The organism is Roseibium sp. ROS1 (assembly GCF_054658215.1).
Genome location: NZ_BAAGIG010000002.1, coordinates 1737622 through 1781916, shown reverse-complemented (window position 1 = coordinate 1781916; position 44295 = coordinate 1737622). Strand labels below are relative to the sequence as shown.

At 58.1% G+C, this 44295-nt stretch carries 53 protein-coding genes and 1 pseudogene (1 of these 54 only partly in view); 41 read left to right on the top strand and 13 right to left on the bottom strand.

Annotated elements, in window-relative coordinates; translation table 11 throughout:
* The 31 genes from ACYQ6M_RS16210 to ACYQ6M_RS16060 form a co-directional block, all read left to right on the top strand.
* The coding region (locus ACYQ6M_RS16210; RefSeq protein WP_460074615.1) for an EF-Tu C-terminal domain-related protein at nucleotides 1–714 on the top strand (714 nt) is incomplete at its 5' end.
* A 73-nt stretch (nucleotides 715–787) separates the two neighbouring features.
* Nucleotides 788–1096, top strand: coding sequence for a 30S ribosomal protein S10 (gene rpsJ, locus ACYQ6M_RS16205; protein WP_006936455.1), 309 nt, complete (start codon nucleotides 788–790; stop codon nucleotides 1094–1096).
* Between the two features lie 23 nt (nucleotides 1097–1119).
* Nucleotides 1120–1830 carry a 50S ribosomal protein L3 gene (gene rplC, locus ACYQ6M_RS16200; RefSeq protein ID WP_031268311.1) on the top strand — a complete coding sequence of 237 codons (711 nt, stop codon included), beginning with the start codon at nucleotides 1120–1122 and terminating at the stop codon, nucleotides 1828–1830.
* A complete protein-coding gene (gene rplD, locus ACYQ6M_RS16195; protein WP_055654717.1) occupies nucleotides 1830–2450 on the top strand; it encodes a 50S ribosomal protein L4 in 621 nt (206 codons plus the stop codon). Before rplC ends, rplD begins: the two co-directional genes overlap by 1 nt.
* Nucleotides 2447–2740 (top strand): 50S ribosomal protein L23, encoded by a 294-nt coding sequence (locus ACYQ6M_RS16190; RefSeq protein WP_006936452.1) that lies wholly within the window; start codon nucleotides 2447–2449, stop codon nucleotides 2738–2740. Before rplD ends, ACYQ6M_RS16190 begins: the two co-directional genes overlap by 4 nt.
* 18 nt (nucleotides 2741–2758) lie before the next feature.
* Entirely contained in the window at nucleotides 2759–3589 is an 831-nt protein-coding gene (rplB, locus tag ACYQ6M_RS16185) for a 50S ribosomal protein L2 (RefSeq protein WP_055654715.1), read from the top strand.
* 12 nt (nucleotides 3590–3601) lie between these two features.
* Nucleotides 3602–3880 (top strand): 30S ribosomal protein S19, encoded by a 279-nt coding sequence (rpsS, locus tag ACYQ6M_RS16180; protein WP_022998243.1) that lies wholly within the window; start codon nucleotides 3602–3604, stop codon nucleotides 3878–3880.
* Between the two features lie 2 nt (nucleotides 3881–3882).
* Complete coding sequence (gene rplV / locus ACYQ6M_RS16175) at nucleotides 3883–4263, top strand: 50S ribosomal protein L22 (protein ID WP_006936449.1); 381 nt, start codon at nucleotides 3883–3885, stop codon at nucleotides 4261–4263.
* Complete coding sequence (gene rpsC / locus ACYQ6M_RS16170) at nucleotides 4263–4991, top strand: 30S ribosomal protein S3 (RefSeq protein ID WP_006936448.1); 729 nt, start codon at nucleotides 4263–4265, stop codon at nucleotides 4989–4991. Before rplV ends, rpsC begins: the two co-directional genes overlap by 1 nt.
* Nucleotides 4992–5038: 47 nt before the next feature.
* On the top strand, nucleotides 5039–5452 hold the full coding sequence (gene rplP, locus ACYQ6M_RS16165) for a 50S ribosomal protein L16 (RefSeq protein ID WP_022998244.1): 414 nt from the start codon (nucleotides 5039–5041) through the stop codon (nucleotides 5450–5452).
* Nucleotides 5453–5473: 21 nt separating this feature from the next.
* Entirely contained in the window at nucleotides 5474–5674 is a 201-nt protein-coding gene (gene rpmC, locus ACYQ6M_RS16160) for a 50S ribosomal protein L29 (RefSeq protein ID WP_006936445.1), read from the top strand.
* Nucleotides 5675–5684: 10 nt separating this feature from the next.
* Nucleotides 5685–5915 (top strand): 30S ribosomal protein S17, encoded by a 231-nt coding sequence (gene rpsQ, locus ACYQ6M_RS16155; protein ID WP_022998245.1) that lies wholly within the window; start codon nucleotides 5685–5687, stop codon nucleotides 5913–5915.
* 69 nt (nucleotides 5916–5984) lie between these two features.
* On the top strand, nucleotides 5985–6353 hold the full coding sequence (gene rplN / locus ACYQ6M_RS16150; protein WP_006936443.1) for a 50S ribosomal protein L14: 369 nt from the start codon (nucleotides 5985–5987) through the stop codon (nucleotides 6351–6353).
* Nucleotides 6353–6670, top strand: a complete 318-nt coding sequence (gene rplX / locus ACYQ6M_RS16145) for a 50S ribosomal protein L24 (protein WP_006936441.1) — start codon at nucleotides 6353–6355, stop codon at nucleotides 6668–6670. Before rplN ends, rplX begins: the two co-directional genes overlap by 1 nt.
* Complete coding sequence (gene rplE / locus ACYQ6M_RS16140; RefSeq protein ID WP_022998246.1) at nucleotides 6663–7220, top strand: 50S ribosomal protein L5; 558 nt, start codon at nucleotides 6663–6665, stop codon at nucleotides 7218–7220. Before rplX ends, rplE begins: the two co-directional genes overlap by 8 nt.
* 21 nt (nucleotides 7221–7241) lie before the next feature.
* Nucleotides 7242–7547 carry a 30S ribosomal protein S14 gene (rpsN, locus tag ACYQ6M_RS16135; protein WP_006936439.1) on the top strand — a complete coding sequence of 102 codons (306 nt, stop codon included), beginning with the start codon at nucleotides 7242–7244 and terminating at the stop codon, nucleotides 7545–7547.
* A 12-nt stretch (nucleotides 7548–7559) separates the two neighbouring features.
* Nucleotides 7560–7958 carry a 30S ribosomal protein S8 gene (rpsH, locus tag ACYQ6M_RS16130; RefSeq protein WP_006936438.1) on the top strand — a complete coding sequence of 133 codons (399 nt, stop codon included), beginning with the start codon at nucleotides 7560–7562 and terminating at the stop codon, nucleotides 7956–7958.
* A gap of 41 nt (nucleotides 7959–7999) precedes the next feature.
* Nucleotides 8000–8533, top strand: a complete 534-nt coding sequence (rplF, locus tag ACYQ6M_RS16125) for a 50S ribosomal protein L6 (RefSeq protein WP_022998247.1) — start codon at nucleotides 8000–8002, stop codon at nucleotides 8531–8533.
* Between the two features lie 12 nt (nucleotides 8534–8545).
* Nucleotides 8546–8908 carry a 50S ribosomal protein L18 gene (gene rplR, locus ACYQ6M_RS16120; protein ID WP_022998248.1) on the top strand — a complete coding sequence of 121 codons (363 nt, stop codon included), beginning with the start codon at nucleotides 8546–8548 and terminating at the stop codon, nucleotides 8906–8908.
* A 41-nt stretch (nucleotides 8909–8949) separates the two neighbouring features.
* The gene (rpsE, locus tag ACYQ6M_RS16115) at nucleotides 8950–9516 is read left to right on the top strand and encodes a 30S ribosomal protein S5 (protein WP_006936434.1); all 567 of its coding nucleotides are present in this window, start codon (nucleotides 8950–8952) and stop codon (nucleotides 9514–9516) included.
* A gap of 41 nt (nucleotides 9517–9557) precedes the next feature.
* On the top strand, nucleotides 9558–9755 hold the full coding sequence (gene rpmD / locus ACYQ6M_RS16110; RefSeq protein WP_006936433.1) for a 50S ribosomal protein L30: 198 nt from the start codon (nucleotides 9558–9560) through the stop codon (nucleotides 9753–9755).
* Between the two features lie 23 nt (nucleotides 9756–9778).
* Complete coding sequence (gene rplO / locus ACYQ6M_RS16105) at nucleotides 9779–10246, top strand: 50S ribosomal protein L15 (protein WP_229004084.1); 468 nt, start codon at nucleotides 9779–9781, stop codon at nucleotides 10244–10246.
* A 47-nt stretch (nucleotides 10247–10293) separates the two neighbouring features.
* The gene (gene secY, locus ACYQ6M_RS16100; protein ID WP_022998250.1) at nucleotides 10294–11625 is read left to right on the top strand and encodes a preprotein translocase subunit SecY; all 1332 of its coding nucleotides are present in this window, start codon (nucleotides 10294–10296) and stop codon (nucleotides 11623–11625) included.
* Nucleotides 11622–12218 carry an adenylate kinase gene (locus ACYQ6M_RS16095; RefSeq protein ID WP_075284704.1) on the top strand — a complete coding sequence of 199 codons (597 nt, stop codon included), beginning with the start codon at nucleotides 11622–11624 and terminating at the stop codon, nucleotides 12216–12218. The genes secY and ACYQ6M_RS16095 overlap by 4 nt, the downstream gene beginning before the upstream one ends.
* A gap of 179 nt (nucleotides 12219–12397) precedes the next feature.
* Nucleotides 12398–12766 (top strand): 30S ribosomal protein S13, encoded by a 369-nt coding sequence (rpsM, locus tag ACYQ6M_RS16090; RefSeq protein ID WP_031268319.1) that lies wholly within the window; start codon nucleotides 12398–12400, stop codon nucleotides 12764–12766.
* Between the two features lie 71 nt (nucleotides 12767–12837).
* Nucleotides 12838–13227 carry a 30S ribosomal protein S11 gene (rpsK, locus tag ACYQ6M_RS16085; RefSeq protein ID WP_006936427.1) on the top strand — a complete coding sequence of 130 codons (390 nt, stop codon included), beginning with the start codon at nucleotides 12838–12840 and terminating at the stop codon, nucleotides 13225–13227.
* A gap of 90 nt (nucleotides 13228–13317) precedes the next feature.
* Nucleotides 13318–14340, top strand: a complete 1023-nt coding sequence (locus tag ACYQ6M_RS16080; protein ID WP_006936426.1) for a DNA-directed RNA polymerase subunit alpha — start codon at nucleotides 13318–13320, stop codon at nucleotides 14338–14340.
* An 81-nt stretch (nucleotides 14341–14421) separates the two neighbouring features.
* Nucleotides 14422–14847 carry a 50S ribosomal protein L17 gene (gene rplQ / locus ACYQ6M_RS16075; RefSeq protein WP_055654713.1) on the top strand — a complete coding sequence of 142 codons (426 nt, stop codon included), beginning with the start codon at nucleotides 14422–14424 and terminating at the stop codon, nucleotides 14845–14847.
* A gap of 261 nt (nucleotides 14848–15108) precedes the next feature.
* The gene (locus tag ACYQ6M_RS16070; protein WP_022998252.1) at nucleotides 15109–17211 is read left to right on the top strand and encodes a methyl-accepting chemotaxis protein; all 2103 of its coding nucleotides are present in this window, start codon (nucleotides 15109–15111) and stop codon (nucleotides 17209–17211) included.
* Between the two features lie 127 nt (nucleotides 17212–17338).
* Nucleotides 17339–18790: a DegQ family serine endoprotease gene (locus tag ACYQ6M_RS16065; protein ID WP_152506390.1), complete on the top strand. Its 1452-nt coding sequence runs from the start codon at nucleotides 17339–17341 to the stop codon at nucleotides 18788–18790.
* An 8-nt stretch (nucleotides 18791–18798) separates the two neighbouring features.
* Complete coding sequence (locus ACYQ6M_RS16060) at nucleotides 18799–20103, top strand: replication-associated recombination protein A (protein WP_077292685.1); 1305 nt, start codon at nucleotides 18799–18801, stop codon at nucleotides 20101–20103.
* Between the two features lie 18 nt (nucleotides 20104–20121).
* Here ACYQ6M_RS16060 and ACYQ6M_RS16055 read toward each other — a convergent pair.
* Nucleotides 20122–20943, bottom strand: a pseudogene (locus tag ACYQ6M_RS16055) (adenylate/guanylate cyclase domain-containing protein); the annotation flags it as partial.
* 488 nt (nucleotides 20944–21431) lie between these two features.
* Between ACYQ6M_RS16055 and ACYQ6M_RS16050 the strand changes: the two are divergent.
* The 6 genes from ACYQ6M_RS16050 (at nucleotide 21432) to ACYQ6M_RS16025 (ending at nucleotide 27966) form a co-directional block, all read left to right on the top strand.
* On the top strand, nucleotides 21432–23825 hold the full coding sequence (locus ACYQ6M_RS16050) for a patatin-like protein (protein ID WP_460074614.1): 2394 nt from the start codon (nucleotides 21432–21434) through the stop codon (nucleotides 23823–23825).
* A 102-nt stretch (nucleotides 23826–23927) separates the two neighbouring features.
* On the top strand, nucleotides 23928–24713 hold the full coding sequence (locus tag ACYQ6M_RS16045; protein WP_055654709.1) for a sterol desaturase family protein: 786 nt from the start codon (nucleotides 23928–23930) through the stop codon (nucleotides 24711–24713).
* Complete coding sequence (locus tag ACYQ6M_RS16040) at nucleotides 24710–25492, top strand: sterol desaturase family protein (protein ID WP_460074613.1); 783 nt, start codon at nucleotides 24710–24712, stop codon at nucleotides 25490–25492. The genes ACYQ6M_RS16045 and ACYQ6M_RS16040 overlap by 4 nt, the downstream gene beginning before the upstream one ends.
* Before the next feature lie 56 nt (nucleotides 25493–25548).
* The gene (locus ACYQ6M_RS16035) at nucleotides 25549–26337 is read left to right on the top strand and encodes a sterol desaturase family protein (RefSeq protein ID WP_022998259.1); all 789 of its coding nucleotides are present in this window, start codon (nucleotides 25549–25551) and stop codon (nucleotides 26335–26337) included.
* 102 nt (nucleotides 26338–26439) lie between these two features.
* A complete protein-coding gene (gene crcB, locus ACYQ6M_RS16030; RefSeq protein WP_460074612.1) occupies nucleotides 26440–26823 on the top strand; it encodes a fluoride efflux transporter CrcB in 384 nt (127 codons plus the stop codon).
* Nucleotides 26824–26946: 123 nt separating this feature from the next.
* Nucleotides 26947–27966: an RluA family pseudouridine synthase gene (locus ACYQ6M_RS16025; protein WP_035909367.1), complete on the top strand. Its 1020-nt coding sequence runs from the start codon at nucleotides 26947–26949 to the stop codon at nucleotides 27964–27966.
* A 26-nt stretch (nucleotides 27967–27992) separates the two neighbouring features.
* Here the strand turns inward: ACYQ6M_RS16025 and ACYQ6M_RS16020 are convergent, their stop codons facing one another.
* The 3 genes from ACYQ6M_RS16020 to ACYQ6M_RS16010 form a co-directional block, all read right to left on the bottom strand.
* Entirely contained in the window at nucleotides 27993–28499 is a 507-nt protein-coding gene (locus tag ACYQ6M_RS16020; protein ID WP_209171583.1) for a P-loop nucleotide/nucleoside kinase family protein, read from the bottom strand.
* Between the two features lie 46 nt (nucleotides 28500–28545).
* Nucleotides 28546–28716 (bottom strand): hypothetical protein, encoded by a 171-nt coding sequence (locus ACYQ6M_RS16015; RefSeq protein WP_022998263.1) that lies wholly within the window; start codon nucleotides 28714–28716, stop codon nucleotides 28546–28548.
* 162 nt (nucleotides 28717–28878) lie between these two features.
* The gene (locus tag ACYQ6M_RS16010) at nucleotides 28879–30168 is read right to left on the bottom strand and encodes a DUF2778 domain-containing protein (protein ID WP_460074611.1); all 1290 of its coding nucleotides are present in this window, start codon (nucleotides 30166–30168) and stop codon (nucleotides 28879–28881) included.
* Nucleotides 30169–30569: 401 nt separating this feature from the next.
* On the opposite strand from ACYQ6M_RS16010, the gene ACYQ6M_RS16005 reads away from it, so the two are divergent.
* Both ACYQ6M_RS16005 and ACYQ6M_RS16000 read left to right on the top strand, forming a co-directional pair.
* Nucleotides 30570–31250, top strand: a complete 681-nt coding sequence (locus ACYQ6M_RS16005) for an HAD-IA family hydrolase (protein WP_460074610.1) — start codon at nucleotides 30570–30572, stop codon at nucleotides 31248–31250.
* Nucleotides 31250–32023, top strand: coding sequence for an ATP12 family chaperone protein (locus ACYQ6M_RS16000; RefSeq protein ID WP_460074609.1), 774 nt, complete (start codon nucleotides 31250–31252; stop codon nucleotides 32021–32023). The genes ACYQ6M_RS16005 and ACYQ6M_RS16000 overlap by 1 nt, the downstream gene beginning before the upstream one ends.
* 36 nt (nucleotides 32024–32059) lie before the next feature.
* On the opposite strand, the gene mgtE is transcribed toward ACYQ6M_RS16000, so the two are convergent.
* From mgtE to ACYQ6M_RS15970, 6 genes are all read right to left on the bottom strand, one after another.
* Nucleotides 32060–33484, bottom strand: a complete 1425-nt coding sequence (mgtE, locus tag ACYQ6M_RS15995; protein WP_055654698.1) for a magnesium transporter — start codon at nucleotides 33482–33484, stop codon at nucleotides 32060–32062.
* A 77-nt stretch (nucleotides 33485–33561) separates the two neighbouring features.
* On the bottom strand, nucleotides 33562–34293 hold the full coding sequence (locus ACYQ6M_RS15990; protein ID WP_022998268.1) for a proteasome-type protease: 732 nt from the start codon (nucleotides 34291–34293) through the stop codon (nucleotides 33562–33564).
* 132 nt (nucleotides 34294–34425) lie between these two features.
* Nucleotides 34426–35244 (bottom strand): transglutaminase family protein, encoded by an 819-nt coding sequence (locus ACYQ6M_RS15985; protein WP_022998269.1) that lies wholly within the window; start codon nucleotides 35242–35244, stop codon nucleotides 34426–34428.
* 28 nt (nucleotides 35245–35272) lie between these two features.
* Entirely contained in the window at nucleotides 35273–36223 is a 951-nt protein-coding gene (locus ACYQ6M_RS15980; protein ID WP_022998270.1) for an alpha-E domain-containing protein, read from the bottom strand.
* Nucleotides 36224–36232: 9 nt separating this feature from the next.
* Entirely contained in the window at nucleotides 36233–37657 is a 1425-nt protein-coding gene (locus ACYQ6M_RS15975) for a circularly permuted type 2 ATP-grasp protein (RefSeq protein ID WP_031268326.1), read from the bottom strand.
* 468 nt (nucleotides 37658–38125) lie between these two features.
* On the bottom strand, nucleotides 38126–39076 hold the full coding sequence (locus tag ACYQ6M_RS15970; protein WP_062488563.1) for an OmpA family protein: 951 nt from the start codon (nucleotides 39074–39076) through the stop codon (nucleotides 38126–38128).
* A gap of 320 nt (nucleotides 39077–39396) precedes the next feature.
* Here ACYQ6M_RS15970 and ACYQ6M_RS15965 point away from each other — a divergent pair, with 320 nt between their 5' ends.
* Complete coding sequence (locus ACYQ6M_RS15965; protein WP_055654686.1) at nucleotides 39397–40929, top strand: acyl-CoA carboxylase subunit beta; 1533 nt, start codon at nucleotides 39397–39399, stop codon at nucleotides 40927–40929.
* A 117-nt stretch (nucleotides 40930–41046) separates the two neighbouring features.
* On the opposite strand, the gene ACYQ6M_RS15960 is transcribed toward ACYQ6M_RS15965, so the two are convergent.
* The 3 genes from ACYQ6M_RS15960 to ACYQ6M_RS15950 all read right to left on the bottom strand — a co-directional run bounded on the left by ACYQ6M_RS15960 (nucleotide 41047) and on the right by ACYQ6M_RS15950 (nucleotide 42587).
* Complete coding sequence (locus ACYQ6M_RS15960) at nucleotides 41047–41358, bottom strand: hypothetical protein (protein WP_022998274.1); 312 nt, start codon at nucleotides 41356–41358, stop codon at nucleotides 41047–41049.
* A gap of 163 nt (nucleotides 41359–41521) precedes the next feature.
* Nucleotides 41522–41800, bottom strand: a complete 279-nt coding sequence (locus tag ACYQ6M_RS15955) for a hypothetical protein (RefSeq protein ID WP_460074608.1) — start codon at nucleotides 41798–41800, stop codon at nucleotides 41522–41524.
* A 310-nt stretch (nucleotides 41801–42110) separates the two neighbouring features.
* Nucleotides 42111–42587: a hypothetical protein gene (locus tag ACYQ6M_RS15950; RefSeq protein WP_022998276.1), complete on the bottom strand. Its 477-nt coding sequence runs from the start codon at nucleotides 42585–42587 to the stop codon at nucleotides 42111–42113.
* Nucleotides 42588–42811: 224 nt separating this feature from the next.
* Between ACYQ6M_RS15950 and ACYQ6M_RS15945 the strand changes: the two genes are divergently transcribed.
* Nucleotides 42812–44295 carry the 5' portion of an acetyl-CoA carboxylase biotin carboxylase subunit gene (locus ACYQ6M_RS15945; protein ID WP_460074607.1) on the top strand. 529 nt of this gene lie beyond the right edge of the window, so only the first 1484 of its 2013 coding nucleotides appear in the window; it begins with the start codon at nucleotides 42812–42814; its stop codon lies off the right edge, out of view.

The following is a 44295-nucleotide window of genomic DNA, read 5'->3' as shown; positions in this document are numbered from 1 at the left end:
TCCTACGAATTCCCGGGCGACGACATTCCGATCGTCAAGGGTTCTGCACTGGCAGCCGTTGAAAACCGCGATCCGGCCATCGGCCGCGATGCGATCCGTGAGCTGATGGCTCAGGTCGACGCGTACATCCCGACCCCGGAGCGTCCGAAGGACCTTCCGTTCCTGATGCCGATCGAAGACGTCTTCTCGATCTCCGGCCGTGGTACGGTTGTGACCGGTCGTGTTGAGCGCGGCATCGTGAAGGTTGGCGAAGAAGTCGAAATCGTCGGCATCAAGGACACGCAGAAGACCACGGTCACCGGCGTTGAAATGTTCCGCAAGCTGCTGGACAGCGGCGAAGCAGGCGACAACATCGGCGCGCTGATCCGCGGTATCGCACGTGAAGACGTTGAGCGTGGCCAGGTTCTTTGCAAGCCGGGTACTGTTACCCCGCACACGAAGTTCAAGGCCGAGGCTTACATCCTCACCAAGGAAGAAGGTGGTCGTCACACCCCGTTCTTCACCAACTACCGCCCGCAGTTCTACTTCCGTACGACGGACGTGACCGGTGTGGTGTCCCTGCCGGAAGGCACGGAAATGGTGATGCCGGGCGACAACGTCTCCGTCGAGGTTGAGCTGATCGTGCCGATCGCCATGGAAGAAGGCCTGCGCTTCGCTATCCGCGAAGGTGGCCGTACCGTCGGCGCTGGCGTCGTCGCATCCATCATCGAATAATCGACAGCCGGGCCTGCCGGTGACTTTCAAGTGAAACGCGGGCAGGCCCGCAGTCTTATTGGGAACAACAACAATGAACGGTCAGAATATCCGGATCCGCCTGAAGGCGTTTGACCACCGTATTCTCGACGCCTCCACCAAGGAGATCGTCAATACGGCCAAGCGGACCGGTGCTCAGGTACGGGGTCCCGTGCCGCTGCCGACGCGGATCGAGAAGTACACGGTGCTTCGCGGGCCGCATATCGATAAGAAAAGCCGCGATCAGTTCGAGATGCGTACGCATAAGCGCCTTCTCGATATCGTTGATCCGACGCCCCAGACGGTGGACGCGCTCATGAAGCTCGACCTCGCCGCTGGTGTCGACGTCGAGATCAAGCTCTAAGCCGGGTCGAAGGGGACACATCCATGCGTTCTGGAGTGATCGCTCAGAAAGTGGGCATGACCCGCATCTATAACGATGCAGGCGAGCATGTTCCGGTCACCGTTCTGCGGCTGGAAAATTGCCAGGTGGTTGCCCACCGCACTGACGAAAAAAATGGTTACACTGCGCTGCAGCTCGGTGCAGGTACCCGTAAAGTAAAGAATACGCCGAAGGCACTGCGTGGCCACTTTGCTGTTGCAAAGGTTGAGCCGAAGCGGACCGTGGCCGAATTCCGCGTTTCCGCGGAAAACCTGATCGACGTTGGCGCGGAACTGACCGCTGACCACTACGTCGAAGGCCAGTTTGTCGACGTGACCGGCACTTCTATCGGTAAGGGTTTTGCCGGTGCCATGAAGCGTCACAACTTCGGTGGTGGCCGTGCATCGCACGGTAACTCGATCTCGCACCGTTCGCACGGTTCTACCGGTCAGTGTCAGGACCCGGGCCGCGTGTTCAAGGGCAAGAAAATGGCCGGTCACATGGGTGATGCCCGCGTGACCACGCAGAACCTGAAGGTTGTGCGCACTGATGTTGAGCGTGGCCTGATCATGGTCGAGGGCTCTGTTCCGGGCGCCAAGGGCGGCTGGATCCTGGTCCGCGACGCGATCAAAAAGGCGCTGCCGGAAAACGTTCCGGTTCCGGGTGCTTTCAAAGCAACCGAAGCGACTGCGGCCGCCGGGAAGGAGAGTGAGTGATGGAACTCCAGGTCAAGACCCTCGAAGGTGGGGCGGCCGGTTCGATCACGGTGTCTGACGAGATCTTCGGTCTCGAGCCGCGCACCGATTTGATCCACCGTGTGGTGCGTTGGCAGTTGGCCAAGCGCCAGGCAGGTACCCACAAGGCACTGGGCCGTTCGGAAGTTTCCGGCACGACGAAGAAATTCGTCCGTCAGAAAGGTTCCGGCGGTGCACGTCACGGCAACAAGAAGGCCCCGCAGTTCCGCGGTGGTGGTAAGGCATTCGGCCCGATCGTTCGCGATCACAGCCATGACCTGCCGAAGAAGGTTCGCGCCCTCGGCCTGAAGCATGCCCTGTCGGCGAAAGCCAAGACAGACAGCATCGTTATTGTCGAAGACGCAAAGGCAGCCGAAGCAAAGACCAAGGCGCTCAAGGCACAGCTGACCAAGCTCGGCCTGACCAGCGCTCTGATCATTGACGGCGCCGAGGTCGATGCAAACTTCGCTCTGGCATCCCGCAACATTCCGCATCTGGATGTGCTGCCGGTACAGGGCATCAACGTTTACGACATCCTGCGTGCCAACACCCTGGTGTTGACGAAGGCTGCGGTGTCCGCACTTGAGGAGCGCTTTAAATGAGCAAACTTCCTCACTACGACAAAATCGTCGGCCCGGTAATCACCGAAAAGTCGACGATGGCTTCCGAAGAGAACAAGGTTGTCTTCAAAGTTGCTAACGATGCAACGAAGCCGGAAATCAAGGCCGCAGTCGAAGCGCTGTTCGGTGTAAAGGTCACGGCAGTGAACACCCTGGTCCGCAAGGGCAAGGTCAAGCGCTTCCGCGGTCGCATCGGCCGTCAGTCCGACTACAAGAAGGCCGTCGTTACGCTGCAGGAAGGTCACGCAATCGACGTGACCACCGGGCTCTAAGACGGGGACTTAAGAAAAATGGCACTTAAGACATTCAACCCGACGTCCCCAGGCCGCCGTCAGCTGGTTCAAGTTGATCGCTCTGGTCTGTGGAAAGGCAAGCCGGTCAAGACCCTGACCGAAGGCCTGTCCAAGTCCGGTGGCCGCAACAACGCCGGCCGCCTGACGTCTCCGAACCGCGGTGGCGGTCACAAGCGGTCTTACCGTCTTGTCGACTTCAAGCGCCGTAAATGGGACGTTCCGGCAACGGTCGAGCGCCTTGAATACGATCCGAACCGGACCGCATTCATTGCACTCATCCGTTACGAAGACGGTGAACTGAGCTACATCCTGGCGCCGCAGCGCCTGGCTGCTGGTGATACCGTCATCGCCGGTGAATCCGTCGACGTGAAACCGGGCAATGCCGCGCCGCTGGCTCGCATTCCGGTTGGTACGATCGTGCACAATGTCGAGCTGAAGCCGGGCAAAGGCGCCCAGATCGCTCGTTCGGCAGGTGCGTTCGTTCAGATCGTCGGCCGCGACCAGGGCTACACCACGCTGCGCCTGATGTCTGGCGAGCAGCGCCGTGTGCTCGGAACCTGCATGGCTTCCATTGGCGCCGTGTCCAACCCGGACCACGCCAACGTTAACCTGGGTAAAGCAGGCCGTTCCCGCTGGCTTGGCATTCGTCCGCATACTCGCGGTGTTGCCATGAACCCGATCGACCACCCGCACGGTGGTGGTGAAGGCAGGACCTCCGGCGGTCGTCATCCGGTTACTCCTTGGGGTAAACCGACCAAAGGTAAGCGTACGCGGCGCAATAAGCAGACTGATAAGTTTATCGTCCGCAGCCGTCACGCGAAGAAGTAAAGGGCAAGGATCGTGGCACGTTCGATCTGGAAAGGTCCGTTTGTCGACGGGTATCTGCTGAAGAAAGCGGACAAGGTCCGTGAGTCCGGCCGGAACGAGGTCATCAAGACCTGGAGCCGCCGCTCTACCATCCTGCCGCAGTTCGTCGGTTTGACCTTCGGCGTCTACAACGGTCAAAAGCACGTTCCGGTGCTGGTGTCTGAGGAAATGATCGGTCACAAGTTCGGTGAGTTCTCGCCGAGCCGGACCTATTATGGACACGGCGCCGACAAGAAGGCGAAGAGGAAGTAACGATGGGCAAGCCGAAGCGTGAGCGGACGCTCGCTGACAATGAGGCCCGGGCAATGACCCGCATGCTGCGCGTTTCCCCGCGCAAGCTGAACCTCGTTGCGGCTTCGATCCGTGGCAAAAAAGTCGGTTCCGCGATCGCGGACCTGACATTCTCCCGCAAGCGCATTGCGCAGGACGTCAAGAAAACCTTGATGTCGGCCATTGCCAACGCGGAAAACAACCATGACCTGGACATCGACAACCTGGTGGTTGCTGAAGCACATGTCGGCAAGGCATTTGTGATCAAGCGGTTCCAGGCCCGTGCACGCGGTCGTGTTGGCCGGATCGAGAAGCCGTTCTCGAACCTGACCATCGTCGTGCGCGAAGTTGAGGAGACTGCCTGATGGGACATAAGACAAACCCGATCGGCATGCGCCTCGGGATCAACCGCACCTGGGACAGCCGCTGGTACGCGAACAAGAACGAATACGGCGATCTTCTGCACGAAGATTTCCGCATCCGTGAGCTCCTGCTGAAGGAACTGAAGCAGGCTGCCGTGTCCAAGGTTGTTATCGAACGCCCGCACAAAAAGTGCCGTGTGTCCATTCACTCCGGTCGTCCGGGTGTGGTCATCGGTAAAAAGGGTGCCGATATCGAGCGTCTTCGCAAGAAGATCGCCGACATTACCAATTCCGAAGTGCATCTCAACATCGTTGAAGTGCGCAAGCCGGAAATCGACGCGACCCTGGTCGCCCAGTCGATTGCCCAGCAGCTGGAACGCCGCGTTGCTTTCCGTCGCGCCATGAAGCGGGCCGTTCAGTCCGCCATGCGTCTCGGTGCACAGGGCATCCGTATCAACTGCGGTGGCCGTCTCGGCGGTGCGGAAATTGCGCGTATCGAATGGTACCGCGAAGGCCGCGTCCCGCTTCACACGCTGCGTGCAGACATCGACTACGGTGTTGCAAGCGCTCACACGGCTTACGGCGTGTGCGGTGTGAAGGTCTGGATCTTCAAGGGTGAAATTCTGGAACACGATCCGATGGCGTCTGAGCGCCGTGCGACCGCTGCTTCCGAAGGCAACCAGGGTGATCGCGGCGGACGCCGGGATCGGGGCCGCGAGCGCGCAGCTTAATTCAAGCTGCCTGCCGCTCGTAACTTAAGAAAGACGAGAGAAGAACGATGCTGCAACCGAAGCGCACAAAGTTCCGCAAGCAGCACAAGGGCCGCATCCACGGCTTGTCGAAGGGAGGCACTGACCTCAACTTCGGCGCATTCGGTCTGAAGGCGATTGAGCCGGAGCGTGTTACGGCACGTCAGATCGAAGCGGCCCGCCGTGCTATGACCCGCCACATGAAGCGTGCGGGTCGTGTTTGGATCCGCATCTTCCCGGACGTCCCGGTTTCCTCGAAACCTGCTGAAGTCCGCATGGGTAAAGGTAAGGGTTCTCCGGATTACTGGGCTTGCCGTGTCAAGCCAGGCCGGATCATGTTCGAAATCGACGGTGTGCCGGAAGACATTGCGCGTGAAGCCATGCGTCTTGCTGCAGCCAAACTGCCGATCAAGTGCCGCTTCGTTCAGCGTATCGGCGAGTAGGGCAGGCGAGGAGTTAGAGCCATGAAGGCTACCGATGTACGGGCTAAGACCCTCGACGAGCTCCGCAGTGAGCTTGAAGGCCTGAAGAAAGAGCAGTTCAACCTGCGCTTCCAGCGGGCTACGGGTCAGCTTGAAAACACTGCGCGTGTCCGGCAGATCCGCCGTGATATCGCGCGTATCCAGACGATCATGCGCGAAAAGCGCGTGTCGGCGAACGCGTAAGGAGACGGCCATGCCGAAGCGTATCCTGCAGGGCACCGTTGTCAGCGACGCCAATGACAAGACGGTGACGGTGAATGTGGAGCGTCGCTTCACGCACCCGCTGCTGAAGAAGACTGTGCGCCGGACCAAGAAGTACCGCGCACACGACGAAACCAACCAGTACAAGGTTGGCGACATTGTTCAGATCGAAGAATGCGCGCCGATCTCTAAAAACAAACGTTGGACCGTGGTCGCTCAGTGACCGCGCTCCATTCAGTGAGCATCAGGCGCCCGTGACCCGAGCGCCATCAGAAGAACAAGGCAGCCAGTCATGATTCAGATGCAAACAAACCTCGACGTCGCGGATAATTCCGGCGCTCGTCGTGTCATGTGCATCAAAGTGCTCGGCGGCTCCAAGCGTAAATATGCCCAGGTAGGCGACATCATCGTCGTCTCCGTGAAAGAGGCAATTCCGCGGGGCCGCGTTAAGAAGGGCGACGTGATGAAGGCTGTCGTCGTGCGCACGGCAAAGGATATCCGCCGTCCCGATGGCAGCGTGATCCGGTTCGACCGCAATGCGGCCGTGCTGGTCAACAACAACAAGGAGCCGATCGGCACCCGTATCTTCGGACCGGTACCGCGTGAACTCCGTGCAAAGAACCATATGAAAATCATTTCGCTCGCGCCGGAGGTGCTCTGATGGCTGCGAAAATTAAAAAAGGCGACACGGTGGTTGTGCTGACCGGCCGTGACAAGGGTAAGTCCGGCGAAGTCATCCAGATGCTGCCGGCTGACAACAAGGCCCTGGTCCGCGGCATCAACATGGTTCGCCGCCACCAGAAGCAGACCCAGACGCAGGAAGCAGGCATCGTGGCCAAGGAAGCCCCGATTCACCTTTCCAACGTTGCACTGGCCGATCCGAAGGACGGCAAGGCGACCCGCGTCGGCTTCAAAGTGCAGGACGATGGCACCAAGGTCCGTGTGGCCAAGCGTTCGGGAGACCTGATCGATGGCTGAGACCACTAACGTGCCGCGTCTCAAGACGCATTATGACGAAGTTGTGCGCAAACAGCTTCTGGAGAAGTTCCAGTACAAGAACGTCATGCAGGTTCCGCAGCTGGAAAAGATTGTCCTCAACGTCGGTGTCGGCGAAGCGGTCAGCGATTCCAAGAAGGCGCGTATCGCAGCTGACGACCTGGCACTGATTGCCGGTCAGAAGCCGGTGATCACCAAAGCGAAAAAGTCGATCGCAACCTTCAAGGTTCGCGAAGGCATGCCGCTTGGTGCAAAGGTTACCCTGCGCCGCCAGCAGATGTTCGAATTTCTGGACCGTCTGATCACCATCGCGCTTCCGCGTGTACGTGACTTCCGTGGTCTGAACCCGAAGAGCTTCGACGGTCGCGGCAACTACGCCATGGGCATCAAAGAACACATCGTGTTCCCGGAAATCGAGTACGACAAGGTCGACCAGATCTGGGGCATGGACGTGATCATCTGCACCACGGCGCCGAATGACGATGAAGCACGCGAGCTTCTGCGCGCGTTCAACTTCCCGTTCACGAAGTAACGGGCAAGGAAGGGATCGACGATGGCGAAGAAAAGCGCAATCGAGAAGAACAAGCGCCGCGAGAAGCTTGTAAAGAAATACGCTGAGAAGCGCGCTGCCCTGAAGGCACTGGCTAAAGATGAAAGCCTGTCCCTGGAAGAGCGGTACAACGCACGCCTGAAGCTGGCAAAATTGCCGCGGAATTCCGCGCCGAACCGTGTTCGCAACCGTTGCGAAGTGTCCGGCCGTCCGCGCGGTTTTTACCGCAAGCTGAAGATGTCGCGTATTGCGCTTCGTGAACTGGGCTCCCTGGGTAAGATCCCGGGCCTGGTCAAGTCGAGCTGGTAAGGAGAAACTCCGATGGCAATTTCTGATCCGTTGGGGGATATGCTGACCCGCATTCGCAACGCGCAGATGCGTCGCAAGAACAAGGTCAGTTCACCAAATTCCAAATTGCGCGCACATGTACTTGATGTGCTCGCAAAAGAGGGGTACATCCGTGGCTACACCACGGTTGAATACGAGGGCGGTAAGTCCGAGTTGGAAATCGAACTGAAGTATTTCGACGGTGAACCGGTTATCCGCACGATTGAACGTGTGTCCAAGCCGGGCCGCCGCGTGTACTCGTCGGTGAAAAACATCCCGCATGTCTCTAATGGCCTGGGCGTGTCGATCATTTCGACTCCGCGTGGTGTCATGAGCGACCATCAGGCGCGGGACGAAAACGTAGGTGGTGAGGTTCTTTGCCGCGTCTTCTGATGCGGCATCCTCACTTTTAAAACAACGACAAGGTTGGTCATATGTCTCGTATTGGCAAAAAGCCAGTCCCCGTGCCAAGCGGGGTAACGGCATCGATCGACGGTCAGACTGTTACGATCAAGGGCCCGAAAGGCGAAAAGTCTTTCGTGCTCAATGATCTTGTTCTGGCCGAAATGACGGATGATGGGATCAAAATCGATCCGTGCAACAGCTCCAAGCCGGCTCGCTCCATGTGGGGCATGAGCCGCACCATGGTCGCGAACCTGATCACTGGCGTAACCGAGGGCTTCAAGAAAGACCTCGCCATCACCGGTGTCGGTTATCGCGCTCAGGTCCAGGGCAAGAACCTTCAGCTGGCGCTCGGTTTCTCTCATGACGTTGTCTATCCGATCCCGGATGGTATCGATATCGTGTGCCCGAAACCCACGGAAATCAACATCACCGGTACCGACAAACAGCGCGTCGGTCAGGTTGCTGCTGAAATTCGTGAATTCCGCCCGCCGGAGCCCTACAAGGGCAAAGGCGTTCGTTATGCAGGCGAGTTCATCGTCCGCAAAGAAGGCAAGAAGAAGTAACGGACCCAGATCATGGCGAACAGCAAACAAGCTTTCGAGCGCCGCCGCGATCGCGTGCGCCGTTCGATTCAGAAAGCCGCGAACGGTCGTCCGCGCCTTTCTGTCTTCCGCTCGTCGAAGCAGATCTACGCCCAGATCATCGACGATGCGAAGGGACATACGATTGTCTCTGCTTCAACGATCGAAACAGATCTCAAGAGCAGCCTGAAAACGGGCGCCGACGTCGCTGCAGCCGCAGCCGTTGGCAAGCTTGTCGCCGAGCGTGCTGCTGCCGCTGGCGTAAAGCAGGTCGTGTTCGACCGTGGCGGGTACCAGTATCATGGGCGCGTAAAAGCGCTTGCTGATGCAGCCCGTGAAGGTGGACTTGAATTCTGACCAGCGCCCGTTGGCGCTCTTAAGAACGGAAGACGTATAATATGGCGAGACAAGAAAATCGCGATCGCGACGAGCGAGACAGCGAATTCGTCGACAAGCTCGTTCACATCAACCGCGTTGCGAAAGTGGTCAAGGGTGGCCGTCGTTTCGGCTTCGCAGCACTCGTTGTGGTTGGTGACCAGAAGGGCCGCGTCGGCTTCGGTCATGGCAAGGCGCGTGAAGTGCCGGAAGCCATCCGTAAGGCAACTGAAGCAGCAAAGCGCACGATGATCCGTGTACCGCTTCGCGAAGGCCGGACCCTCCACCACGATGTGGAAGGCCGTCACGGCGCTGGCAAGGTTCTGCTTCGTGCAGCTCCGGCCGGTACCGGTATCATCGCAGGCGGTCCGATGCGTGCCGTTTTCGAAACGCTCGGCGTCCAGGACGTTGTGGCCAAGTCTCTGGGGACTTCCAACCCCTACAACATGGTGCGTGCAACTTTTGCTGCGCTGACCAAGGAAGACAGCCCGCGTTCCGTCGCTGCCCGCCGTGGCCTGAAGGTCTCTGTGCTGCAGTCCCGCCGTCGTGACAACAACGATGAGGCGGCTTCGGCTGCCGCTGAGGCTTGACCTTAGCGGCTCCGGTCCCCAGCTGAGAGAGGGTATGTTCCATGGCGAACACCGAAAAGACTGTCACGGTCGAACAGATCGGCAGCCCGCTGCGCCGTCCTAAGGACCAGCGCGCGACGCTCGTCGGTCTCGGCCTGAACAAGATGCACCGCCGTTCCACACTGAAGGATACTCCTGAAGTGCGCGGCATGATCAATAAGGTCCAGCATCTCGTTCGCGTCGTCGAAGACAACGCGTAAGAACGGGGTGAGGAGAAACGAACATGAAGCTCAATGAACTTCGTGACAACGAAGGTGCCGTAAAAGACCGCATGCGTGTGGCTCGCGGCATCGGGTCCGGCAAGGGCAAGACTGGTGGCCGTGGTGTCAAAGGTCAGAAGTCCCGTTCCGGCGTTGCCATCAAAGGCTTTGAAGGCGGTCAGATGCCGCTTCACCGCCGTCTGCCGAAGCGCGGCTTCACGAACATTTTTGCCAAGGACTACAACACTGTGTCCGTTGGCCGTGTTCAGAAGGCGATTGATGCAGGCAAGCTGAATGCGTCCGAGACGGTTACCGTCGAAGCGCTGAAGGCAGCAGGCGTTGTCAAGCGGGTCCGTGACGGTGTGCGCATCGTTGCCAACGGTGAACTCACCGCTGCAGTGACCTTTGAAGTTGCCGGTGCCTCCAAGGGCGCTGTTGCAGCGATCGAAAAAGTAGGCGGCAAGGTTGCCGTTCTGGGAGCTCAGGCTTAACAGCCTGGGCTTCACCCATTTCTTGGGCAAGCATTCCGGAGTAGGGCATGGCATCGGCCGCCGAGCAACTGGCGTCAAATCTCAATTTCTCAGCTTTCGCCAAGGCTGAAGAACTCAAAAAGCGCATCTGGTTCACACTGGGGGCGCTTTTGGTTTATCGACTGGGCACTTACATTCCCTTGCCCGGCATCAATCCGGACGCCTTTGCGCAGGCCTTCAATCAGGCCCAGTCCGGCATCATCGGCATGTTCAACATGTTTGCCGGCGGTGCTGTCGAGCGCATGGCGATCTTCGCTCTCGGCATTATGCCGTATATTTCCGCCTCCATTATCATGCAGCTCATGACGACCGTCGTACCGACGCTCGAGCAGATGAAGAAGGAAGGCGAGCAGGGCCGCAAGGTCATCAACCAGTACACGCGCTACGGTACTGTTATCCTGGCGGCTTTCCAGGCTTACGGTATCGCAGTCGGTCTGGAAGGTGCGACCAATGTGGTCGCCGATCCGGGCTGGTTCTTCCGCGCGTCAACTGTCCTGACGCTTGTCGGCGGTACCATGTTCCTGATGTGGCTCGGTGAGCAGATCACATCGCGCGGTATCGGTAACGGTATTTCGCTGATCATCTTTGCCGGCATTGTCGCCGGTCTGCCGGTCGCGCTGGTCAATGTGCTTGAACTCGGTCGCCAGGGTTCAATGTCGACGATCCTGATACTCGGCATCCTGATACTGGCTGTCGTGGTGATCGCACTGATCGTGTTCATGGAACGGGCTCAGCGCAGACTGCTGATTCAGTATCCGAAGCGCCAGATGGGCAACCGCATGTTCGAGGGCAACACCTCGTTCCTGCCGCTCAAGCTCAACACTGCTGGTGTGATTCCGCCGATCTTCGCTTCTTCCCTCTTGCTGGTCCCTGCCACCATCGGCGGCTTCAGTCAGGGTTCGGGCAATGAGTGGCTGACGTATATCACTGCGGCGCTTGGTCACGGCCAGCCGTTGTTCATGGTGTTCTACGCAGCGATGATCGTGTTCTTCTGTTTCTTCTATACCGCGATCGTTTTCAATCCGAGCGACACTGCGGACAACCTGAAGAAACACGGTGGTTTCATTCCCGGGATCCGTCCCGGCGAGCGTACAGCGCAGTATATCGACTACGTTCTGACGCGCATTACGGTGGTCGGTGCAATTTACATCACCGTCGTTTGTCTATTACCCGAATTCCTTATTTCGGCGACAGGCGTTCCGTTCTATTTCGGTGGCACCTCTTTGTTGATTGTCGTAAGCGTGACGATGGATACCGTGTCACAGATCCAAGGGCATTTGCTTGCGCACCAATATGAGGGTCTGGTGAAAAAAGCGAAATTAAGTGGGAGGCGTCGATGAGGCTTATTCTGGTTGGACCGCCAGGAGCGGGGAAGGGGACACAGGCCGCGCACCTCGTTGCGAAATACGCGATCCCGCAGCTCTCCACCGGAGACATGCTGCGGGCCGCAGTGGCCGCCCAGACCCCGGTAGGCGTTAAAGCCAAGGAAGTCATGGACGCAGGTGGCCTCGTGTCGGATGAGATCGTTGTCGGTATCATCCGCGACCGGATTGCCGAAGAAGATGCCAAAAACGGATTCATTCTTGATGGTTTTCCCCGCACGCTCGCCCAGGCCGAAGCGCTTGACGAGATGCTGGAAGCAAACAGCCTCAAGCTGAACGCCGTCATCGAACTGCGTGTTGACCAGTCGAAGCTGGTCGATCGGATCATCAAGCGCGCCGCTGATGCACAGGCTGCTGGTCAGCCCGTGCGCAAGGACGATGATCCGGAAGTCTTCAAGCAACGCCTTGAAGCCTACAACCGCGATACCGCAGTTGTTGTGCCGTATTACGAGAAGACAGGTCTTCTTTCCGTGATTGACGGCATGCAGTCCATTGATGAAGTAACGGCTTCAATAGATTCCGTTCTTCAAGGACTTGACGAAAAGGTTTAGAGCCGTTAAACGACCCGCTCTACCTTACAGTTAAGCCGGTTCCATGTAAGTGGGGCCGGCATTCTCTGTGCCGGGGTTACCCCGGCATTTTCGTACCCGCAAGGGCCGGACTCCACCGGACGCGGGCATTACAACCTGCGGCAAGACCATGGTCTCGCCGCGTAATCATGGAGACGAACGTGGCACGTATTGCTGGCGTTAACATCCCGACGAACAAGCGCGTTGTCATCGCGCTTCAGTACATTCACGGCATCGGCGCGAAGTTCGCGCAGGAAATCATCGAGAAGAACAACATCGATGCTGCCCGCCGTGTGAACGAGCTTTCCGACGCAGAAGTTCTGTCCATCCGCGAAACCATCGACCGCGATTACCTCGTTGAAGGTGACCTGCGTCGTGAGACCGCGATGAACATCAAGCGTCTGATGGACCTTGGCTGCTACCGCGGCCTGCGTCACCGTCGCGGCCTGCCGGTTCGCGGTCAGCGGACGCACACGAACGCACGTACCCGCAAGGGTCCGGCTAAACCGATCGCTGGTAAGAAGAAGTAATTACCCTGCCTCGATTGGTGGTGGAGCTGCCGGCATTACGGCAGTGACGAGATCAAAACAAGGATAAGAGAATGGCTAAAGACACGACGCGCGTGCGTCGCCGCGAACGCAAGAACATCTCTTCTGGCGTCGCGCATGTGAACTCCACGTTCAACAACACCATGATCACGATCACCGACGCACAGGGCAACGCGATCTCCTGGTCGTCCGCCGGTGCGCTCGGTTTCAAAGGTTCCCGTAAGTCCACTCCGTATGCTGCCCAGGTTGCTGCGGAAGACGCTGCGAAAAAAGCTGCCGAGCACGGCATGCGCACCCTGGAAGTGGAAGTGCGCGGTCCGGGTTCCGGTCGTGAATCTGCTCTGCGTGCCCTGCAGGCCGCTGGTTTCCTGATCACGTCCATCCGTGACGTGACGCCGATTCCGCACAACGGCTGCCGTCCGCGCAAGCGTCGCCGCGTCTAAGGCTTCCCAGCTTTAGGTACTTGTTTCTCCAAATGGCAAAGAATGGCCTGGCGCTGATCCGCCGGGCGGGATAGCCGAAGGGACGAAAACGTGACCATTCAAAAAAACTGGCAAGAACTGATCAAGCCGACCAAACTCGAGATCAAGCCGGGTGAAGACCCGCGCTTCTTGGCAACCGTCGTTGCCGAGCCGCTCGAGCGTGGCTACGGTCTGACCCTTGGCAACGCGCTGCGCCGTATCCTGCTGTCTTCTCTGCAGGGTGCCGCTGTGACTGCCGTTCAGATCGATGGCGTTCTGCATGAGTTCTCGTCGATCCCGGGTGTCCGGGAAGATGTCACCGACATCGTGCTGAATATCAAGGAAATCGCCATCCGCATGGAAGGCGAGGGTCCCAAGCGCATGGTCGTGCGCAAACAGGGCCCGGGTGTTGTCACCGCCGGCGATATTCAGACTGTTGGCGACGTTGAGGTTCTCAATCCGGAACTGGTGCTCTGCACGCTGGATGAAGGCGCTGAAATCCGCATGGAATTCACCGTCAACACCGGAAAGGGCTACCATTCTTCCGATCGGAACCGTCCGGAAGATGCGCCGATTGGCCTTATCCCGGTCGACAGCCTCTACTCTCCGGTCAAGAAGGTCTCCTACAAGGTGGAAAACACCCGTGAAGGCCAGGTTCTTGACTATGACAAGCTGACCCTGACTGTCGAAACCGATGGTTCCGTCAAGCCGGAAGACGCCGTGGCATTCGCTGCACGCATTCTGCAGGATCAGCTCTCCATCTTCGTCAACTTCGAAGAGCCGCAGCGTGAAGTCGCCGAGGACAGCGTCCCGGAACTGGCTTTCAACCCTGCGCTTCTGAAGAAGGTCGACGAGCTGGAACTGTCTGTACGGTCTGCAAACTGCCTGAAGAACGACAATATCGTGTATATTGGCGATCTCATTCAGAAGACCGAAGCGGAAATGCTGCGGACCCCGAATTTCGGCCGCAAGTCGCTGAACGAAATCAAGGAAGTTCTCGCCCAGATGGGTCTCCATCTCGGCATGGAAGTTGCCAACTGGCCGCCTGAGAACATCGATGATCTCGCCAAGCGCTACGAAGACCATCAGTACTAAGGGCGTACGCGTCCTGTGAGGATCAACCGGGCAAGAGTTCAACCAGAAGAACTGACTGCCTGAAAGAAAAAGGAGAGGGCCATGCGCCACGGTAAATCCGGCCGCAAGCTCAACCGGACCTCTAGCCACCGTAAGGCTATGTTCGCGAACATGGCAGCGTCGCTGATCAAGCACGAACAGATCGTAACGACCCTGCCGAAGGCTAAAGAAATGAAGCCGATCATCGACAAGCTCATCACCCTGGGCAAGCGCGGTGACCTGCATGCACGCCGCCAGGCCATTTCGCAGATTCGCGATGCGGCAATGGTTGCCAAGCTGTTCGAAACGCTCGGTGAGCGTTACAAGGACCGCAGCGGCGGGTATTCCCGCGTGCTGAAAGCCGGCTTCCGCTATGGCGACAACGCTCCGATGGCTGTCATCGAGCTGGTCGACCGTGATCCGGAAGCACGCGGTGCTGAAGACCGTGCTCGCGTTGAAGCTGAAGAAGCAGCTGAAAACGCAGCGTAATAATTGCCTCAATGGCAATCGGGAAAGGCGGGCAGATTTGCCCGCCTTTTTTTGTTGTCTTCGTGACTGTCCGCCCAAACGTATTCGTTTCGAATAATGAGACCGCAATTATCAATGATTTAAGGAAAACTGCCTAGCTTCTAGCCATGCCTCCTGGACTAGTGGGAGAGGCTGGGGAGATTTACTGTGATAGCCAAAACGAATTCCGCTTCTAAGAAGAGGTCGCCTTCTCTTCGACTTTCTTTTGTTATTCCGGCTCTGATGATCGTGATTACAGTCGCCGCATGTGCGGCGGTGGGTGTCATCGGCTACATGACCGGTCGCGACGGATTGCAACAAGCGGCAGAAGCCGAACTTGGCATGGTCATCACAGCGCGTAACGCGCTCCTGCAATCGCGCCTGCACGCAGCTGAATCCCAGATCGTGAACCTGGCGTCCAGCGTGTCGGATCCGTTGAGCAACCTCGGCAACGCGACCATGAACCTTGCCAAGGAAAAAGACGAAATTCTTGGTCTGTTCCAGGCGCCGCAGAGCCCTGAAGAACGTGCAGCGGTCACAGGCAAGGAACAGAAAACAATGTATGCCTGGCGCCACACCGAGGCGCACCCGGCCTTCTACAATGTCTGGAAGAACGGCGGCTTCGCAGATCTTTATCTGCTCGATAACGCCGGTCTCATTCTTTATTCGGTCACCAAGGGTGACGAATTCCTGTCCAAGCTTGGTGAAGGCAGTGTTGCCGAAGGGACCGGCCTGGAGATGGTCTACAATGCTGCCAAGGAGCTGGGTGAGGGGGAGATCGCTGCCAGTGTCTTTGCACCCTATACCCCTGCCGGAGGCAAGGGCTCGCTGTTCCTGGCATCGCCCGTGTTCATGAATTCGTTCGGTACGATCAGCCTCAGCGGTGTTGCGGTCATGCGGATCGATTCCGATTTCCTGAGTGAAGTTGTCGCGAACCGTGAAGACCTCGGGGAAACCGGTCAGGTTTACGTGATCAACCAGGACGGCCTCGCGCTCAGCGACATGCCGCTTGCAGGTGCACCGACCGCGCTCAGCACCAGCGTTTCCAGCGGACCGGCGATTGAAGCTGCCGCCGGCACCGCTTCAGCCGGTATCGTTCAGGGGGCTGATGGCGTTGATGATCTTGTCGTTGCCCGTCCGCTGGCCTTCCAGGGCCAGAACTGGGCCATCGTTGCGGAGAAGAGTGTTGAAGAAACGCTGTCTGCCGTCATTCGCATGCGCGATCAGATGTTCCTCTGGTCGCTTGCAACAATTGCCGTTGCAGCCGTCATTGCCCTGTTCTTCTCCCAGTCGATCACCCGTCCTCTCACCACGCTTGTAGGGGCTCTCAATGCGATTGCCTCCGGTGATCTTGGTGCAGAGATCAAGGCTGCGAACCGCAAGGACGAAATCGGCGACATCGGCCGGGCCGTTCTTCAGATCCGCCAGAACGCAGCCGAAGAAAACGAGCGTCGTGCAGCCGAGGAAGCCGATGATGCAAGACGTCAGGCAGAGCAGCGCCAGGAAATGCTGGCAAGCCTTGCAGGCGACTTCGAAGCGACCGTCGGCACCGTCGTCGACAAGGTGGCTCATACCGCTGCAACCTTGCGCGAATCGGCGAACAAGATGCGCAGCATGACCGACATGGCAGGCGAAACATCTGCCAATGCGGCCACCATGTCGGAAGAAACTCTGGCCGAAGTGGAATCGATCGCAGCAGCTTCCGATCAGCTTTCCAGCTCGATCCAGGAAATCTCGACGCTGATCGAACGCTCTTCCAGCGTTGCTGCCGAAGCAACCAAACGTGCGGAAACGACCAACGATACAGTGCGGTCGCTTGCGGAAGCTGCCAACCGGATCGGCGAAGTTGTCACGTTGATTTCCGATATCGCCGACCAGACCAACCTTCTGGCCCTCAACGCCACCATTGAAGCCGCACGTGCCGGTGAAGCCGGCAAGGGCTTTGCGGTGGTTGCCTCCGAAGTCAAGGATCTTGCGTCCCAGACAGGCAAGGCAACCGGCGAAATCCAGCAGCAGATCGACGCCATCCGCGGGGCGACCGACGATGCGGTTGATGCCATCGGCGACATCCAGAAGACTATCGACGAGATTACAAAGTCGGTGAGCGAAGTTGCTGCAGCTGTTACCGAGCAGAGCTATGCGACGCAGGGCATTGCAGAGAACACTCAACGAGCCGCCGGTGGAACCTCCAAGGTTACCGAGGACATCCGCAACGTTTCTTCTCTGTCGAACGATACCAACATGGCTGCACAGAACTTCTCCGAAGAAGCAGCGGACATGGCATCGAAAGCTGAAGAACTGGATCACGAAGTGCGCAGCTTCCTTGCGCAGGTTCGTTCGGCCTGAAGTAAGCCTGCATGATGAAAAAGGGGCCGCCGGAAATCCGGCGGCCCCTTTTGTATTTGCCTCTTTTCCTCCCTATCTGCCATGTATCGCGATGGATATGAGAAGATTCGAAAAAGAGGCACCCGCCATGCGCCTGGTTCTGACCAGCTTTACGCGTTCCCTTGTCATAGCGGGCCTGGCCGGCCTGATCGGTATGTCTGCTGCGCTTTCGCAGACTGTGCAGCCGTCTCCGGCCGATCTTCGGCTTGTTCCGCAAAGCGATGCGCAGATCAAACTCTCCTTCGCGCCAATCGTGAAAAAGGTCGCGCCGGCGGTGGTCAACGTCTATGCCAGCCGTAAGGTGGTCCAGCGTCGGCAAGTGTCGCCCTTCATGGACGATCCCTTCTTTCGCCGGTTCTTCGGCCAGCCCGGCGGGAACGACAGGCCACGGCAGCGGGTTGAATCGTCCCTTGGATCCGGCGTCATCATTTCGAGTGATGGTACGGTGATCACCAACCATCATGTGATCAAGGACGCGGACGACGTTCGCGTCGCCCTGAACGACCGTCGTGAATTCGATGCCGATATCGTTCTCATGGACGAACGTACCGACCTCGCGGTGCTGAAGATCCGGGGTGATGGACCTTTCGAAAGCATCGACTTTGCGGATTCCGACAGCCTTGAAGTCGGCGACATCGTGCTTGCCATCGGTAACCCGTTCGGTGTCGGCCAGACGGTTACCCAGGGCATCGTCTCGGCCACGGCTCGCACGCAGGTCGGCGTGACGGACTTTCAGTTCTTCATCCAGACCGACGCTGCAATCAACCCGGGCAACTCCGGCGGTGCGCTTGTCGATATGACCGGCAAGCTGGTTGGCATCAACTCGGCCATCTATTCTCGCTCCGGCGGCTCCAACGGTATCGGCTTTGCCATTCCGGCGCATATGGCGCGTTTCGTTGCGAAAGCTGCCGATCATGGCGGCAAGGTGCAGCGGCCCTGGCTTGGCGCCACAGTGCAGCTGGTGAATGCCGAAATCGCTGAAGCGCTGTCTCTCGACCGGCCACGCGGTGTGCTTGTAACGGCAGTCTTTGACGGTTCACCTGCCTTTGAGGCCGGGCTTCGGGTCAGCGATCTGGTGATTGCGGTTGACGGCAAGGAAGTGACCGATCCCAATTCCTTCGGCTATCGTTTTGCAACAAAGATGATTGGCGAACAGACCGATTTTGTTGTCCTGAGGGACGGTGCGGAACAGCATGTGACCGTGTCGCTGCAGCCGGCTCCCGAAACCATTCCACGGGATACGCGTGAACTTGTCGACTATTCGCCCTTCGAAGGCGCGACGGTCATGAACCTTTCGCCTGCCGTTTCCGAGGAACTTGGAATGGAAGGGATTTTCGACGGTGTCGTGATTGCCGAAGTGAAGCGCGGCAGCACCGCGGACCGTGTGGGGCTTCGCCCGGGCGACATCATCCGGGGCATCAACCGGCAAACCGTCGAAACCACCGAAATGCTGGAAGGTATCACCAAGAAGCCACCGCGCGTTTGGCAGCTCGATATCGAGCGGGACGGCAAGGTTTCACAGCTCATCCTGCGCGGTTAGGAGACAGTGTGAGCGATCTGTTCGAAGCTTCCGGACTAAGCCAGTCCGGCCCGCGGCCACTGGCGGACCGGATGCGACCGACCAAACTTGCCGATGTGGTCGGGCAGGATCACCTGCTCGGGCCGGAAGGCACGCTGTCGCGCATGCTGAAGACGCGGACGCTTGGTTCGTTGATCTTCTGGGGACCACCGGGTACCGGCAAGACAACCATTGCCCGGTTGCTGGCCAATGAAACGGACCTTGCGTTCGAACAGATCTCGGCGATCTTTTCCGGTGTTTCGGACCTGAAGAAGGTGTTCGAAACGGCTCGCGCCCGGCGCATGAGCGGCAGGGCAACGCTGCTCTTCGTAGACGAGATCCATCGGTTCAACCGGGCGCAGCAGGACAGCTTCCTTCCGGTGATGGAGGACGGCACGATCACGCTGGTTGGTGCGACCACGGAAAACCCGTCCTTTGAGCTTAACGCGGCCTTGTTGTCGCGCTCTCACGTCATGACGTTCCATTCCCTTTCCGCGGACGCCATCGAAAAACTGCTGGCGCGGGCAGAGGAGTTGGAAGAGCGTAAGCTGCCGCTTGACGAGGAAGCCCGACGGGTGCTGATCCGCATGGCCGATGGCGACGGCCGCTCTTCTCTGACCCTGGCCGAGGATGTCTGGCGCGCCGCAGGAGAGGACGAGGTCTTCGATGCCGAGCGCCTGCAGGAAATTGTCCAGAGACGGGCGCCGATCTACGACAAGAGTGCTGACGGCCATTACAATCTGATTTCCGCGCTGCACAAGTCCGTGCGGGGTTCTGATCCCGATGCCGCCCTCTACTGGTTCTGCCGGATGCTGGATGGCGGGGAGGACCCGCTCTATCTTGCCCGGCGTCTTATCCGCATGGCGGTTGAGGACATCGGGCTGGCCGACCCCAATGCACTGGTGCAAGCCAACGCAGCCCGTGACGCTTACCAGATGCTCGGGTCGCCCGAAGGGGAATTGGCGCTTGCGCAGTCGGTGATCTATCTTGCAACGGCGCCGAAATCGAACGGTGCTTACGTGGCCTACAAGGCGGCGATGCGGGATGCCAAATCCAGCGGCTCTCTACTGCCGCCCAAGCATATTCTCAACGCGCCCACCAAGCTGATGAAGCAGGAAGGGTACGGCGACGGCTATCAATACGACCACGATGCTCCCGACGGCTTTTCCGGTCAGGATTATTTTCCCGAGCAGTTGGGCCGCAAGACCTATTACGACCCACCCCAGAGAGGGTTTGAGCGGGAACTGAGAAAACGTCTGGAGTTCTGGGACAAGCGGCGCAAGGAACGAGGCTGATCCGAGTAGCCTGAAAGATCAGGCGGTTTCGGTTGATGTCAGACGGTCGAGGGCGCTCTTGAGTGTGGCGATCAGCCTGTCCCGGTCTTCCGGTGCCATCGTGTCGGAAATCTTGTCCAGCTGGCGGGACACCAGGTCGACCTCCAGATCATCCTTGACCGGAACGGGTTCCTTCAGGCCGATTACCTCGTAGGTGGAGACCGGATAGGCAATCCCCTTGACGTTGACTTCACCATTTTCAGCGCATTTGATCTGCTCTTTCACCTGCGAATAGGTTTCGAAGGAGATCAGGATAGAGCCTGGTGTGGCAAGGCTTTCCAGGCGTGAGGCCGTGTTCACGCCACGTCCGATGATGGTGTAGTCCAACCGATCTTCGCTGCCGAAATTGCCCACGGTGCAATAGTCCGTATGGATCCCCATGCGGCATTTCATCGGTTTGGAGATACCGGCTTCCCGCCAGGCACCCTGGAGAGCCTTCATCCGGTCCTGCATGTCGATGGCCATGCGTACGCAGGCAAGCGCGTCCTCGGTCACACCACGTGTTTCCGGGTCACCGAAAAAGATCAGGATGGCGTCGCCGACGTATTTGTCGATGGTCGCGCCGTAGCGCAGCGCGATATTCGACATCTCCGTCAGATACTGGTTGAGGATTGCCGTGAGTTCTTCTGATTCAAGCCGGTCCGCCGTTTCGGTGAAGTCGGCGATATCGGAGAAGAAAACCGTCAGTTTCTTGCGTGTGGACGCAATCTTGACTTCCTGACGGCCTTCGAAAATGGATTGATAGACCTGAGGCGAAAGGTATTTGGCAAGCTGCCGCGAAAGTGCCTCGAGCTTGGTGGATTGATCCGCCAGCTGGTCCTCGACCGCTTCGCCATGCTCGATGGTCGCCTCGTACAGGAGGCGCAGATCTTCCAACTCGGATCGCAGATAGTCGTTCTCTTCCTGCAGGGATTGCAGCGAGGTCGTCTGTTCGGCTTGCCCGGTATCATCGGAGCTTTGGGCAGCTGTATCTACACTCTTGGCCATTTCATTCCGCGTCGAAAAGGTCTGGTCTCATTGTCTGTTTTATAATGCTGAACTTTAAAGAATCACTGTCGGATCCATGAACTATCTTAGCGGAATATACAGGTCAGGCGGGGGAAAATCGTAGCAGGCTTCAGAGCGCCAAGTTCCCGGCAAGCCTCGTCGTCAAACCATGTTTGCATAGAAGTGATCGGGCGAGAGCATAGTTCCGCCATGTCTTGATTGGCGAATGGAAAGGTCCGCCGCATAAAGATAGTAGCCATTCTTTCGTGTTAGGACTTCAACATGTTCCCCACGGTGACCTCATGAAGGAAATCGAACTCAGATTGGCGCTGGTGTTTTATGGCGGCGTTTCGCTTGCCATCTACATGCATGGCGTAAGCCGGGAAATCCTCAACCTTGTTCGGGCGTCGAGCGTTCGCCTTGACCGCAAGTCGAACGGTTCTGCCCAGGAAGTACCCGATCAGGAGCTTCCTCCGGTTCAAAGTGCCTACAAGGATCTGCTCGATCTGTTGTCCTCCGTTGCCGACATCCGGGTGGTGGTTGACGCAATTGCCGGTGCGTCTGCAGGTGGCGTCAACGGCATCATGCTTGCGCGGGCCATCACCCACGACCTGCCACTCGACAGCCACAGCGAGATGTGGCTGGAAAATGCCGATGTCACGCGTTTGGCCCGGCCGCAGGCCGGTTTGTCCCGGTACCTGAAGATTTCCATTTCGCCGGTGCTGGATCAGCTGATTTCCACACGGCTGACAAAGCAGATAGAAAGCGCGGAAACGCGCGAGAAGCTGCGACTGTTCATGCAGGCGCGTTGGTTCACACCGCCGTTTTCCGGTGAACGGTTCATCAGCTGGATGCTGGATGCCTGCCAGAAGATGGAGGACGGTGCCGTGCCCGGCCGCAGTCTGATCCCGCGTGGTCAGACGCTCGACCTGTTCGTGACGATCACCGATTACAACGGCATCAAGCGACGCATTCACCTGGACGATCCGGACTATGTCGAGGAGTGGGATCATCGCCGGATCCTGAGTTTCCATGCCGCGCACAGAATGCCAGGAGATATCGAAAGCCAGTTCGATGCCGACAGCATTCCGGAAATTGTCTTTGCGGCTCGTGCGACGTCCTCCTTTCCAGGGGCGTTCCCTCCTGCAACGGTTGCGGAAATGGAGCGGGTGCTGGTCGATCACGACCTGACGTGGCGCAACCGGGATGCGTTTCTTGCAAGAGGGCTGAACCTGACGTCCGAAACAGCCGGTCAGCATTGTTTTGTCGATGGAAGCGTCGTCATGAACAAGCCCTTTGCGCCGGTGATTGACGTTATTCAGGATCGGCCAGCGGTGCGCGAAGTTGCCCGGCGGCTGATCTATGTGGATCCGTCACCAGTGGTTCCGGTCGAAACGGATAGCTCCGTTTCGGAGCTGCCCGGGTTCTTCCGCGTGATCCTGGCTTCGCTCGCTCATATTCCGCGCAATGAGCCCATCGGCGATGATCTGAAAGAGCTTGAACAGAACAACCGGCGCAGCCGCTGGCTCTCGCAACTGATTGATGATGCGGGGCCGATGGTGGAAAAGGCGGTGGCGGGCATTTTGCCAAAGCGGCGCCGGGTGACACCTGACATTCTTTCGTTCTGCCGCAAGCAGGCAACCGTGGCCGCATTCGAGCAGGCAGGGTTCGCCTTTCTCAATTATCAGTCCCTGAAACTTCATTCCCTGGCTGAGCGGTTGGCTGGTCTGACGGCGCGGCTCAGCGAGCTGGACAGTGCACGTGGCCAGGAAGAAGCCCTTCTGGGACTGTACTCGCGTCATACCAGCCGCCTGACAGCCGAGAGCAAGGACATCCTGGGGCGCACGGACCCGCATGTTGTTGCCTTGTTGCGCGGGCTGGATGTCGACTACCGGATACGCCGGCTTCGCTTTGCGGTGCGCAAGCTCAACGGCTTCTATCACTATCGTCCGGGCTCCGACTTACCGCCGCCCAATTTCGAGGCGCTCGATCAGATGAAGGGATTGCTCTACGAGCAGATCGATCATCTGGGTTGGCGCTGGAATGACCGGTTTTTCGGTGGCCGCAGTCGGGAACTCGCCGAAACGTTCGTTCGGGCAGCGGAGGCGGGTGGTCCGGACGCTGCCGAGCATGTCCAGCCAATGCTGAAATCCCTGACACAGATGATGGGGCTTGCCGATCTGGACAGGCTTCAGGACGAACTCTTTGCCGAGACGGCCCGAAACCTTCTCGACAAGAGCCGTCACACATCCCTGATGGGGACCTATATCGGGTTCGGTTTTTTCGATCTGATCACCTTTCCCGTGTTGCAGCGCAACGACTTCTCTGAGGTGACGGAAATCCTGGTCGACCGCATCAGCCCGACCGACGCGGCAAGCCTTTATACGGAAGGTTTCGACCTCAAGGGCAAGTCCCTGAATACGTTCGGTGCCTTCTTCAATCGCGGCTGGCGGGAACATGATTATCTGTGGGGACGTCTCAACGCCGCCGACAGGCTGGTCAGCATCGTGCTGTCTGCGGCAGGTGAGGGCACTTTGCCGCAGATCCAGGTAAACCAGGCGCGTGCACGGATCTTTCTGGCGGTTCTGGAAGAAGAACGTGGCAAACTTTCTGATATTCCAGAGGAAATAGACCGGGTCGACAAGCTGGTCCGTTCGATCTATCCCGATTTCGCTCATGTGACGGAAAGCGTCTGACCGGGTAATATTCATAATTTGGCAAGTCATTCCTTGACGTGAGGTCCGCTCTTTCGCTACGCACAAAAGTGGCCAGGGAATTGCGCGTGGATATTTGAGTTGATGACTTTTATTGCCGAACATTTTGGGACCGGCCCGGAGGTGTTTCTGGGTTTCTTTCTGGTGCTTTACGCTTCCAGCTTGATCGTGCTGTTCACGACCGGTCTGACCATGACGGTGATGAACAGGCGTCACCCTGACCGCAAGATCCAGAAACGCCAGCCGACCCACGATGCCCTGCGCGATATCAAATCTTCGATGGGGCAGCTGTCGATCACGAGCTGCTGTCTTTCCATCGGCCTTTATGCCCAGCTGCGTGGCTGGACGCTGTTCGACCCCGTCGCGTTGTCCTGGTGGTCGGTGCCGTTGTTCTTCGTCATCTCGTTGGCCCTGCACGATACCTGGTTCTACTGGGGGCACCGGATCCTGCACACCAAGATGTTCTACCGTTTCCACAAGCCGCACCACATGACGGTGACACCGACAGTGTGGTCCAACGATGCAGGCTCCAGTGTGGATACGCTGTTCGCCCATTCGTATTATGCGCTTGTGCTGTTCGTCGTGCCAATTCCGCCACTGGTTTTCCTTGGCCACCGGTTGTTCGATCAGGTGTCGGCCGCCATTGGCCATTGCGGCTATGAGCATTTCGCAAGCCCGAGCGCACGCAAACCCTGGCCACTGCTGTGCACGCTCTACCACGACCAGCATCACCAGTATTTCGTCTACAACTACGCCAACTACTTTTCCTTCTGGGACCGGTTCTGCGGCACCATCCATCCGACCTATGACGAACGGGTGGAAGGGTTCGAAGCGCTTTATGCCGGCACCGGCAAACAGGAAAAATCATGATGGGGCTATTCGTCGAATACCTCATCGTTCTGGCACTCACCTACGCGGCCATGGTGGCGGTCTATTTCGCGACCGGGTTCACGATGATCGCGATAAATGCCCGTCATCCTGACCGGCGGATCCAGAAACACCGCGACGGCATGAAACGCCAGGCCGAGGAAATCCGTGCCTCCATGAAGGCGTTGGCGACATCTTCCGTCCTGCTGTCGTCCGGATTTTTCGCGCAGATCCAAGGTTGGACGCTGTTCGCTCCGCTGGAACTCAGCTGGTGGTCGTTTCCGCTGATGTTCGCCGTTTGCTTCGTCCTGTTTGATGCCTGGTTCTATTGGGGGCACAGGATTCTTCACTGGCCGTCGCTCTACAAGTTCCATGTGCCTCATCACCGCTCGATCGCACCGACGGTCTGGAGCAACGACAGCTCGACCACGGTCGACACCCTGATCGAGCATTTTTTCTATTTTCTGGTCTGGTTCGTGCTGCCGGTGCCGGCCTTGAGCGTTTTTGCCCTGCGATTGTTCGACCAGATTTCAGGCATGGTCGGCCATTCAGGCTTTGAATATTTCGCGTCCAAGTCGTCGCGATTCCCTTCGCCGCTGATTTGCACGACGTTCCATGATCTGCATCATTCGCAGTTTCACTACAATTACGGTAACTTCTTCTCGTTCTGGGACCGGATCTGCGGAACGGTGCATCCGAAGTACGATGTGCTGGTGCGGTCCATGGAAGAGACCGGGGAAATTCCGGATTCGGAAGAAACGAAAGTCAAGGCAACCGGGTAAGCCCGCACAGTAATCACATGTGTCAGCCAACCGACCAAATGGATGTATGAAGAGATATGCTCGATCAGGCGCTGACGATATTGCTTGAATTCCTGCCGATTTACGCGGCGTGCTACGCTGTGAACGTGTTCCTGTATTTTGCGACCGGCTGGGTGCTGGTGAAGATACAGGACCGGCACCCGGAGCGGCGTATTCAGCAGAATCGGCGTGGTGAAAAGCGCATGTGGAAGGAAATCCGGGCCAGCGTCTATTCGTTAACCGTGACCGCGGGCTGTCTTGCCGGCGGCATCTTCCTTTCGATGAAGGGCTGGACCCTGGTCGCGCCGCTGGAGCTGACCTGGTGGTCGGCAATCCTGATGTTTGTCGTGTCCATCCTAGCTTTCGACACCTGGTTCTACTGGGGCCACCGGTTCATGCATACGAAGGCGATGTACCGTTTTCATGCGGAACATCACCGCTCGGTCGCGCCGACTGTCTGGAGTACCTATTCCGACGATCTGGTCGATGCCTTTGTCATGCAGAGCTATTATCTGTGGGCGGTCATCTTCCTGCCGATCCCGATCCCCGTGCTCATCGTTCACCGGCTGTGGGACCATTTCAATGGCACAATCGGCCATTCCGGTTTCGAATTCTGGGCGTCGCCGATGTCGCGTATGCCTTCGCCGATGGTCTGCGTGACTTTCCACGACCAGCACCATTCGCGCTTCCGCTACAATTACGCCAATTTCTTTTCGTTCTGGGACCGTGTCTGCGGCACCATCGACCCGAAGTACGATGAACAGGTCAAGGTGTTTGAACAGATGGGCGAAAAATCGGCTGCAAAGCCGGCGGCTCCCGGCGAATAGGGCTTTCCCTGACCCGGCAGATTCCGTGATGGTTCACCCATGCATGGATTGAACTCGGCGTATTCAGGGACGGCTGGGACCAGTTAGAAGCGGGGCGACGGTTTGAAACATCTTTTGCTGGTGATGCTGGGCGGTGGTCTGGGTGCGGGCGGACGGCATCTGGTGTCGCTTGCGACGCTCCGTTTGTTTGGGACGGGTTTTCCTGTCGGAACTCTAACTGTCAACGTCGTCGGCTCACTGGCCATGGGGCTTTTCATCGGTTGGCTGGTTCGCCATGAGACCGGCAACCTGCAGTCATTGCGCTATTTCGTGGCGACCGGCTTCCTCGGCGGCTTCACGACGTTCTCCGCGTTTTCGCTCGACACCTCAGTGCTATGGGAGCGCGGCGACACGCATCTGGCACTCATGTATGTTCTTGCCTCTGTCGCCTTGTCCATTCTTGCCGTGTTTGCCGGACTGATGATCATGCGCCAGGTCGCAACTTAAGAATTCCTTCCCTTTCGGGCCGATTCCGCCTATACGCTGCGGAACGAATTTTCCCCCCGCCTTGATGCAGGGGCGATGGATGCGCGTCACGGCGGCAGGCCGGATGCCGAATTTGAGAAAAACATGTCCGCGATTGAACAGAAACAAGTGTCCGCCGATGAGGCGGGCATGCGCCTCGACCGTTGGTTCAAGTCCCATTACCCGGGCCTTGGATTTGGTCATCTGCAGAAACTGCTGCGTACGGGGCAGGTCCGCGTCGACGGCAAGCGTGCCGAGACGAACACCCGTATCGCCAAGGGGCAGATGATCCGTATTCCACCTCTCGGGGTGGAACTTCCGGCGGACGACAAGAAGAATGCCAAGCCGAAATCCACCAAGCTGATTGCTGACGACCGCAAGGCCATTGAGGACATGCTGCTGTTTGAAGACAGCCAGGTAATGGTGCTCAACAAGCCGGCAGGTCTTGCTGTTCAGGGCGGTTCAGGCCTCAAGCGCCACCTGGATGGCATGCTGGACGCCTATACCGACCGCAAGGGCAACAAGCCGCGTCTGGTGCACCGTCTTGACCGTGAGACCTCCGGCATCATTCTGGTTGCCCGTACGCGTCAGGCCGCGCAGGAACTGACGAAGGCCTTCCGTCACCGGAATACCCAAAAGATCTACTGGGCAATCCTGGCGGGTGTTCCGAAGCCGTTTCAGGGCCGCATTTCCACCTTCCTGGCCAGAAATGACGGCGAAGAACGCATGCAGATCGTTCGTCAGGGCGACGATGAAGCACAGCACGCCGTGTCGCTCTATTCCGTCTTCGAAAAGTCCGGCCAGAAGCTTTCCTGGGTGACGATGAAACCGGTGACGGGTCGAACGCACCAGTTGCGCGCACATGCGGCCCATATCGGCCATCCGATCATCGGTGACGACAAGTATTTCAATATCGAGAACTGGGAGCTGCCGGGTGGTATCCAGAACCGCCTGCATCTGCTGGCGCGCCGGATCGTGATCCCGCATCCGTCGGGCCATGGCACGATCGATGTTTCGGCGCCGCTGCCGCCGCACATGCAGCAGACTTGGAATCTGCTTGGATTTGATGCAACGGACTATGATCCGGAAGTGGATGATCCCGACGACGCGCTCAACAAGCGCTGATAGCGCTTCTCTGCTTTGCCAGAAGCCTAGCTGCCGGCGGCGGGATAGATCTTCAGATTGAAGCTCTCGTCTTCCGCTGGTGGCTGAAAGTGGCTTGAGATCCGGTCGAACTCTGCCTCGGACACCGAGAATTCGTGCTTGCCGGCGGCATTGCGCTGGCGAAGGCGTTCCTTGCAGACCTCATCCGGCACATCGAGAAAATGAAGCTGATGCTTGCACTCGACCTTGTCGGCAATGGCGCGCATCCATTGCCGGCTTTCTTTCGTGTTGGCATGAAAGTCCAGTACAACGGAAAGACCGCTTTCCAGCAGGGCAGCCACATGCGGCGCTATCGTTTTTCTCAAGAGTGACGAACAGCGGACAAAATCTGCGAGGCTGGACATCTGGTCAGCGTAGAGACCGGATAGCCAGACGTCTTCCCGCAGGAGAATGTTGCCGGGACGCTCGGCAAAGCGATCCGCCAATGTCGACTTGCCGGAAGCAACCTTGCCGCAAAACAGATGCAGAGTTGGAGCGTCGTCAGATCGTAGCATTTGAAGGGAGCTCGCTGTCGGATGTTTGCAAACCTGGTGGACGTAATCAAACGCCCTGAAACAGTGCACCCAGGATCACCGACGCAAAGGTGATGCACACAACGCCCGCCACCAGTTTCCAGGCATCCGAGCGTTTCCTGAGACCAGGCCAGCCAAGCGGTTTGATCACCTGGATCGCGGCAATCATGAACAGCAGCAACAGGATGATCTTGGTCAAGAAAAGCTCCGGGCGGGCAGGGCGCTATACTGCAATGGCAGTTGCCTGATTGAGGCCGTCAGACCAGAACGTGCTGGCGGCCTCAAAACGATGAAACATCCCGCTTTCGACTGAAAACGGGATGTTTAGAAGGCATATCCAATCCGGCAGTTGCCTGCAAGGTCAGGCTCCTGTGCTCCGCTGAAGTTTTGCCATGTAGGTCGGCAGCTTTTCCATCGACGGAACGACGATCAAGGTCTTCACGTGGCCGCGTTTGAATGCGTTCAGGAACTTGTTGTAGTCCTTGAAGGCAACACAGCCATGGGAACCAATGGAGCGGCGCAGCAGACGCGTATGGGTCAGCATGCCGTCACGGCCTTTCATGGCAGCACGGTCCTGCGGCAGCATGCGAATGGCCTCCACGCCATGGAAGCGCCGCTCGCGCATTCTCAAGTTGTAGATGTTGGGCGGCGTCGGGCCGAGCATCTTCACGTGCGAAAACTTCGGATTGTCCATCCGGTGTCCAATGCCGGAATGAGCCTCCAGCTTGGTGCCGTCCGGCATGTGAACGGTTGCGGCGCTGATGTCATAGACGGCGATCTTGCTGCCTGCACCGGGAAGTCCGGGCTTGGCGCTGCCGAACAATTTGCCGAGACCGCCGAACACTCCGTTTTCGTCTTCTTCGGGATTTCCTGGCGTTGCATAGGCCAGAACGGGAGACGCCTGTTCAGGCTTTTCCCTGCCTTCAGGACGGTTTTCTGCAACCACAGGCGCGCTGCGGCGCGGCGGTTCGGGTTTCATGTCCGGGGTTGGCGGCAGAATGGCGCCGGGTTTGGCCGAACTACCCGCAGCCATGGCAATGTTCACGGCCGTCTGTTCAGGTTTTGCAGCAACATTCGTCTCTGCTTCAGCCGTGGTGCCGACGCTTTGTAACGCTGCGACCTCGACATTCGGCGCAGTGCCATCGGCTGCCGGTTCATCGAGCGCGGCAACACTTGTGGTTTCTGAAGCAGCTTGATGGGCCAGAAGTGTCTGGGCGAGTTTCAGCCTTGCGAGCTTGGCGGCAAGGGCCACCTTCGCAGCCTTTTTAGCCTCGGCTTCGAGTGCCGCCGCTTCCGCCTTCAGGGCAGCTTCTGCTTTCGAAGCTATTGCTGCTGCCTGTTCAGCGGCTTTTTCCGCTGCAAGAGCGGCCTCCGCTTCGGCGCTTTGCCGTTTTTTCGTTGTCAGCGCTATCGGGGCCAGACCAAGAGAAGCTGTGGCAGGGGTTGTCTGCGCAAGCGTCAATTTCTCCTGCGGCTCAGTGCCGGCGGCGACAAAATGAGACGGGGCGATCGAGGTTCCAAGATAAGTGGCGGTTCCGGCCAAGCCGGATATCACCAAAGTTGCCCCCGCGAGGATCGTATAAAAAGTCCGGCTGGTCTTCCGGGATTTTGCTTGCCCCTTCAGGCCGACCTTTTGTTTCTTCTGAATCATTCAGACAAAACCACTCTGTTACGCCGGTCTTGTTCGACCGCGCTCCAAATTCGTATCCTTTGGTGACAATCTTGCCCCAAACGTTCATGCCCACCCGCCTGCAGCAGTATCGTCGATCATGGTAACCAAGTTCTTTACGATAAATATGCAAGCGGCCAAGAGACCGGTAATCACTCTAAAGAGGCAATTTTCGGGCGGTTTTTCAAAATTGGCGATATCCAAAGATTGAACGTCAATTTGCCGCAGACTGTGGAAGTCTTTGCCTATTGTTGAATTTACCAATCAATGACGTAGATGTCGGCAAAACTTCCAATCCGGCGCAGTGTCAAATGTGCTCTTGACCCCCGGGGGAAAACCCGGCACATGCGGGCTACTTTCCGTTCGCTTGGCACAGGATGCCCATGTATCTGATCATCTTCGACGTCGACGGCACGCTGGTGGACAGTCAGAAAACCATTTTGCAGGGCCTGCAGGTCGGTTTCGAGGCTGCGGGCCTGCCCATGCCTGACCGGGAAACGGCGCTCTCAATCGTCGGACGGTCGCTTGACGAGGCTTTTCTGGATCTCGTTGGACCTGAACACCAGGACAAGATCCCGGTGATGTCCAACGCCTATAAACAGGCGAAGTGGTCCCGCAGGAGGGAAGGGCTGGATCTCGACCCGCTTTATCCGGGTGCTCGCGAGGCTATCATCCGGTTGAATGCGCGTGACGATGTCCTTCTTGGGATTGCCACCGGCAAAGCGATGCGTGGGGTCACGCACATGCTGGATACCCATGATCTGCATGGACGCTTCGTGACCGTCCAAACCGCTGATACCTCGCCCTCCAAGCCTCATCCGGACATGGTGCTGCGGGCAATGGCGGAGACCGGAGCGGACAGGACACGAACCATCATGATCGGTGATACCGGATTTGACATGGCGATGGCCAAGGCCGCCGGCACACATGCCTTGGGCGTTGCCTGGGGGTATCATGATCATGACCGGCTGAGTGCTGATGGTGCAGACAAGATCATCCAGACCTATACCGAGCTGGATTTGACACTTGGTGAACTTCTGGATTTCGACAAGGAAACAATGTGATGCGCGACTTTCTTGAAACCTTGCAGGAAGATGCGGCCAAGGATCCGGAGCAGCGGGCGCGCGAACTCTCCCGGCGCGAATTGCCTAAGCGTTTCTACAAGGAAGCAGCCCATGTTGCCGTGGACGGCGGTTTCGCGATCCATCTGGACGGAAGGCCCGTCAAGACACCGGGCAAGGCGGCCTTGTTGCTGCCGAGTGAGGCGCTTGCTGCAGCGGTTGCCGCCGAATGGCAGGCACAGCAGAAGGAAATCAATCCGGCCACCATGCCGCTGACCCGGATTTCCAATTCAGCGCTTGATGCAGTCAGCATCCGGTTTGGCGAAGTGGCTGACGATATCACCCGGTTTGCCGGCAATGATGCGCTGTGCTACCGCGCGGACGATCCGCAAAGCCTTATCGACACCCAAAGGCGCTTGTGGGATCCGGTCGTGGACTGGGCAGGCGAGTTGCTCGGCGGCCGTTTCGTGCTGATCGAAGGTGTCATTCACGCTGCCCAGCCGGAACCGCTGCTTGTCGCCTATCGGGCCCGACTTTCCGACCTGACCCCGATGCGCCTCGCAGCGCTCCATACGATCACCAGCCTGACAGGCTCCGCGCTCCTGGGGCTTGGTCTGCTGGAAGACTACCTCGACGCCGATGCCGCCTGGACGGCCGCTCATGTGGAAGAGGACTTCAACATCGAGCGCTGGGGCGAAGACGCGGAAGCTGCTCTCGTCCGGGCCTACAAGCGCAAGGAATTCGACGCGGCGGTTTTGATCCTGCGAGAAGCGTAACAATTTCCCTGCGATGTGGTGTGGAGCGTATTCGCTTCACCCCAAGTAGAACGTCGTTGCCATCAGAAAGAAAATGAGCACGCCGAGGACGTCGTTGGACGAGGTGATGAAGACACCGATGGCCATGGCCGGGTCGATGCCGATCTTGTCCAGAATGATCGGTATGGTAGCGCCGACCATGGCCGCAAGCGTGGTGACGCACAGTAGTGATAGCGATGTGGCCAGGGCAAGGTGCAGCGGGTCTTCCAGCGGCACGATCAGCGAAGCCACGAGCACGAGACAGCCCAGGATCGTGCCGGCGATAGCGCCGTTGAAGAGCGCCGCCACCAGTTCCTTCAGCAGGCGGTAGAAGATATCGCCAGACCACAAGGCTCCGGTCGCAATGCCTTGCACCGCCACAGCGGAGGCCTGCAGGCCTGCGTTTCCGGCCATCGACATGGTGACGGGAATGAAAGCGGCCAGGATGGCGGCTTCCGCCAACTGGTCTTCATAGGAACCGACCACCGTTGCAGCAACGCTGGCCCCCACCAGACCGGCGAGCAGCCAGGGGAGGCGGCCGCGTACTATACGCAGCACCGTGTCATCCGACCTGGCTTCTGAGGAAACGCCGCTCATCAGCAGCATGTCTTCGTTGGCTTCGTCCGAGGCGATGCGTGTCAACTGCTTGGGCGTGATCCGGCCGATCAGGTGGCCTTCTCCGCTGACGACCGGCACGGTGCGCATGTCGCGTTTTCGGGCGAGCCGCAGCACTTCTTCCTGGTCGGTGTCCGTGGACACGGCAATCACGTCGCGGTTCATGAAGCTGGACAAGGGGGCGTCCGCCGGCGCGAGCAGAAGCTTGCCGACTTCCACTGTTCCGGTCAGCTTGCCGTCGGCATCGGTCACATAAACCGTAAAGACCTTGCGAATGCGGCTGGCTTCCGCGCGCATCTGCGCGACGGCTTCGCCGGCGGTGCAGGTTTCGGGAAGGGCGACGAACTTGCGGGCCATCACGCGGCCCGCCGTGTCGTCTGCATAGGAACCGCGCGTTGCGATGTCTTCCACATCCGGCAAGCGCGCGATCAGTTCGTCCGCGACATCGTCCGGAAACTCGTTGAGAATTTCGATGGCGTCTTCCGGATCGAGACCGGCGAGAATATCCCGAAACTGCTCAAGGGTGGATTCTTCCATCAGGATCGAACGGAATTCCGGTCGAAGCTCGGCAATGACCTTGATCGACGGGTTGGCCGGCAACCACTGGAACAATTTGCGGGCCTGTTTCAGGCGCAGCCGCGTCAACAATTGCATGACGTCGACGGGGTCCCAGCGCTTGAGCAGTTCGACCAGCTGCGTGCGCTGACCCGACTTGATCATCTCGCGCACGGCCCTGAGCGCAGCATCATTGATTTCCAGCGGTTCGTTAGCCGGCTCTCTGGTCCATGCGGTTGGATCAAGCTCGGCGACGTCGCTGGAATTGCTCATGGATACTCACTTTCCGGAAGGGTCCGGTCCGCTTCTACTGATCGATTGTGACGTCCGCCTGACAGTTTCCTGCGGGATCAGACCTCAAATTCCTCAATATCGGCAAAGGCCTGCCGCAGCTTGTCGGACCAGCCCCGGGACAGTTTCTGGAAATACGGGTCGTCCTGCTGGATGCGCACCTGGCGGTCGGTGGAAAAGCTGTCGGTGTTGTAGAGCAACATGTCGATGGGCATGCCGACAGACAGGTTCGACCTCAGCGTGCTGTCAAAGGACAGCAGCACCAGCTTGGCCGCTTCACCGAGGCGCATGTCCGCACGCGTGACCCGGTCCAGGATCGGCTTGCCGTATTTGTGCTCGCCGATCTGCAGATAGGGCGTGTCTTCACAGACCTCGATGAAGTTGCCGGCCGCATAGATCTGGAACATGCGCGGTTCCTCACCCTTGATCTGGCCGCCCAGAATGAAGGTGACGAAGAAGTTTTCCGCACTTGTTGCAAGGGCTTCGCCGTCGATCGCCTTGACCTCACGAACCGCACTGCCGACGAGGCGGGCAACCTGGAACATGGTTTTTGCGGTCATCAGGGTCGCCCGGTCGCTTTCCGCGGACGTGATGTGCTCACTCAAAAGCGATACGACGGCCTGGGTGACGGCAAGGTTGCCGGCAGAGAGCAGGGTGATCACCCGCTCGCCTGGCTCCTCCCATACGTGGAGTTTCTTGAAGGTGGCAATGTTGTCGACACCGGCGTTGGTGCGTGTGTCCGCGGCGAACACCAGCCCGCGATCCAGTTTCAAGCCAACGCAATAGGTCATTCCCAAGCCCTCAGACTGCGCCAAGACCCGTTGCTGGATCCCCTGTAGGTCAAGCATCCATCAGGCAGGGCGCAGGTTGCCCTTTAATATCTTTTGCTGGAGTGAGCCTGTTCGGGCGGTTTGAAAGGACACTTACTGCTGTTGCTGGAACGCGGCCTGGGCCACATCGACCTCAACATGCAGGTTTTCCTCAAGCCCGCCAAAACGGATCCCCCTGATAGGGGCAGCTGAACGGGAATCCAGGCCCACCGTCAAGCGGATATAGCGATCGGTCGGACACATTGCGTTGGATATGTCGAATCCGGTCCAGCCAAGACCGTTTATCATCACTTCGGCCCAGGCATGATGGGCTTCCGAAGCCTGTTCGTCTTCCAGTAGCAGATAGCCGGAAACGTATCTTGCCGGAACGCCGATGGAACGTGCGGCGGCGATGAAAATATGCGCGTGATCCTGACAGACGCCTTCTCCGGCGGCCAGCACGGCAGTGGCCGGAGCGTGCGTCTCGGTGACGCCCACCTTGTAGTCGACCTTGTCGCGGATGGCATGCATCAGAGCATGGAAACCGGCAATCTTGTCATGTCCCTCCGCATTGGCCGCCAATCTGCGGATCGCCTGGTTGGATTGCGTAAGCGGAGTGACCCTTGTGTAGATCCGCGGTGGGATGCCGGCATCCGGTTCGTGGCCGAGAATTCCGTTGGTATCCGTCGTCTCGACAATACCGCTGGCGGTGATCTCGACGTCCTCGATCGGCTCGCTGCGCGACACCATGTGAACCTGGTTGCCGAAGGCGTCCTTGTAGGTCGTCGCCCGTTCAATGCCGGGTGCTTCGATTGACCATTCGACAACTCTCTGGCTCGGGCCATCCTCGGGCGTCAGGCGCAACTGCTGCATGGCGTTGGCGAGTGGCGTCTCGTAACGGTATCGGGTCGTGTGTCTGACAGTCAGTCGCATGCTGCACCGGTTCTGCGGGGTTCCAGGGTCAGGCGAAATTGTAGTCTTCGCAAAGCTGATGGGCGAAAAGATTGTTTTTGTTGATGAAATCCGAGAGGAAATCATGCAGTCCCTGCTGATAGATTTCGTGCATCTGCTTTTCAGCCAGGTCTTTTGCCATGTCCGCTGCCATGTCCAGGCTTGGTTCGCGCGAACCATAGAACTGGGCCAGGTCTTCCGCGGTATCGGCCATCCAGTCGTAGCAATGGGCAAGGGACCGGGGCATTTCCGTTCTGAGGATCAGAAACTCGGCAATGTTGAACGCTTTCAGTCGGGCATTCGGATACGCAAACCGGTAGCTTCTCCGCCCGGACAGGGCACGCAGGATCGCGGACCACTGATAGTGCTCCAGAGAGCCGTCATCGATGATGTCGCTGTCCGGCAGCAGGGTCCAGTAGTACGTGTCGAGGATGCGGGCCGTGTTGTCCGACCGTTCCACGAAATTGCCCATCTGGCTGAAGAAATAGCCGTCGTCGCGCAGGATCGTGTTCAGCAGCGCGCCCCGGAACAGGTGCGCCCGCTGATTAACCCAGGCAAGAAAGTCCGGCAGTTTTTCCTGGGTGATGGATTGCGGGTTCACGTCAGTGAACTCGATCCATGTGGTGTTGATGGCTTCCCAGAGTTCAGCCGTGATGCCTGTTCGAACGGCACGGGCGTTGTTCCTGGCAAGTTCCAGGCAGCTGCGGACGCTTGAGGTGTTTTCCTTGGAAAAGATCATGTGGGCCGCCACGTTGCGGCCGTTCAGTTCCTCGTATTTCTGCTTGTACCCGGTCTCGCACCCCGAGCAGGCGAGGGCGAAGGTCCAGTGGGTTCCGTCCTCCTGACCCGAATGGGAGATGATCGCGCCACGACAGGCGACCTCAAGGAGACGGGAAACATTCTGGGCACGTTCGTGGTAGCGCGACATCCAAAACAGCGAAGAGGCGGTTCTTCCGAGCATCTGGTTCTCTCAGTCCTCAAGTACCCAGGTGTCTTTTGTGCCGCCACCCTGGCTGGAGTTGACGACGAGCGAGCCTTTCTTGAGGGCAACCCGTGTCAGGCCACCTGGCGTGATGCGGACCTGATCACCGATCAGCACGTAGGGGCGCAGATCGACGTGGCGCGGGGCGACACCCGAAGCGACGTGCGTCGGGCAGGCCGACAGCGCCAGGGTCGGCTGGGCAATATAGTTGGAAGGGTTGGTTTCCAGGACTTTCCGGAATTCCGCGATTTCACGCTTCGATGCGGTCGGACCGATCAGCATGCCGTAGCCGCCCGAACCGTGGACCTCCTTGACGACAATGTCCTCAAGATTATCCAGTACATAGGCGAGGTCATCCGGCCGTGAGCAGTTCCACGTCGGAACGTTGTTCAGGATCGGTTTCTGGCCCGTGTAGAACTCGATGATGTCCGGGACATAGGCATAGATCGCCTTGTCGTCGGCAATACCCGTTCCCGGCGCATTGCAGATGGTGACGTTGCCGGCGCGATAGGCATCGAAGAGGCCCGGCACTCCGAGCATGCTGCCCGGATTGAAGGTCAGTGGATCGAGGAAGGCATCGTCGATACGCCGGTAGATGACGTCGACCTGCTTCGGTTCGCGCGTTGTGCGCATATAGACATGTCCGGCATCAACGAACAGATCCCGGCCTTCCACCAGTTCCACGCCCATGGAATCAGCCAGGAAAGCGTGTTCGAAATAGGCGGAGTTATAGATGCCCGGGGTCAGGACAACGATCGTCTGCGAAGACTTCGAGGGATCCGGTGCAACGCTTTCCAGCGTCTGCAGGAGGTTCTCGGGATATTGCTCCACGGCGGCGACGCGGTGACTCTGAAAGAGCTCGGGGAAGAGACGCATCATCGTCTCCCGGTTCTCCATCATGTAGGAGACACCTGAAGGCGTGCGCGTGTTGTCTTCCAGCACGTAGAATTCGTTTTCCGACACGCGGACCAGATCGGTTCCGATGATGTGGGCATAGACCTTGCGGGCAGGGGTGAACCCGGCCATTTCAGGCAGGAATGCCTCGTTCTGCAGCACGAGCTCCGCCGGGATCCTGCCTGCGCGCAGGATTTCCTGGCGATGGTAGATGTCGTGCAGGAAGGCGTTCAGAGCCCGCACACGCTGGTCGATGCCGGCAGACAGGCGCCGCCACTCCGGAGCCGAGATGATGCGCGGGATGGGATCAAACGGGATCAGCCGTTCGGTAGCTTCTTCCGCTCCATAAACCGCGAAGGTGATGCCAAGTCTGCGGAAAATGGTTTCAGCGTCGCGGCCCTTCTTGGTCAGAAAGTTGGCTGGTTTGTCTTCCAGCCATTTGGCGAGCCGGGCGTATGGCTGGCGCGGCTTGTTGGCCTCGTCGAGCATTTCATTGAAGAAAGTGCGTTCGTCCGCCATTGCCTCCCCTTTGCCGATGCTTCGTTCTTGGGCAATCATGGCAAAATTCTGAAAGGTGTCAAAGTTCAATGTCGCGGCGACAGTGCCTGCAAATTAGGCAACGAGCTGAAATTCATCGAAAAATCCTGAGGTTCCCTCAGGTTGAATATATTTTTTTCGACCACTGAAAAAGGATTTGAAGGCGGTGTTTTTCGCCGCTTGCGCGTGCAAACTTCGCCAAAATGACGGGCTCAAATGAACGTTACGGCATCCCTGCTGCCTGGCTTCACCGGGAAAGACGAGGGGACGGATCGGGGGCGTCTGCTGCCCGTCAAAACCTGCCAGACCGGAGTGGTAACATCTGCTTGTTCGGTCAGGCAGAAGTTGTGTTCAATCCAATATGCACAGTCGATGGGCAGGTCGGGCAGCATGATCGAAATCTGATTTGCTGCCCGATGCGTGTGCGGATAGGTGGCCGGAGACAGGGTGCTAGCGCATGAGTGTCCTGCCGACCGAGATCACCGAGACGTCGCCGTATTTGCGCCCGGTCCAAACGTGGAGGCCTGCACCGACGCCAAGCATCGGAATTGTGTAGAGACCTTTCTTGACGAACCCCTTGTTCTTGGTGAGTTCGATCGCGGCATGGCTCAGTTCCTCGTATTTCTCCATCGTATTGACGATCTTGCCGATGCCCTTGATGCCCTTGAGGACGTCCCCCAGCTTTCCGGCAATCGCCAGATCGAGGTCCCAATCAGACCATTCGCCCTTCTTGTTGAACTCGCTGGGCGTCTTGACACCATGTGCCACGATGACAATGCCGCCGACACTGCCTCCCAGGCCGCCGCCGATTTTCCAGCCGTCCGCCATAAGGTCAACGTAATCGACATAGCCGTTGTCATCGGCGCTGGCCCGGTAAAGGCGTCCATTCCAGTTGTACCGCCCGACAGCAACTAGGTCGCCTGAATGGCTTTCGCCGATACCGACCCACAAGGTGGAAGCCGCCTTTGGTTTGGGCTTCATCTTCTTGGGCGTTTTGATGACCTTCGGATTGGGCGGTGTCGGCAGGGAATGCACGTAAATCATCACGGCACGGAACTGTCCGTCTTCAACGCCGTCTTCCTGACCCATTTCTTCAGCCAGGGATTCGCCAAGACCGTCGACCAGATCGAACGGGAAGCTGGACAGAAGGCATTCTTCCAGAAATGATTTAACGGCATTTGCCCGCTTCATCGACAGGGCCTTGTTGAAGGCTGCCTTGCCGCTACGGCTGGAAAGTCCGACGATACTGATGCTGCCGTTGCCCTTCAGCAGCGGTACGACGTTTCTGCGAAGCCAGTTCTTGTGATCTTCCTTGAGGTTCGCCTGGCTGACGTCGAAATATTGCAGGCGCGCGAGCGTGATGACACCGTCACGGTGATCAACAACATAATTTCCTGACATTAATGTACTCCGTTAAGAATGGGTCCTGGACCTGAAATGAGATTTCTCGAGTTTGAAAATCGTGCTTCAAAAAAGGGCACGTATTGAAGTGATCCTGGTCTGTCCCGGCGCGCGGAAACGTTAGGGCAGGTTTGGGATCGGGCAAAGCTTGGCCATAAAGGCTTTTGCCTGACATTCGTCAAGCGCTTCGTCCGGCTTCTGTGGGCGTTTGTCAGGGAAGGTTCATGGGGCGTAGTTTCCCCATAAGCCCATGTGCTGACTAGGCTCTGTCGGGGGATCATGCTACGGCGTGATCCAAGCTCAAGTTTTGGGAGGACCGGATGAAAGAAGTTCTGGCCGAATTGGAACAACGCCGCGAAACCGCGCGGCTGGGCGGCGGGCAACGCCGCATCGATGCGCAGCATGCCAAGGGCAAACTGACTGCGCGTGAACGTATTGAAATTCTTCTGGACGAGGGGTCCTTTGAAGAATTCGACATGTTCAAACAGCACCGCTGTACCGATTTCGGCATGGAAGAGCAGCATATCCCCGGCGACGGCGTGATCACCGGCTGGGGAACGGTCAACGGTCGGACCGTTTACGTGTTCTCCAAGGATTTCACGGTCTTCGGCGGGTCTCTTTCCGAAACGCATGCGGAAAAGATCACCAAGCTTCAGGACATGGCCTTGCAGAACCGGGCACCGATTATCGGCCTGTTCGACGCAGGTGGCGCCCGCATTCAGGAAGGCGTAGCGGCCCTTGGCGGTTACGGCGAAGTGTTTCAGCGCAACGTTCTGGCATCCGGTGTCATTCCGCAGATTTCGCTCATCATGGGTCCTTGCGCAGGCGGCGACGTCTATTCCCCGGCCATGACGGACTTCATCTTCATGGTGCGTGACACGTCGTACATGTTCGTTACCGGACCGGACGTGGTGAAGACCGTGACGAACGAGACGGTGACGGCCGAGGAACTGGGCGGCGCGTCGATCCACACCACCAAGTCTTCGATTGCGGACGGTGCCTTCGACAACGACGTCGAAGCCCTGCAGGAAATGCGCCGGCTGATCGACTATCTGCCGATGAACAATCGTGCGGACCTGCCGGAGTTGACGAACTACGACGACCCGGAGCGGATCGACACCAGCCTCGACACGCTCATTCCGGACAACCCGAACAAGCCCTACGACATGAAGGAACTCGTTCTGAAGACAGTCGACGAGGGAGACTTCTTCGAAATTCAGGGCAGTTTCGCGGGTAACATCATTACCGGTTTCGGACGTATCGAGGGTCGCACTGTCGGCATCGTTGCCAACCAACCGATGGTTCTGGCCGGCGTGCTGGATTCCGACGCCAGCCGCAAGGCTGCAAGGTTTGTCCGCTTCTGTGACTGTTTCAGCATTCCGATCGTAACCTTCGTCGATGTTCCAGGCTTCCTGCCCGGCACGTCGCAGGAATATGGCGGCCTGATCAAACACGGCGCCAAGTTGCTGTTTGCCTACGCGGAAGCTACGGTGCCGAAGATCACCGTCATCACCCGCAAGGCCTACGGCGGTGCTTATGACGTGATGAGCTCCAAGCACATCCGCGGCGACATCAACTACGCCTGGCCGTCTGCTGAAATCGCGGTGATGGGCGCAAAAGGGGCGGTCGAAATCCTCTACAGGTCCGAACTCGGCGACAAGGAGAAGATCGCCAAGCGGACGAAGGATTACGAAGACCGTTTCGCCAACCCGTTCGTCGCTGCCGAGCGCGGCTACATAGACGATGTCATTCGTCCGCATTCCACCCGCCGGCGTGTGTCCAAGGCTTTGGCCCTGCTCAGGTCCAAGCAGGCAGATATGCCGTGGAAAAAGCACGACAATATTCCGCTCTAGCAAGAAGAGCCGATTTGCATTCATTCGCTCGGTTCCGGAAGACGATAGCTGGTCCGCAGCAGTGACACACGAGATTGTATCAGGCCGGATTTTCCGGCCTGTTTGCTGTCTGTCAGGTCAGTCCCAACGCGAAAGACCGCGCGGGAACAGCGGTTCCTTGCATTCGAACGCGACCGGGCAACGTGGTGTATCCCGCGTCTGGCCGAACTGCGTGAACAGGACCTGGTTACGGTCGCAGTAGCTACGGTTCGAAACAAACATCGAATAAGTGTACTGCCCCGTGGTGAAGACCACGGCACCGTGCTGACGCACCATGTTCTGCGCCTGGGCACAGGTCATCTTGCGAAGGTCTGGACGTGCCTCGGCCGCCGTCGACATGACAAGGCCGGGAAGGGCAAGCGCTGCTGCGCAAAGAAGCATTTTCCGCATGAAAGTCTCCTGACGTGCCGTTGCCACCGGAAAGAACGCTCTGAAGATCTAGTCTAACAGAACGGTCCGGAAAGGTGGTGACAGGAGAAGTGTGCACCAACTTGTGGCGCGCAAATGTGATTGCGAGCACATAAATCGCATCGGTCAGAACTCTAACCGGATTTTACCGCGTATTCTGGGCCATCTGGCTGGAGCAGACAGACCCCGCCATGGCTTCTCGCACGCCGTTCAAGGAAAAGCCCGAATAGCGTCTGTCTTCCAGTTGCACGGCGAATTTTACCGAAGAGCGCAACCGGTGCCAGAAATAGGTCATGTTGTCAGAGCAGGCCGGGCAATCGTTGTAAATGTAACCGTCGTTTCCGGCCCTGAACTTGATCAGCTTGTGATCCAGTTCGACCAGGACAGTGGATCCGGGGTCCGGCCTGCGACCCTTGATGCGCACGCCGATAAGGGTGTTCCTGACGGCATGATTGGGCGGGCACCAGATCGTGAACCGTGCTCCTGAAGAGCTTTCGGTCAGTAGCGCTCGTAGCCATGCGCCGTGTCGGTATGCCACTTGCCGTAATCGGCTGCGATTGCCGGAAAGCTCGTGGCAAGTGTCAGGTAGAAAAAAGAAAAGAGGGCGGTGCGCATCGAGCCGTTTCCGTAATCTGTCACCGACAAAACTACAGGTGTTCTGTTAAAAGCCCTTCAATCAAGAAAGCAATCTAGCGGCCTGGCATGCCACAAGGTCTTGGCCAGGCCGCCATGCGTCAGGACCTGGGATGTTGTTTCTGCCAGTCGGTCGGGCAAACGTTACCGGGAATGATTTTCTGGGCGCCGCGCAGGGAAAATCCAGCATAGCTGTCGTCCTGGAATTTCACCGCAAGGGAATGGGATGACCGCAAACGGTGCCAGACATAGCCGAAGCTGTCGGAACACGCTGCGCAACCCGTTTCCACGTATCCCTGCTCGTTGATAGGCAGCTCCAGGATCTCGCGGTCCATGATCAATTTGATCCTGCTGCGTGGTGGCGGCATTTTTCCGTCGATATCAATATGAAGCAGGGTGCCGTTGATCCGACGTTTCGGATGACACCAGACTACGAAGTTCGCGCCAAGGTTGTTGGTGGTCCAATAACGTGTAAAGCCATTGATTTCGCCGCTCTTCCACTTGCCTGCGGTCTCCGCCAGTGCGGAAGTTGGTAGTAAAGCACTCGCAATGATTGCCGCTGAAAGGATGCGTTTCATTTATTTGTTCCCCATTGCCTTGGTAATTCCTGCAATAAGTTTATTAAAATTCGGATAAATAGACGCTTTTCCGCGGAACTACCTTTGGCTGGTCCTTGTCGCGGCATGCCGTTTTTGAGTGTTTGGGCAACTATCCGCAAAATCACGTCTCGCCCTTTGGATAAGTTGCGTGCCAAAGTGGCGCAGCCTACAAAATGGAAAATCGTCCAGCTGGGTGGAAATTCATGTTCTCCAAAATACTAGTCGCCAACCGTGGTGAGATTGCCTGTCGCGTCATCAAGACGGCCCGCCGCATGGGCATAAAGACAGTTGCGGTCTATTCCGATGCCGATCGTGATGCCCTTCATGTGGAAATGGCAGACGAAGCGGTTCACATCGGTCCCGCGGCGGCGTCGGAATCCTATCTGATCGCCGACAAGATCATTGCGGCCTGCAAGGAGACCGGAGCTGAAGCCGTGCATCCGGGCTATGGCTTCCTGTCCGAACGCGCCAGCTTTCCCGAAGCGCTGGCGAAGGAAGGCATTGTCTGGATCGGCCCGAACCCGCGCGCCATCATGGCGATGGGCGACAAGATCGAATCCAAGAAATTCGCCAATGAGGCGAAGGTCAGCACGGTGCCGGGTTACCTCGGCGTCATAGAAAGCCCGGAGCAGGCCGTCGAAATTGCAGCGGACATTGGCTACCCGGTCATGATCAAGGCGTCCGCGGGTGGTGGCGGCAAGGGCATGCGCATCGCCTGGAATGCGGACGAGGTGCGGGATGGCTACACCCGCTCGAAATCCGAGGCGGCGTCTTCCTTCGGCGACGATCGGGTTTTCATCGAGAAATTCATCGAAAACCCGCGCCATATTGAAATCCAGGTCCTGGGCGACAAGCACGGCAACGCGATTTACCTGGGCGAGCGTGAATGTTCGATCCAGCGGCGCAACCAGAAGGTCATCGAAGAGGCGCCGTCGCCTCTGCTCGATGAGGAAACGCGCCGCAAGATGGGTGAGCAGGCCGTCGCGCTTGCAAAGGCCGTCGACTACGACAGCGCCGGCACGGTCGAGTTCGTCGCCGGGCAGGACAAGAGTTTCTTCTTCCTGGAAATGAACACGCGCCTGCAGGTGGAGCACCCGGTAACCGAATTGATCACCGGCATCGATCTCGTCGAGCAGATGATCCGCGTTGCCGCCGGCGAGAAACTGGACCTTGCCCAGGAAGACGTCAAGCTGAACGGCTGGGCGGTCGAAAGCCGTATTTATGCGGAAGATCCCTACCGCAATTTCCTGCCGTCCATTGGCCGGCTTGTGCGTTACCGGCCGCCGGCGGAAGAAGCCAGCAACGGTGTTACCGTCCGCAACGATACCGGCGTTGTCGAGGGTTCGGAAATTTCGATGTTCTACGACCCGATGATCGCAAAGCTGATCACCCATGCGCCGACACGGGCTGAGGCGATCGATGCGATGAGTTCAGCTCTGGATGCGTTTTACGTCGACGGTATTCAGCACAATGTACCGTTCCTGACAGCGCTGATGAACCATCCGCGCTGGCGGTCGGGCGAGTTAGCTACCAGTTTCATCGCAGACGAATATCCGGACGGCTTCGAGCCGGCAGTTCCCGACAACGAGGCCTATGCGGTTCTTGCAGCCGTTGCCCTGTCCATGGGGGCGTTGCAACGCGAGCGTCTGGACCACCTGCCCGGGCGGTTGCGGGCCCATTCCGGTGC

What these genes read in the sequence shown, in the direction of transcription:
- ACYQ6M_RS15990 (WP_022998268.1), bottom strand. Translation starts at nt 34,293, where the DNA reads ATGACCTATTGCGTTGGCTTGAAACTGGATCGCGGGCTGGTGTTCGCC.
- ACYQ6M_RS16005 (WP_460074610.1), top strand. Translation starts at nt 30,570, where the DNA reads ATGTATCTGATCATCTTCGACGTCGACGGCACGCTGGTGGACAGTCAG.
- ACYQ6M_RS16035 (WP_022998259.1), top strand. Translation starts at nt 25,549, where the DNA reads ATGCTCGATCAGGCGCTGACGATATTGCTTGAATTCCTGCCGATTTAC.
- rpmC (WP_006936445.1), top strand. Translation starts at nt 5,474, where the DNA reads ATGAAGGCTACCGATGTACGGGCTAAGACCCTCGACGAGCTCCGCAGT.
- mgtE (WP_055654698.1), bottom strand. Translation starts at nt 33,484, where the DNA reads ATGAGCAATTCCAGCGACGTCGCCGAGCTTGATCCAACCGCATGGACC.
- rpsJ (WP_006936455.1), top strand. Translation starts at nt 788, where the DNA reads ATGAACGGTCAGAATATCCGGATCCGCCTGAAGGCGTTTGACCACCGT.
- ACYQ6M_RS15975 (WP_031268326.1), bottom strand. Translation starts at nt 37,657, where the DNA reads ATGGCGGACGAACGCACTTTCTTCAATGAAATGCTCGACGAGGCCAAC.
- rpsK (WP_006936427.1), top strand. Translation starts at nt 12,838, where the DNA reads ATGGCTAAAGACACGACGCGCGTGCGTCGCCGCGAACGCAAGAACATC.
- ACYQ6M_RS16045 (WP_055654709.1), top strand. Translation starts at nt 23,928, where the DNA reads ATGACTTTTATTGCCGAACATTTTGGGACCGGCCCGGAGGTGTTTCTG.
- ACYQ6M_RS16025 (WP_035909367.1), top strand. Translation starts at nt 26,947, where the DNA reads ATGTCCGCGATTGAACAGAAACAAGTGTCCGCCGATGAGGCGGGCATG.
- ACYQ6M_RS15980 (WP_022998270.1), bottom strand. Translation starts at nt 36,223, where the DNA reads ATGCTCGGAAGAACCGCCTCTTCGCTGTTTTGGATGTCGCGCTACCAC.
- rplO (WP_229004084.1), top strand. Translation starts at nt 9,779, where the DNA reads ATGAAGCTCAATGAACTTCGTGACAACGAAGGTGCCGTAAAAGACCGC.
- ACYQ6M_RS16010 (WP_460074611.1), bottom strand. Translation starts at nt 30,168, where the DNA reads ATGATTCAGAAGAAACAAAAGGTCGGCCTGAAGGGGCAAGCAAAATCC.
- rplQ (WP_055654713.1), top strand. Translation starts at nt 14,422, where the DNA reads ATGCGCCACGGTAAATCCGGCCGCAAGCTCAACCGGACCTCTAGCCAC.
- rpsQ (WP_022998245.1), top strand. Translation starts at nt 5,685, where the DNA reads ATGCCGAAGCGTATCCTGCAGGGCACCGTTGTCAGCGACGCCAATGAC.
- rplP (WP_022998244.1), top strand. Translation starts at nt 5,039, where the DNA reads ATGCTGCAACCGAAGCGCACAAAGTTCCGCAAGCAGCACAAGGGCCGC.
- rpmD (WP_006936433.1), top strand. Translation starts at nt 9,558, where the DNA reads ATGGCGAACACCGAAAAGACTGTCACGGTCGAACAGATCGGCAGCCCG.
- rplF (WP_022998247.1), top strand. Translation starts at nt 8,000, where the DNA reads ATGTCTCGTATTGGCAAAAAGCCAGTCCCCGTGCCAAGCGGGGTAACG.
- ACYQ6M_RS16095 (WP_075284704.1), top strand. Translation starts at nt 11,622, where the DNA reads ATGAGGCTTATTCTGGTTGGACCGCCAGGAGCGGGGAAGGGGACACAG.
- rpsE (WP_006936434.1), top strand. Translation starts at nt 8,950, where the DNA reads ATGGCGAGACAAGAAAATCGCGATCGCGACGAGCGAGACAGCGAATTC.
- ACYQ6M_RS15965 (WP_055654686.1), top strand. Translation starts at nt 39,397, where the DNA reads ATGAAAGAAGTTCTGGCCGAATTGGAACAACGCCGCGAAACCGCGCGG.
- ACYQ6M_RS15950 (WP_022998276.1), bottom strand. Translation starts at nt 42,587, where the DNA reads ATGAAACGCATCCTTTCAGCGGCAATCATTGCGAGTGCTTTACTACCA.
- rpsN (WP_006936439.1), top strand. Translation starts at nt 7,242, where the DNA reads ATGGCGAAGAAAAGCGCAATCGAGAAGAACAAGCGCCGCGAGAAGCTT.
- rpsC (WP_006936448.1), top strand. Translation starts at nt 4,263, where the DNA reads ATGGGACATAAGACAAACCCGATCGGCATGCGCCTCGGGATCAACCGC.
- ACYQ6M_RS16040 (WP_460074613.1), top strand. Translation starts at nt 24,710, where the DNA reads ATGATGGGGCTATTCGTCGAATACCTCATCGTTCTGGCACTCACCTAC.
- rplB (WP_055654715.1), top strand. Translation starts at nt 2,759, where the DNA reads ATGGCACTTAAGACATTCAACCCGACGTCCCCAGGCCGCCGTCAGCTG.
- rplD (WP_055654717.1), top strand. Translation starts at nt 1,830, where the DNA reads ATGGAACTCCAGGTCAAGACCCTCGAAGGTGGGGCGGCCGGTTCGATC.
- rplR (WP_022998248.1), top strand. Translation starts at nt 8,546, where the DNA reads ATGGCGAACAGCAAACAAGCTTTCGAGCGCCGCCGCGATCGCGTGCGC.
- ACYQ6M_RS16190 (WP_006936452.1), top strand. Translation starts at nt 2,447, where the DNA reads ATGAGCAAACTTCCTCACTACGACAAAATCGTCGGCCCGGTAATCACC.
- ACYQ6M_RS16000 (WP_460074609.1), top strand. Translation starts at nt 31,250, where the DNA reads ATGCGCGACTTTCTTGAAACCTTGCAGGAAGATGCGGCCAAGGATCCG.
- rplE (WP_022998246.1), top strand. Translation starts at nt 6,663, where the DNA reads ATGGCTGAGACCACTAACGTGCCGCGTCTCAAGACGCATTATGACGAA.
- ACYQ6M_RS16020 (WP_209171583.1), bottom strand. Translation starts at nt 28,499, where the DNA reads ATGCTACGATCTGACGACGCTCCAACTCTGCATCTGTTTTGCGGCAAG.
- ACYQ6M_RS16070 (WP_022998252.1), top strand. Translation starts at nt 15,109, where the DNA reads ATGATCGTGATTACAGTCGCCGCATGTGCGGCGGTGGGTGTCATCGGC.
- rplN (WP_006936443.1), top strand. Translation starts at nt 5,985, where the DNA reads ATGATTCAGATGCAAACAAACCTCGACGTCGCGGATAATTCCGGCGCT.
- rplV (WP_006936449.1), top strand. Translation starts at nt 3,883, where the DNA reads ATGGGCAAGCCGAAGCGTGAGCGGACGCTCGCTGACAATGAGGCCCGG.
- ACYQ6M_RS16065 (WP_152506390.1), top strand. Translation starts at nt 17,339, where the DNA reads ATGCGCCTGGTTCTGACCAGCTTTACGCGTTCCCTTGTCATAGCGGGC.
- rplC (WP_031268311.1), top strand. Translation starts at nt 1,120, where the DNA reads ATGCGTTCTGGAGTGATCGCTCAGAAAGTGGGCATGACCCGCATCTAT.
- ACYQ6M_RS15960 (WP_022998274.1), bottom strand. Translation starts at nt 41,358, where the DNA reads ATGCGGAAAATGCTTCTTTGCGCAGCAGCGCTTGCCCTTCCCGGCCTT.
- ACYQ6M_RS15985 (WP_022998269.1), bottom strand. Translation starts at nt 35,244, where the DNA reads ATGCGACTGACTGTCAGACACACGACCCGATACCGTTACGAGACGCCA.
- rplX (WP_006936441.1), top strand. Translation starts at nt 6,353, where the DNA reads ATGGCTGCGAAAATTAAAAAAGGCGACACGGTGGTTGTGCTGACCGGC.
- rpsH (WP_006936438.1), top strand. Translation starts at nt 7,560, where the DNA reads ATGGCAATTTCTGATCCGTTGGGGGATATGCTGACCCGCATTCGCAAC.
- secY (WP_022998250.1), top strand. Translation starts at nt 10,294, where the DNA reads ATGGCATCGGCCGCCGAGCAACTGGCGTCAAATCTCAATTTCTCAGCT.
- ACYQ6M_RS16050 (WP_460074614.1), top strand. Translation starts at nt 21,432, where the DNA reads ATGAAGGAAATCGAACTCAGATTGGCGCTGGTGTTTTATGGCGGCGTT.
- ACYQ6M_RS15970 (WP_062488563.1), bottom strand. Translation starts at nt 39,076, where the DNA reads ATGTCAGGAAATTATGTTGTTGATCACCGTGACGGTGTCATCACGCTC.